The organism is Streptomyces sp. NPDC002328 (assembly GCF_042890065.1).
Lineage (GTDB): Bacteria > Actinomycetota > Actinomycetes > Streptomycetales > Streptomycetaceae > Streptomyces.
In genome coordinates this window covers 1-57,671 of record NZ_JBIARQ010000025.1, presented here as the reverse complement: position 1 = coordinate 57,671, position 57,671 = coordinate 1, and the positions used below count along the sequence as shown (strand labels likewise).

45 protein-coding genes are annotated in these 57,671 nt (G+C 73.3%); 19 read left to right on the top strand and 26 right to left on the bottom strand.

The window, feature by feature from the left end:
- Nucleotides 1-113 precede the first annotated feature (113 nt).
- The 3 genes from ACFYX4_RS36895 to ACFYX4_RS36885 all read right to left on the bottom strand — a co-directional run bounded on the left by ACFYX4_RS36895 (nucleotide 114) and on the right by ACFYX4_RS36885 (nucleotide 3,022).
- The gene (locus ACFYX4_RS36895; RefSeq protein WP_389343339.1) at nucleotides 114-1,478 is read right to left on the bottom strand and encodes an MFS transporter; all 1,365 of its coding nucleotides are present in this window, start codon (nucleotides 1,476-1,478) and stop codon (nucleotides 114-116) included.
- 129 nt (nucleotides 1,479-1,607) lie between these two features.
- Nucleotides 1,608-2,375 (bottom strand): glycerophosphodiester phosphodiesterase, encoded by a 768-nt coding sequence (locus tag ACFYX4_RS36890; protein ID WP_389343336.1) that lies wholly within the window; start codon nucleotides 2,373-2,375, stop codon nucleotides 1,608-1,610.
- Complete coding sequence (locus ACFYX4_RS36885) at nucleotides 2,372-3,022, bottom strand: YitT family protein (protein WP_389343333.1); 651 nt, start codon at nucleotides 3,020-3,022, stop codon at nucleotides 2,372-2,374. Before ACFYX4_RS36885 ends, ACFYX4_RS36890 begins: the two co-directional genes overlap by 4 nt.
- 98 nt (nucleotides 3,023-3,120) lie before the next feature.
- Between ACFYX4_RS36885 and ACFYX4_RS36880 the strand changes: the two genes are divergently transcribed.
- On the top strand, nucleotides 3,121-4,626 hold the full coding sequence (locus tag ACFYX4_RS36880; RefSeq protein WP_389343330.1) for a PLP-dependent aminotransferase family protein: 1,506 nt from the start codon (nucleotides 3,121-3,123) through the stop codon (nucleotides 4,624-4,626).
- A gap of 107 nt (nucleotides 4,627-4,733) precedes the next feature.
- Here ACFYX4_RS36880 and ACFYX4_RS36875 read toward each other — a convergent pair whose 3' ends face one another.
- Together ACFYX4_RS36875 and ACFYX4_RS36870 are read right to left on the bottom strand one after the other, a co-directional pair.
- Nucleotides 4,734-6,305, bottom strand: coding sequence for a hypothetical protein (locus ACFYX4_RS36875; RefSeq protein WP_389343327.1), 1,572 nt, complete (start codon nucleotides 6,303-6,305; stop codon nucleotides 4,734-4,736).
- A 72-nt stretch (nucleotides 6,306-6,377) separates the two neighbouring features.
- Nucleotides 6,378-6,572 carry a hypothetical protein gene (locus tag ACFYX4_RS36870; protein ID WP_389343324.1) on the bottom strand — a complete coding sequence of 65 codons (195 nt, stop codon included), beginning with the start codon at nucleotides 6,570-6,572 and terminating at the stop codon, nucleotides 6,378-6,380.
- A 261-nt stretch (nucleotides 6,573-6,833) separates the two neighbouring features.
- Here ACFYX4_RS36870 and ACFYX4_RS36865 point away from each other — a divergent pair, with 261 nt between their 5' ends.
- The 5 genes from ACFYX4_RS36865 to ACFYX4_RS36845 all read left to right on the top strand — a co-directional run bounded on the left by ACFYX4_RS36865 (nucleotide 6,834) and on the right by ACFYX4_RS36845 (nucleotide 12,396).
- Nucleotides 6,834-7,226, top strand: coding sequence for an ankyrin repeat domain-containing protein (locus ACFYX4_RS36865; RefSeq protein ID WP_389343321.1), 393 nt, complete (start codon nucleotides 6,834-6,836; stop codon nucleotides 7,224-7,226).
- Nucleotides 7,227-7,551: 325 nt separating this feature from the next.
- The gene (locus ACFYX4_RS36860; RefSeq protein WP_389343318.1) at nucleotides 7,552-8,973 is read left to right on the top strand and encodes a HEAT repeat domain-containing protein; all 1,422 of its coding nucleotides are present in this window, start codon (nucleotides 7,552-7,554) and stop codon (nucleotides 8,971-8,973) included.
- A gap of 218 nt (nucleotides 8,974-9,191) precedes the next feature.
- On the top strand, nucleotides 9,192-10,319 hold the full coding sequence (locus ACFYX4_RS36855; RefSeq protein WP_389343315.1) for a glycosyltransferase family 4 protein: 1,128 nt from the start codon (nucleotides 9,192-9,194) through the stop codon (nucleotides 10,317-10,319).
- Entirely contained in the window at nucleotides 10,316-11,548 is a 1,233-nt protein-coding gene (locus tag ACFYX4_RS36850) for a glycosyltransferase (protein WP_389343312.1), read from the top strand. Before ACFYX4_RS36855 ends, ACFYX4_RS36850 begins: the two co-directional genes overlap by 4 nt.
- Nucleotides 11,545-12,396, top strand: a complete 852-nt coding sequence (locus tag ACFYX4_RS36845) for an SGNH/GDSL hydrolase family protein (RefSeq protein ID WP_389343309.1) — start codon at nucleotides 11,545-11,547, stop codon at nucleotides 12,394-12,396. The genes ACFYX4_RS36850 and ACFYX4_RS36845 overlap by 4 nt, the downstream gene beginning before the upstream one ends.
- A gap of 30 nt (nucleotides 12,397-12,426) precedes the next feature.
- Here ACFYX4_RS36845 and ACFYX4_RS36840 read toward each other — a convergent pair whose 3' ends face one another.
- The 5 genes from ACFYX4_RS36840 to ACFYX4_RS36820 are packed head-to-tail and all read right to left on the bottom strand — an operon-like array spanning nucleotide 12,427 to nucleotide 16,910.
- Nucleotides 12,427-13,317: a biotin-dependent carboxyltransferase family protein gene (locus ACFYX4_RS36840; RefSeq protein WP_389343306.1), complete on the bottom strand. Its 891-nt coding sequence runs from the start codon at nucleotides 13,315-13,317 to the stop codon at nucleotides 12,427-12,429.
- Complete coding sequence (locus tag ACFYX4_RS36835) at nucleotides 13,314-13,991, bottom strand: allophanate hydrolase subunit 1 (protein WP_389343303.1); 678 nt, start codon at nucleotides 13,989-13,991, stop codon at nucleotides 13,314-13,316. The genes ACFYX4_RS36840 and ACFYX4_RS36835 overlap by 4 nt, the downstream gene beginning before the upstream one ends.
- Complete coding sequence (locus ACFYX4_RS36830) at nucleotides 13,988-14,761, bottom strand: LamB/YcsF family protein (RefSeq protein ID WP_389343300.1); 774 nt, start codon at nucleotides 14,759-14,761, stop codon at nucleotides 13,988-13,990. Before ACFYX4_RS36830 ends, ACFYX4_RS36835 begins: the two co-directional genes overlap by 4 nt.
- Nucleotides 14,762-14,781: 20 nt before the next feature.
- Entirely contained in the window at nucleotides 14,782-15,612 is an 831-nt protein-coding gene (locus tag ACFYX4_RS36825) for a putative hydro-lyase (RefSeq protein WP_389343297.1), read from the bottom strand.
- Nucleotides 15,609-16,910 carry an MFS transporter gene (locus ACFYX4_RS36820; RefSeq protein ID WP_389343294.1) on the bottom strand — a complete coding sequence of 434 codons (1,302 nt, stop codon included), beginning with the start codon at nucleotides 16,908-16,910 and terminating at the stop codon, nucleotides 15,609-15,611. Before ACFYX4_RS36820 ends, ACFYX4_RS36825 begins: the two co-directional genes overlap by 4 nt.
- 171 nt (nucleotides 16,911-17,081) lie before the next feature.
- Between ACFYX4_RS36820 and ACFYX4_RS36815 the strand changes: the two genes are divergently transcribed.
- The 4 genes from ACFYX4_RS36815 to ACFYX4_RS36800 all read left to right on the top strand — a co-directional run bounded on the left by ACFYX4_RS36815 (nucleotide 17,082) and on the right by ACFYX4_RS36800 (nucleotide 25,187).
- Nucleotides 17,082-17,792, top strand: a complete 711-nt coding sequence (locus ACFYX4_RS36815; RefSeq protein WP_389343291.1) for a GntR family transcriptional regulator — start codon at nucleotides 17,082-17,084, stop codon at nucleotides 17,790-17,792.
- 138 nt (nucleotides 17,793-17,930) lie between these two features.
- Entirely contained in the window at nucleotides 17,931-19,469 is a 1,539-nt protein-coding gene (locus tag ACFYX4_RS36810) for a hypothetical protein (RefSeq protein ID WP_389343288.1), read from the top strand.
- Between the two features lie 103 nt (nucleotides 19,470-19,572).
- On the top strand, nucleotides 19,573-20,448 hold the full coding sequence (locus ACFYX4_RS36805; RefSeq protein WP_389343285.1) for a hypothetical protein: 876 nt from the start codon (nucleotides 19,573-19,575) through the stop codon (nucleotides 20,446-20,448).
- Between the two features lie 113 nt (nucleotides 20,449-20,561).
- Complete coding sequence (locus ACFYX4_RS36800) at nucleotides 20,562-25,187, top strand: hypothetical protein (protein ID WP_389343282.1); 4,626 nt, start codon at nucleotides 20,562-20,564, stop codon at nucleotides 25,185-25,187.
- A gap of 6 nt (nucleotides 25,188-25,193) precedes the next feature.
- On the opposite strand, the gene ACFYX4_RS36795 is transcribed toward ACFYX4_RS36800, so the two are convergent.
- The 8 genes from ACFYX4_RS36795 to ACFYX4_RS36760 all read right to left on the bottom strand — a co-directional run bounded on the left by ACFYX4_RS36795 (nucleotide 25,194) and on the right by ACFYX4_RS36760 (nucleotide 37,086).
- Nucleotides 25,194-26,774 carry a GMC family oxidoreductase gene (locus ACFYX4_RS36795; RefSeq protein ID WP_389343279.1) on the bottom strand — a complete coding sequence of 527 codons (1,581 nt, stop codon included), beginning with the start codon at nucleotides 26,772-26,774 and terminating at the stop codon, nucleotides 25,194-25,196.
- Nucleotides 26,775-26,786: 12 nt separating this feature from the next.
- Nucleotides 26,787-28,373 carry an APC family permease gene (locus ACFYX4_RS36790; RefSeq protein ID WP_389343276.1) on the bottom strand — a complete coding sequence of 529 codons (1,587 nt, stop codon included), beginning with the start codon at nucleotides 28,371-28,373 and terminating at the stop codon, nucleotides 26,787-26,789.
- Between the two features lie 97 nt (nucleotides 28,374-28,470).
- Complete coding sequence (locus tag ACFYX4_RS36785) at nucleotides 28,471-29,937, bottom strand: aldehyde dehydrogenase family protein (protein WP_389343273.1); 1,467 nt, start codon at nucleotides 29,935-29,937, stop codon at nucleotides 28,471-28,473.
- Entirely contained in the window at nucleotides 29,930-31,060 is a 1,131-nt protein-coding gene (locus ACFYX4_RS36780; protein ID WP_389343270.1) for an aromatic ring-hydroxylating dioxygenase subunit alpha, read from the bottom strand. Before ACFYX4_RS36780 ends, ACFYX4_RS36785 begins: the two co-directional genes overlap by 8 nt.
- An 11-nt stretch (nucleotides 31,061-31,071) precedes the next feature.
- The gene (solA, locus tag ACFYX4_RS36775; RefSeq protein WP_389343267.1) at nucleotides 31,072-32,226 is read right to left on the bottom strand and encodes an N-methyl-L-tryptophan oxidase; all 1,155 of its coding nucleotides are present in this window, start codon (nucleotides 32,224-32,226) and stop codon (nucleotides 31,072-31,074) included.
- A gap of 85 nt (nucleotides 32,227-32,311) precedes the next feature.
- Nucleotides 32,312-34,789: an FAD-dependent oxidoreductase gene (locus ACFYX4_RS36770; protein WP_389343459.1), complete on the bottom strand. Its 2,478-nt coding sequence runs from the start codon at nucleotides 34,787-34,789 to the stop codon at nucleotides 32,312-32,314.
- A 32-nt stretch (nucleotides 34,790-34,821) separates the two neighbouring features.
- On the bottom strand, nucleotides 34,822-35,907 hold the full coding sequence (locus tag ACFYX4_RS36765) for an S-(hydroxymethyl)mycothiol dehydrogenase (protein ID WP_389343264.1): 1,086 nt from the start codon (nucleotides 35,905-35,907) through the stop codon (nucleotides 34,822-34,824).
- 345 nt (nucleotides 35,908-36,252) lie between these two features.
- The gene (locus tag ACFYX4_RS36760) at nucleotides 36,253-37,086 is read right to left on the bottom strand and encodes an IclR family transcriptional regulator (protein WP_389343261.1); all 834 of its coding nucleotides are present in this window, start codon (nucleotides 37,084-37,086) and stop codon (nucleotides 36,253-36,255) included.
- 319 nt (nucleotides 37,087-37,405) lie between these two features.
- Here ACFYX4_RS36760 and ACFYX4_RS36755 point away from each other — a divergent pair, with 319 nt between their 5' ends.
- Together ACFYX4_RS36755 and ACFYX4_RS36750 are read left to right on the top strand one after the other, a co-directional pair.
- A complete protein-coding gene (locus tag ACFYX4_RS36755; RefSeq protein WP_389343258.1) occupies nucleotides 37,406-37,729 on the top strand; it encodes a bifunctional 3-phenylpropionate/cinnamic acid dioxygenase ferredoxin subunit in 324 nt (107 codons plus the stop codon).
- A gap of 37 nt (nucleotides 37,730-37,766) precedes the next feature.
- Entirely contained in the window at nucleotides 37,767-38,972 is a 1,206-nt protein-coding gene (locus tag ACFYX4_RS36750) for an NAD(P)/FAD-dependent oxidoreductase (protein WP_389343255.1), read from the top strand.
- Nucleotides 38,973-39,045: 73 nt separating this feature from the next.
- Here the strand turns inward: ACFYX4_RS36750 and ACFYX4_RS36745 are convergent, their stop codons facing one another.
- Nucleotides 39,046-39,525, bottom strand: a complete 480-nt coding sequence (locus tag ACFYX4_RS36745) for a hypothetical protein (RefSeq protein WP_389343252.1) — start codon at nucleotides 39,523-39,525, stop codon at nucleotides 39,046-39,048.
- Between the two features lie 441 nt (nucleotides 39,526-39,966).
- On the opposite strand from ACFYX4_RS36745, the gene ACFYX4_RS36740 reads away from it, so the two are divergent.
- Genes ACFYX4_RS36740 through ACFYX4_RS36725 form a run of 4 tightly spaced genes read left to right on the top strand, consistent with a single transcriptional unit; the run spans nucleotide 39,967 to nucleotide 44,259 of the window.
- Nucleotides 39,967-42,786, top strand: a complete 2,820-nt coding sequence (locus ACFYX4_RS36740; protein WP_389343249.1) for a nitrate- and nitrite sensing domain-containing protein — start codon at nucleotides 39,967-39,969, stop codon at nucleotides 42,784-42,786.
- On the top strand, nucleotides 42,783-43,217 hold the full coding sequence (locus tag ACFYX4_RS36735) for a roadblock/LC7 domain-containing protein (protein ID WP_389343246.1): 435 nt from the start codon (nucleotides 42,783-42,785) through the stop codon (nucleotides 43,215-43,217). The genes ACFYX4_RS36740 and ACFYX4_RS36735 overlap by 4 nt, the downstream gene beginning before the upstream one ends.
- Before the next feature lie 9 nt (nucleotides 43,218-43,226).
- Complete coding sequence (locus ACFYX4_RS36730) at nucleotides 43,227-43,622, top strand: DUF742 domain-containing protein (RefSeq protein WP_389343243.1); 396 nt, start codon at nucleotides 43,227-43,229, stop codon at nucleotides 43,620-43,622.
- Nucleotides 43,623-43,656: 34 nt separating this feature from the next.
- Entirely contained in the window at nucleotides 43,657-44,259 is a 603-nt protein-coding gene (locus ACFYX4_RS36725) for an ATP/GTP-binding protein (RefSeq protein ID WP_389343240.1), read from the top strand.
- Between the two features lie 97 nt (nucleotides 44,260-44,356).
- On the opposite strand, the gene glpK is transcribed toward ACFYX4_RS36725, so the two are convergent.
- The 4 genes from glpK to ACFYX4_RS36705 form a co-directional block, all read right to left on the bottom strand.
- Nucleotides 44,357-45,877: a glycerol kinase GlpK gene (gene glpK / locus ACFYX4_RS36720; protein ID WP_389343237.1), complete on the bottom strand. Its 1,521-nt coding sequence runs from the start codon at nucleotides 45,875-45,877 to the stop codon at nucleotides 44,357-44,359.
- A 20-nt stretch (nucleotides 45,878-45,897) separates the two neighbouring features.
- Entirely contained in the window at nucleotides 45,898-46,647 is a 750-nt protein-coding gene (locus ACFYX4_RS36715; RefSeq protein ID WP_389343234.1) for an MIP/aquaporin family protein, read from the bottom strand.
- A 340-nt stretch (nucleotides 46,648-46,987) separates the two neighbouring features.
- Nucleotides 46,988-48,178: a lipid-transfer protein gene (locus ACFYX4_RS36710; RefSeq protein WP_389343231.1), complete on the bottom strand. Its 1,191-nt coding sequence runs from the start codon at nucleotides 48,176-48,178 to the stop codon at nucleotides 46,988-46,990.
- Nucleotides 48,175-48,609 (bottom strand): Zn-ribbon domain-containing OB-fold protein, encoded by a 435-nt coding sequence (locus ACFYX4_RS36705; protein WP_389343456.1) that lies wholly within the window; start codon nucleotides 48,607-48,609, stop codon nucleotides 48,175-48,177. The genes ACFYX4_RS36710 and ACFYX4_RS36705 overlap by 4 nt, the downstream gene beginning before the upstream one ends.
- Nucleotides 48,610-48,780: 171 nt before the next feature.
- Here ACFYX4_RS36705 and ACFYX4_RS36700 point away from each other — a divergent pair, with 171 nt between their 5' ends.
- On the top strand, nucleotides 48,781-49,317 hold the full coding sequence (locus tag ACFYX4_RS36700) for an NUDIX domain-containing protein (protein WP_389343228.1): 537 nt from the start codon (nucleotides 48,781-48,783) through the stop codon (nucleotides 49,315-49,317).
- Here ACFYX4_RS36700 and ACFYX4_RS36695 read toward each other — a convergent pair.
- Nucleotides 49,308-51,755 carry a glycoside hydrolase family 31 protein gene (locus ACFYX4_RS36695; RefSeq protein ID WP_389343225.1) on the bottom strand — a complete coding sequence of 816 codons (2,448 nt, stop codon included), beginning with the start codon at nucleotides 51,753-51,755 and terminating at the stop codon, nucleotides 49,308-49,310. The genes ACFYX4_RS36700 and ACFYX4_RS36695 overlap by 10 nt on opposite strands.
- A gap of 214 nt (nucleotides 51,756-51,969) precedes the next feature.
- Here ACFYX4_RS36695 and ACFYX4_RS36690 point away from each other — a divergent pair, with 214 nt between their 5' ends.
- Entirely contained in the window at nucleotides 51,970-53,946 is a 1,977-nt protein-coding gene (locus ACFYX4_RS36690) for an acetoacetate--CoA ligase (protein ID WP_389343222.1), read from the top strand.
- A 104-nt stretch (nucleotides 53,947-54,050) separates the two neighbouring features.
- Nucleotides 54,051-54,962 carry a hypothetical protein gene (locus tag ACFYX4_RS36685; protein ID WP_389343219.1) on the top strand — a complete coding sequence of 304 codons (912 nt, stop codon included), beginning with the start codon at nucleotides 54,051-54,053 and terminating at the stop codon, nucleotides 54,960-54,962.
- A gap of 94 nt (nucleotides 54,963-55,056) precedes the next feature.
- On the opposite strand, the gene ptsP is transcribed toward ACFYX4_RS36685, so the two are convergent.
- Both ptsP and ACFYX4_RS36675 read right to left on the bottom strand, forming a co-directional pair.
- Entirely contained in the window at nucleotides 55,057-56,727 is a 1,671-nt protein-coding gene (ptsP, locus tag ACFYX4_RS36680; protein WP_389343216.1) for a phosphoenolpyruvate--protein phosphotransferase, read from the bottom strand.
- 96 nt (nucleotides 56,728-56,823) lie between these two features.
- The gene (locus tag ACFYX4_RS36675) at nucleotides 56,824-57,273 is read right to left on the bottom strand and encodes a PTS glucose transporter subunit IIA (protein WP_389343213.1); all 450 of its coding nucleotides are present in this window, start codon (nucleotides 57,271-57,273) and stop codon (nucleotides 56,824-56,826) included.
- Nucleotides 57,274-57,671: the final 398 nt, after the last annotated feature.

Here is a 57,671-nt window from a genome sequence, read left to right as displayed (position 1 = left end):
CGGTTTGTCACATCTGCAAGGAGATGTCACCCAGCGTTTCGGCATCTTTGACGCGCAGTAACGGTACGCCTGGCAGGCCAAACGCGTACACTACCGCCCTTTCGCCTTGAACGCTAAATCTTCTCGGGTACCGGATTCCCCGCCTCGGCGATCGCACGCCGCACCGGCACGCGCGCGAGCAGCAGGAAGCCGAGCGCGAAGAAGGCCACCAGCGAGATGATCGCGTCCCGGTAGCTCCCGGTCAGCTGGTAGGTGAGCCCGAACAGCAGCGGCCCGAGCCAGCTCATCCCGCGGTCGCTCACCTCGTACGCGGAGAAGTACTCGGCCTCCTTGCCGGGCGGCACCAGATGGGAGAACAGGGAGCGGGACAGGGCCTGGCTGCCGCCCAGCACGAGCCCGATCGCGGCCGCCAGCACGAAGAAGCCCACCGGGGCCCCGGCCGGCAGGAAGTACCCGATGCCGAGGGTGAGCGTCCAGGCGACCAGCGAACCGAGGATCGTGCGCTTGGCGCCGTATCTGCGGGCCAGACGCCCCATCGTGAGCGCCCCGGCCACGGCCAGCACCTGCACCAGCAGGACGGCCCCGATGAGCGTGGACTGCCCGAGGCCGAGTTCCTCCGAGCCGTAGATCGACGCCTGGGAGATCACCGTCTGGATGCCGTCGTTGTAGACGAGGTAGGCCAGGAGGAAGCCGAGGGTGAGCGGATGGCGGCGCATGTCGCGGATCGTCGCCGCGAGCTGGCGCAGTCCGGGTGTGGTCCCCGCGGTGGCCGCCCCCTCGGCCCGCGCCGCCGTGGGGCGGTCGCGCAGCCGGAGCAGCGGGATCAGCGCGAAGCCGCCCCACCACAGGCCGGCCCCCGCCAGGCAGATGCGCACGGCCGTCGACTCCGAGACGCCGAAGGATTCGTGCGCGAGATAGAGGACCAGGTTCACGACCAGGACCAGCGAGCCCGCCGCGTATCCGAAGGCCCAGCCGCGCGAGGAGACCGCGTCGCGTTCCTCGGGCGGGGCGATCTGCGGCAGATAGGAGTTGTAGAGCATCATCGCCACGGACTGGGCCGCGTTCGCCACCACGAGCAGCACGCCGCCCAGCAGATAGCGGTCGCCGCCGAGGAGGAACATGCAGGTCGTGGCGGCTGCCCCGGTGTAGGCCGCCGCGGCCAGCAGGGGCTTCTTGCGCCCGCTGCGGTCGGCGGCTGCGCCCACCAGCGGCATCACCAGCACGGCCACGATCACCGACAGGGACACCGAGTACGCGAAGAAGGAGCCCGCGCGGACCGGGATGCCCAGCGGGTGGACGTATCCCTCGGCGTCCGCCGCGTTCTTGGCGACCGAGGTCAGGTACGGCCCCAGGAACACGGTGAGCACGCTCGTCGAGTAGACCGAGCACGCCCAGTCGTAGAAATACCAGCCGCGCTGCTCGCGCCGCCGTCCGGCCGCGTCGTCCGACGCAGCCGACCGCACGGTGTCGGTGCCCACCCGTGCCCTCGCTTCCCCGCAGAAGATGCCGCGCCGCGCGAGGTGCCCCGGACCGCCGGACCGCCGGACTGCCGGGCTGCCGGACCGCCGGAGTGCCTGACTTCGGCGGCCGATCCGGGCTCGCCGGGGTCAGACCCAGACGCCCCGTTCCTCCATGACCTCGCGCAACGTGTCGATGTGATCGGTCATGATGCCATCGACCCCCAGGTCCAGGAGCCGGTGCATCCGATCCGGTTCGTTGATCGTCCACACGTGCACCTGCAACCCGCGCGCGTGGGCGGCGCGCACGAAGCGGCGGTCCACTACCTGGATGCCCGACTGCGTCTCCGGCACCTGCGCCGCGACCGCCGACCGGCGCAGCGCCGCGGGCACGCCCCAGGACCGCAGCCGCAGGTTGAGCACCCCCCGGGTGCCGTACGACGTGGCGAGGCGCGGTCCGGCCAGCCGCCGCGCGCGCACGACCCGCGCCTCGGAGAAGGAGCCGACGCAGACGCGGTCCCAGGCGTCCGCGCTTCCGATGAGATCGAGGAAGGGGAGCAGCGTGGGCTCCGCCTTGAGGTCGACGTTCCACCGCACCTCGGGGAAGGTCTCCAGCAGCTCCTCGAAGAGAGGAACCGGTTCCTCGCCCCGTACGCGCGCCTGCCGCACGTCCGCCCACGGCAGATCGGCGATGCGGCCGGCCCCGTCGGTCACCCGGTCCAGCGTCGAGTCGTGGAAGGCGACGAGCCTGCCGTCCCGCGTGGTGTGGACGTCGGTCTCGATGTAGCGGTAGCCCGCGTCGACCGCGCGCCGGAACTGCGCCACGGTGTTCTCCAGGCCGTCGGCGGCCCCGCCGCGGTGCGCGAACGGGATGGGCCCCGGATGGTCGAGGTACGGGTGGCGTATGAGGACGGTCACGGACGAAGTATCGCTCCCTGGGATGACCCCGTGGCAACGACCGTGCTGCCGCCGGATGCCGTGGGCACGGCGAACGCCCGCAGGAAGAACTGGGCGAGCGGTCCGATCGACACCGCGTACAGCAGGGTGCCGACGCCGATGGTGCCGCCCAGGGCGAAGCCCGTCGCCACCACGGTGATCTCGACGGCCGTCCGGATCAGCCGGATCGAGCGGCCGGTCCGCCGGTGCAGCCCCGTCATCAGCCCGTCGCGCGGCCCCGGTCCGAACCGCGCCGCGATGTAGAGGCCGGTGGCCGCGCCGTTGAGGACGACGCCGACCACGAGCAGGGGCACCTGCACCGCCAGGGTGTGCGCCTCGGGGAGGACGGCGAGCGAGCCGTCCATGACGATCCCGATGACCACGACGTTGGAGACGGTGCCGAGGCCCGGCCGCTGCCGCAGCGGGATCCACAGCAGCAGCACGACCGCCCCCAGGATGATCAGCACGACGCCGATCGACAGACCGGTGAGTTCGGCGAGGCCCTGGTGGAGCACGTTCCACGGCTCCAGCCCCAGACCGGCCCGGACGAGCACGGCCGAGCTGAAGCCGTAGAGGGCGAGGCCGGCGTAGAGCTGGAACAGTCGTCGTACGAGTCCGTTGGTGAGCAAGTGGTCCCCCAGTGGTGGTAGTGGCCTGACTCATGACACTCTGTGGCGTGGAAGGAATCGCCATCCATGGCCAATTCGGGGAAGGTGGACTGGTATCCATGGCGCAGTGGACCTCAGCGGTGGGGGCCGCGCAGCTCGCGCGGCTGCTCAACTCCCAGCAGGACCGTCCGGCGGGACCGGGCACGCGCCGCCCGCCCGCCTACCGCGCCCTCGCCGACGGCGTCCGGCTGCTCGTCCTGGAGGGCCGCGTCCCCGTGGCGGCCCGGCTGCCCGCCGAGCGGGAACTCGCCCTGGCGCTGTCCGTGAGCCGTACGACCGTCGCCGCCGCCTACGAGGCGCTGCGCGCGGAAGGGTTCCTGGAGTCCCGCCGCGGCGCGGGCAGCTGGACGTCCGTCCCGGCGGGCAACCCCGTCCCCGCGCGCGGGCTCGAACCGCTGCCGCCGGAGACCCTCGGCTCGATGATCGACCTGGGCTGCGCGGCCCTCCCGGCCCCCGAGCCCTGGCTCACCCGCGCCGTGCAGGGCGCGCTGGAGGAGCTGCCCCCCTACGCCCACACGCACGGCGACTACCCGGCGGGACTGCCCGCCCTGCGCGCGATGATCGCCGAGCGTTACACCGCGCGCGGGATCCCGACCATGCCCGAGCAGATCATGGTGACGACCGGCGCCATGGGCGCGATCGACGCCATCTGCCATCTGTTCGGCGGGCGGGGCGAACGCATCGCCGTCGAGTCGCCCTCGTACGCCAACATCCTCCAGCTGATGCGGGAGGCGGGGGCCCGGCTGGTCCCGGTCGCCATGGCGGAGGGGCTCACCGGGTGGGACGTGGACCGCTGGCGGCAGGTGCTGCGCGAGGCCGCGCCGCGCATCGCGTACGTCGTCGCCGACTTCCACAACCCGACCGGCGCGCTCGCCGACGAGGACCAGCGGCGGCGGCTCGTGGAGGCGGCCCGCTCGGCCGGGACGGTGCTGGTCGCCGACGAGACGATGAGCGAGCTGTGGCTCGACGAGGACGTGGCCGGCGCGATGCCGCGTCCGGTGTGCGGGTTCGACCCCGCCGGGTCCACGGTGATCACCGTCGGCTCGGCCAGCAAGGCCTTCTGGGCCGGGATGCGCATCGGCTGGGTGCGGGCGGCCCCCGACGTCATCCGCAGCCTGGTCGCCGCGCGCGCCTACGCCGACCTGGGCACCCCGGTGCTGGAGCAGCTCGCGGTGAACTGGCTTTTCAGTACCGGGGGTTGGGAGCAGGCCGTGGAGCTGCGGCGCCGCCAGGCCCGGGAGAACCGGGACGCGCTGGTCGCCGCAGTGCGGCGGGAGCTGCCGGAGTGGGAGTTCGAGGTGCCCCGGGGCGGGCTGACCCTGTGGGTGCGGGCCGGCGGGCTGTCCGGCTCGCGGCTCGCCGAGGCGGGCGAACGGGTCGGGGTGCGGGTGCCGTCGGGGCCGCGCTTCGGCGTGGACGGGGCCTTCGAGGGGTATGTGCGCCTGCCGTTCACCGTGGGCGGAGCGGTGGCGGACGAGGCGGCGGCACGGCTGGCCGCGGCGGCGCGGATCGTCGAGAGCGGGGGGACCGCGGGCGGCGAGGGTCCGCGCACGTTCGTCGCGTAGGAGGCTCCTGGGCCGACGAGGGCCGACGAGGGCCGGTGCGGACAGGGAGGGCGGATCATCCGCGCTCTCCCGTCCGCACCGGCCCTCGCACTGTTCTGCCCTGCGGTCTACGAGCTCTCCAGCGCCACCGCCTCCGCCGGGGCCGGCACGGTCTCGCCGTCCGCCGGTGTCGTGCGCGGCGGCAGGAGGTCGAGGACCGCCTGACGGTGGGCGTCGCTCGTCGCGTCGTCATAGGGGTCCGCGGTCGCCGGCACCTGGAGCCGGTGCACGGGGCCGGTGCCCAGCCGCGCGTACCCGCGCCCCGGCGGGACGTGGTCGAGGGGGGTGGTGTGCGCGGGCGCGCCGAGGAGCGCCTCCAGCTGCCGGGCCGAGGCCGGGCCCAGCACCACGCGCGCGCGTGTGTGCTGTCGTACCGCGTCGCCGAGGTCGTCGAGATGGTCGAACTGCTCGGCCACGACCACCGTCACCGAGGCCGCGCGGCCGTGGCGCAGGGGGACCTGGAGGAGCGACTGCGGGTCCTTGTGGCCGTCCGCCTCCGCGAGGTGGGTGAACGCGGTGGGGCGGTCGAGGAGGATCCACAGGGGACGCCGGGTGTCGTCCGGCGGCGGGTGCCCCTCCTGGCGGGCCCGGTTCGCTTCGATCAGTCGGCGCTCCGTCTCGTGGGCGGCCCACTCCAGGCTGGCCAGCGCCCCGGCGAGCCCCACCTCGACGCCCAGGACGCCGTCCCGGCCGGTGAGGCAGGCGTACTCGCCGGTGCCGCCGCCGTCGACGACGAGGACGTCGCCGTACTGGAGTGCCTGGAGGGCGAGGGAGCGCAGCAGGGTGGAGGTGCCGCTGCCGGGCTGGCCGACGGCCAGGAGGTGCGGCTCGGTGGAGCGGACGCCGGTGCGCCAGACGACCGGCGGGACGTCCCGCTGTCGCTCGCCGTGGGTGAGGGGCAGCGTGCGCAGGACGTGGGAGGGGTCGGTGAAGCCCAGGACCGTCTCGCCGGGGGCGGTGACGAAGCGCTGGGCGGCGATGTCGGTGGGGAGCGGGGCGAGGACGCGCAGGGTGAGCTCGTTGCCCTCCTCGTCCCACTCGAAGAGGTACTCGCGGCCACGGCCCGACTTGGAGGCGAGGAGATGCTGCACCCGCGCGCGGGGCTCGGCCTCTCCGTCCGGGAAGTACGCCGGGTAGCGGACCGCGAGGTGCGCGATGCGGCCCGAGCCGTCGAACTCGTACGCCGGGAAGGCCTTCTCCCAGTCGCCGCCGAGGGCGTACAGGGGAGAGGGGTCCTCGTCGGTGGTCGAGAAGTGCGGGACGAGGGCCTCGTACAGCGCCTGGAGCCGCTGGGTCTGCGACTCGTCGGGGCCTTCCGGGACCGGTGGGGTGCGGTCCCGGCCCTGCCAGGCTGCCGCCGCCATCAGGGTGATGACGGCGAGCAGCGGGCCGTACGGAACGAGCGCCACCACCAGGACCACCGAGGCCGCCAGGAACAGCAGCGGGCCGCGCCGGTCCTTGGGGGTCTCGGCCCACTTGAGCCGGCCGGCCGCGGCCAGCCGGCCGAGACCACGGGTGAGCGTGATCAGCGGGTGGAGGACGTCGGTGGCGCTGTCGGCCGCCGTCCGGGCCAGTTCCCGGCTCCGGGCGATCTGTGCGCTGCCTGTGCTCAGGATGCGGGGGAGGGGGCGCCTGGCCACTGCGGTCTCCTGGAGGTGCGTACGGACGGGGACGGACGGCGGGAACGGGACGGACGGCGGTGACGGGCGGCGTCAGAACTTGATGCCGCCCAGGAGGCTCGCCAGGCTCTCACCGCCGGCCTTGATGCTGGGGGCGATGGCCGTACTGGCCAGGTAGAAGCCGAAGAGGGCCGCCACCAGGGCGTGCGACGCCTTGAGCCCGTCCTTGCGGAAGAACAGGAAGACGATGATGCCGAGCAGGACCACACCTGAGATGGACAGGATCATTGGGGTTCTCCTGGTTCGTGGGGACAGTCACCATGAGTACTTCCAGGATCACAGCATGTATCTATACGATTAAAGGTGCAACTGGGTGAAATTCGGGAGATTTCCCCCGGTTGGCGGAAGCCCTGACGGGGTGCCTGAGCAGCGGAGTTGCGTCGAACGGGTCCCGCGGTGATCTTTGCCTCCGACGGATCCCGTCATGTGCCGGGCGAGCCAGTACCCTGGCGATTCACCTGAATGGTTGTGACGAGAGGCGGTCCGACGATGACCGAAGCCCCCGACCCCGAGGTCGTGGAGCTGGCGAGCAAGATCTTCGAGCTGGCCCGCCAGGGCCGGACCGAGCCGCTCGTGGCGTACGTCGACGCGGGCGTTCCGGCCAACCTCACCAACGACCGCGGCGACTCCCTGGTGATGCTCGCCGCGTACCACGGCCACGCCGAGGCGGTACGGGCCCTGCTGGGCCGCGGAGCCGAGGCCGACCGGATCAACGACCGGGGCCAGACCCCGCTCGCCGGAGCCGTCTTCAAGGGGGAGACGGAGGTCGTCAAGGCCCTCGTCGAGGCCGGCGCCGACCCGTCCGCGGGGACCCCCTCGGCCGTCGACACGGCCAGGATGTTCGGCCGGCTGGAGCTGCTCGAACTGTTCGGGGCGTACTGAACCGACCGCTCCTGAGCAGTCGGAACGAAGCTCCTGACCAGGTAGGACGACGAACACGGGGGAGGCGGTACGGGGCCGCCGGATATTTCGGTCGCGGCAGGAAGAACAGCCGGGTCATCATGACGTCGTGATTCACGGACGCGATGGCTGGGCAGGTGTTGCCGCACCGCGCGGGCCGTGATGCGGTCCGCATGGGCCACCGACGAGAGGCAGAGAGAGATGGTCTACAACAAGCAAGAGACGGCGGGCGCCCCGACGTGTTGTCACGTGGCCTGGTAACGCGTGTTCCCCGGTTGCGTCGACGCTTGATGTGAGGCTGTTTCCCATGTTCGATCCGGTCATAGCGCCCAGCGGCACGTTGCTCGGCCTGCTTCAGCGGGGCCGCGGCGACGGCACACTGCACGCGCTCACCGCACCCCGCCGAGAGGCGCTCGCGGCCCTCAACCACTGTGTGCTGCGCGATCCCCGCCACGACTGGCAGGTGGAGAACCGCTCCCTCTACTACGCCCGGCTCTTCCTCGACCTGGGCGGCGAACTCGACGAGATCGAGGCGCACCTCTTCGACGTCGAGGACGCCTTCGACACCGAGGAGTCCCGCACCGGACTCGCCCTGGCCGTCCTCGGCCATCTCGCCTCCTACGGCAGGCGGGACGCCCTGGAACTGCTGCGCCGGTACGCGGCCTCGGGCGCCAACTGGGCCTGGGCCCTCGACGAGCTCGCCCTGCGCGACGACGACGCCGGGCTGCGCGCCCTCGCCGCCCCGGTGCTCGCGCGGTTCGCCACCGACGCCGAGGGTGAGGCCGAGCTGGCCGCCGTCGTGCGGGACTCCTTCGAGCCACGGCCCTGGCGGCTGTGGGCGGAGGACCCGCGCGAGTACGTCTCCACGCGGGTGCGTGCCGCCCAGGAAGCCGGCTGCTTCGACCGCTGGCAGCGGCAGATGAACCCCACCGGGCCCCGCCCCGGCTGGAGCGTCCAGGCCGTCTTCGACTGGGCCCAGCAAGGCCTCGAACGAGGCGCCGCGCTCCATGTCCCGGCCGCCCGATGTCTGGCCGCCGTGGCCGGTCCCGAGGACCGGCCGGAGATCGTGCGGGCGGCGCAGGACGGCACCGACGGCGCCCGGTGCACCGCCCTGCGCTATCTTGCCGACAGCGACGACCCCGACGCCCTCGACCTGGTCGAACGGGCCGTCGTCACCGGCTCGACCGCCGTGGTGGAGGCGGCCGTCGACGCCTTCGAACGCATGCGCGGTCCGGCCGCCGTCGACCGCGCCCGGGGCTGGGCCCACCGGCCCGACGCCCTCGGCGCCGCCGCCGGCCGCATGCTCGCCTGCCGGGGCGGCACCCGCGACAGCGACCTCGTCCTCGGCGCGCTGCGCGAGGCCGTACGCGGCGAGGGCTGCGACGCGCCGACCCTGTGGACCCTGGTCGACGGCGCGGGACGGCTCGGCATCGCGTGCGCGGCCCCCGTGCTGCGCCATATCTACCGCGAGACCGCCTCGTCCCATCTGCGCGGGCGCTGCGCCCGCGCACTGGCCGCCACCGATCCCTCCTTCGCCACCGGCTTCGCCGTCGAGTGCCTGTGGGACTGCGAGGAGACCACCCGCGAGATCGCCGCCCGGCACGCCGAGACCGGTGACGCCCGGGTCGTCGAACGGCTGCGCCGGCTCGCCGCCGACCCGGCCGAGGAGGCGGAGGTCCAGACGGCGGTGCGCAGCCGCATCGGACCGGACGCGGCCTCCACCATGTGATCGGGCCGGACGCGGCCTCGGCCATGTGACGGCGCCCGCGGCGGCGGATCCGCAGGGCCGAGGTCCGCCCGCCGGGTGAACCCCGGGTGACCCGCAGGTCGGACCGGCATGGACGCCGTCTGACCTGCTCGGGTGCGCGGGGCAACGCTCACAGGACGTTTGTCGTCCGGAAAGATCCACGTTGACGCGGCCACGTCCAGCGCGGCGACAACACCGGTATGCGTGTCGTCATCGTGACCGAATCCTTTCCCCCCGACGTGAACGGCGTGGCCCACTGCGCGCTCCAGACCGCCCGGCACCTCGTAGATCGCGGTCACCGCCCGCTCGTCGTCGCGCCGGCCACCGCCGCCGGCCCCGGACCCGACGCCGGCGCCCCGTGCCCCGTCGTCCGCGTCCCCTCCCTCCCGCTCCCCGGCTACCCCCAGGTCCGCGTCGCCCTCCCCAGCCGGCGCGTCGCCTCGGCCATCGTCGAACACGGCGCCGACCTGGTCCATCTCGCCAGCCCCTTCGTCCTGGGCGTGCGGGGCATGGCCGCCGCCGCCCGCCTCGGCGTCCCCGCCGTCGCCGTCTACCAGACCGACCTGGCCGGCTACGCCCGCACCTACGTCCACGCGGGCGAGGCGGCCGCCTGGCGGCGCATCCGCTCCGTGCACGCCGCCGCCGACCTCACCCTCGCCCCCTCCACCGCGGCCCTCGGCGACCTGGAGGCGCACGACGTGCCCCGGGTCAAGCTGTGGCCGCGCGGCGTGGACACCGTCCGCTTCCGCCCCGACCTGCGCGACGACGCGCTGCGGCGCGAACTCGCCCCGAACGGCGAGGTGATCGTCGGCTACGTCGGGCGGCTCGCCCCCGAGAAGCAGGTCGAACTCCTCTCCGGGGTGTGCGGCCTGCCGGGCGTGCGGGTCGTCGTGGTGGGCGACGGGCCCAGCCGGCCGGGCCTGGCCGAGGCGCTGCCCGGCGCGGTCTTCCTGGGCCGCCGCACCGGCGACGAACTCGCCCGGGTCTTCGCCTCGCTCGACGTCTTCGCGCACACCGGCCCCTTCGAGACGTTCTGCCAGACCGTGCAGGAGGCCATGGCGAGCGGTGTGCCGGTCGTCGCGCCCGCCGCCGGCGGTCCCCTCGACCTCGTCGCCCACGGGCGCACCGGGCTGCTCGTGCCCCCGCGCGACGCCGCCGCCGTGCGGGACGCCGTGGGGTCGCTGGTCGCCGACCCCCTGCGCCGGGCCGCCTACGGGGCCGCCGGACGGGCCATGGTCGAGGGGCGCACCTGGGCCGCCGTCGGCGACCAGCTGATCGGCCACTACGCGGACGTGCTCACCGGACGCCGACTGGTGGTGGCGGCATGAGCGCCGCGCCGCGCGGGCCGCTGCGCATCGTCCGCCTCGCCAATTTCGTCGCCCCCGCCTCGGGCGGACTGCGCACGGCCCTGCGCGAACTGGGCAAGGGCTACCGCGCCGCCGGCCACGAGCCGGTCCTGATCGTGCCCGGCGAGCGGGCGAGCGACCGGGACACCGAGCAGGGCCGGGTGATCACCCTGCCCGGACCGCTGCTGCCAGGCACCGGCGGCTACCGCGTCCTCACCGACAAGCGGCGCGTCGCCCGCCTGCTGGAGGAGCTCGCGCCCGACCGCCTGGAGGTCTCCGACCGCACGACGTTGCGGTGGACCGGCAAGTGGGCGCGGCGCGCCCGCGTCCCCGCCGTCATGGTCTCCCACGAGACCGCCGACGGCGTGCTGCGCACCTGGGGAGTGCCGGAAGGGGCCGCGCGGCGGGCCGCCGACACGCTCAACCTCCGTACGGCGCACACCTACGCGCGCGTGGTGTGCACCACCGAGTTCGCCGAGCGGGAGTTCGTGCGCGTCGGGGCCCGCAACGTGGTGCGGGCCCCGCTCGGCGTCGACCTCGTCGAACGGAGCCCCGCGCTGCGCGACGCGGCACTGCGCGCTCGCTACGCGCGCGAGGACGAGGCGCTGCTCGTGACCTGCACGCGACTGTCGGTGGAGAAACGGCCCGGCACGGCGCTGGACGCGCTGGAGGCCCTGGTGCGGCGCGGCCGGCGCGCGGTGCTGGTGGTCGCCGGGGACGGGCCGCTGCGCGGCCGGCTCGAACAGCGGGCGCGGGAGCGCGGGCTCCCGGTCGTCTTCCTGGGGCACGTCCTCGACCGCGGTGCGCTGGGCGCCCTCCAGGCCTCGGCGGACGTGTGCCTGGCCCCGGGGCCTGCTGAAACGTTTGGCCTCGCGGCGTTGGAGGCGATGGCGTGCGGGACCCCGGTCGTGGTGAGCGCCTCGTCGGCGCTGCCCGAGGTGATCGGCTCCGCCGGGGCCGTCGCGGCCGACCGGGGGCCCGCCTTCGCGGACGCCGTGCGCACGCTCCTGGACCGGCCGGTGGCGGAGCGGCGGGAGGCGGCACGCGCGCGTGCCGAGTGCTTCGGGTGGGCGGCGTCGGTGGAGGCGTTCCTCGCGGCGCACGACGCGGCGGTGCGGGTCGCGACGGTGCACGACGCGACGTTGGTGGACGAGCCCCGCGTCTCCGGAGGCTCCGTTTCTGAAACGTCCGTCTCCGGAGGGCTGGGATGAGACCCGTCCGCTTCGTGGCCCTCGGGGACTCCCTCACCGAGGGCGTCGGGGACCCCGTGGGCGGCGGGTGGCGCGGCTGGGCCGCGCTGCTCGTGGCCGGCCTCGGCGAGGGACCGGTGGAGTTCACCAACCTCGCGGTCAGCGGGTCCCAGACACGGGACGTGCTGGAAGGCCAGCTCCCGGCCGGGCTGGCGCTGCGGCCCGACCTCGTCTCCGTCGTCGTCGGCGTCAACGACACCCTGCGCTGCACCTTTGACATCCACGCCGTCGCCGCCCGGCTCGACACGGTGTACGGCGCGCTGACCGGGCAGGGCGCGGTCCTGCTCACCGCGTGCCTGCCCGACCCGGGGGCGATGCTGGGTCTGCCCGGCGCGCTCGCCCGCCCCCTCGCCCGACGGCAGCGCGCGGTCAACGCCGTCGTCCACGCGCTGTCCGACCGGTACGGGGCCGTCCACCTGCACGCGTGCGAGGGCGCGTGGCTGACGGACCGCGCGATGTGGAGCGCGGACCGGCTCCACCCCGGCGAGCGGGGGCACCGGCAGCTCGCCGTGCGCTTCCACGCGCTGCTCGCGGAGGCCGGCCTCGCGACGGGCCCCGCGCCCTCGCCCGAGCCGGCGTCCCCGGCGCCGACCACCACGGCCGGCCTGTGGTGGCTGGCCACCGCGGGCACCGGCTGGGTGGCCCGGCGGTGCGCCGACCTGCTGCCGCAGCTGCTCGCGCTGGCCGCCGACGAGCTGCGGCACCGCGCGCGCGGCACGAGCGCCCGCCTCGATCTGCGGGCCTCCGCGGCGGTGTCGGCCGCCCTGGCCTCACTGTCGGTGGCGGAACGGCGACCGGACGCCGCGTAGCGGCCCCGTCCGTCGGGGGCGCGGCCCGCGTCAGCGACGGCGTGCCGCCGTGAAGCGCGGCCGTACCGCCAGGAAGCGGATCGGCGTTCCCGGGACCGCCTGGGCGGCGGCGGGAAGGTCGGACCGGTCGACGACGCCGATCACCGGATAGCCCCCGGTGGTCGGATGGTCGGCCAGGAAGACCACGGGCCGGCCGTCCGGGGGCACCTGGACCGCGCCCAGCACCATGCCCTCGCTGGGGAGTTCGCCGGGCCGGGCGCGTTCAAGGGCGGGGCCCTCCGTGCGCAGCCCGATGCGGTTGCTCGACGTCGACACGCGGTACGCGCGCGTGGTGAACGCGCGCATCGCCCGCGGTGTGAACCAGTCGTCGCGCGGGCCCGGCGTCACCCGCAGGACGAGTTCGGCCGGCGGCGCGGGCTGCGGGGCGACGTCCACGCGTGTGTGCGGCGCGGGCGGTGGCCCCAGGGGGAGGACCGTGCCGTCCGTGAGGGGTGCCGGGCCCAGGCCCGACAGCAGGTCCGTCGAGCGGCTGCCCAGGACGCGTTCGACGGTGATCCCGCCGGCCACGGCCACATAGCTGCGCACCCCGGCCAGCGCCGGTCCGGCCTCCAGCAGCGCACCGGACGGCACGTGCACCGGGGCGCCCCAGGCGACGGGCCGGCCGTCGAGCGTGACGGGGCAGGGCGCGCCGCCGACGGCCACGGTGACCGGGCAACGCGGGCGCACGGCGCAGCCGTTGAGCGTCGTCTCCAGGACCGCCGCGTCCGGCGCATTGCCGACCAGCCGGTTGACGAGCGCCGCCGCGGGCGCGTCCAGCGCGCCGGACAGGGGCACGCCGAGGTGCGCGTGACCGGGGCGGCCACGGTCCTGGACGGTGGTGAGCGCCCCGGCGCGGACGACGGCCAGCGCACGGTCGGTCATCCGGCGGCCCCCTCTCCCGCGCCCCGGGCCCCGGCCGTCCCCGTCGCCCCGGCCGCTCCCGTCGCCCCCGTCGGGACGAAGCGCACGCGCGTGCCCGGTGTCAGCAGGGCCGCGGGCACGCGCGTGTGGTCCCACAGCACCGCGTCCGTGGTGCCGATCAGCTGCCAGCCGCCCGGAGACGCGCGCGGGTACACGCCCGTGTACGGGCCGGCCAGTGCCACCGAGCCCGCCGGGACGGCCGTACGCGGAGTGGCCCGGCGCGGGACGTCGTAGCGCGGCGGCAGACCGGTCAGATAGCCGAAGCCGGGTGCGAAGCCGCAGAACGCGACATGGAACTCGGTGGCCGCGTGGACGCGCGCCACCTCGTGCTCCGGGACGCCCCAGTGGGCGGCCACGTCGGCGAGATCGGGGCCGTCGTAGCGCACCGGCAGGTCGATCACCGCGCCCGAGGGCGGGGGAGCGGGCGGGACGGCGGCGGAGGACAGTTCGGCGGCCCAGCGGACCGGGTCGGCCAGGCCGTCGAGGAGGACCGTGCGGGCCGCGGGGACGATCTCGCGGACGGCGAGCGAGCCCTCCGCGCGGCGTCGCAGCAGCTCCGCGTGCAGGGCCTCGGCCTCCTCGCCCGAGCTCACCTCGACGAGCAGGGCGTCCGTGCCGACGGGCAGCGCCCTCACGCGAACGCCTCCACCCGTACCCCCGACTCCTCCAGCCGCCGCCGGACCCGGCGGGCCAGCTCCACCGCGCCGGGCGTGTCGCCGTGCACGCACAGGGAACGCGCGCGTACGTCGATGCGCGTCCCCGTCAGGGAGGCGACCGTGCCGGACCGGGCCAGCTCCACCGACCGTTCCACGACGGCGTCCGGGTCGGCGACCACGGCCCCCGCCCGGCCGCGCGGCACGAGCGTGCCCTCGTCGGTGTACGCGCGGTCCGCGAACGCCTCCGGGACGGCCGCCAGGCCCGCCTCCGCGGCCAGCCGGAGCAGACGCGAGCCGGGCAGCCCCAGCACGGGCAGCCCCGGCACGGGCGGCGCGGAGCCGGCGAGGAGCACGCCGGCGACCACGGCCGCGGCCTGCTCCTCGTCGTGGACGACCCGGTTGTAGAGCGCGCCGTGCGGCTTGACGTACGCCACGCGCGCGCCCGCCGCTCGCGCGAAGACCTCCAGGGCGCCGATCTGGTAGGCCACCTCGGCGGTCAGTTCGGCGGGCGGCACGTCCATCGCGCGCCGCCCGAATCCGGCGAGGTCCCGGTAGGAGACCTGAGCGCCGATGGTCACGCCCCGCTCGGCCGCCAGCTCGCACACCCGCCGCATCGTGGGCGCGTCCCCGGCGTGGAAGCCGCAGGCCACGTTGGCGCTGGTGACGACGGACAGCAGGCGCTCGTCGTCGGTCAGCTCCCAGCGGCCGAAGCCCTCGCCGAGGTCGGCGTTCAGATCGATCACGGTCATGGATCTCTCGGGTCTCCTTCTCAGGCTACGCGGTACTGCTCGTCACGGGCGTCGGTGAGGAACATCTGCCCCGGGGCGTGGGTGAGGGCGAACGGCGGGCGCGAGGCCGTCACCGCGGCCTGCGGGGTCACTCCGCAGGCCCAGAACACCGGGATGTCGTCCGGCTCGACGTCCACCGAATCCCCGAAGTCGGGGCGGCCGAGGTCCTCGATGCCGAGCGCCGACGGATCGCCGCAGTGCACGGGGCCGCCGTGCACCGCCGGGAGCAGACTGCTCTCCCGGATCGCCGCCGCCAGGCGCTCCGGCGGCACCGGGCGCATGGACACCACCATCGGCCCGTGCAGCCGCCCCGCCGGACGGCACTGACGGTCCGTCACGTACATCGGGACGTTGCGCCCCTGCTCGACGTGCCGGATCGGGACGCCCGCCCGCGACAGCGCCCACTCGAAGGTGAAGCTGCACCCGAGGAGGAACGTCACCAGGTCGTCCCGCCAGTACGCGCGCACGTCCGTCGGCTCGTCCGTCAACTCGCCGTCCCGCCACACCCGGTAGCGCGGCAGGTCGGTGCGCAGGTCCGCGCCCTCCGCCAGCACGGTCCGCCAGGACCCGGCGTCGGTGACGTCCAGCACGGGACAGGGCTTCGGGTTGCGCTGGCAGAACAGCAGCATGTCGTACGCCCAGTCCGCGGGCACCGAGATCAGGTTGACCTGGGTGTGACCGGCCGCGACGCCCGCCGTGGGGCCCGTGAGGCCGTCCCGGAAGCGGGCCCGGGCGGTTCGCGGGCTCCACGCGTGCGCGTGCTCGTCGACGAGGGTCAGCGGGCGGTCCTCGGCGAAGGTCCGACGGTTCACTCCAACTCCTTCCCGCGCGTCTCCGGCAGCCCCAGCAGCGCCAGGGCCGCGATGCCGTAGCCGATCGCGCCGAAGACCAGCGCGCCGCCCACACCCCAACTGTCGGCGAGGAAGCCGACGGTGGTGGGGAAGACGGCGCCGACGGCGCGCCCGGTGTTGTACGTGAAGCCCTGCCCCGTGCCGCGCACGGCCGTCGGGTACAGCTCGCTCAGGAAGGACCCGAAGCCGCTGAAGATCGCCGACATGCAGAACCCGAGCGGGAAGCCCAGCACGAGCAGCAGGGTGTCGGCGCCGCTCGGGATGTTCGCGTACGCCAGGATGCAGACCGCCGACAGCAGGGCGAACAGCCAGATGTTGCGGCGCCGGCCCAGCCGGTCGGTGAGATGGCCTCCGGTGAGGTAGCCGAGGAAGGCGCCGGAGATCAGCAGCGTCAGATAGCCGCCCGTGTTGACCACCGACAGGCCGCGCTCGGTCTTCAGATACGTCGGCACCCAGGTCGCCAGCGTGTAGTAGCCGCCTTGGACGCCGGTGGACAGCAGGACCGCGAAGACCGTGGTGCGCAGCAGAGGGCCCTTGAAGATGGCCGGGAAGGAGCCCCTGTCGGCGCTCTTCTCGCGGGCGGCGGCGGCCTGCGGGGCGTCCTGCACCCGGCGCCGCATCCACACCACCAGCACGGCGGGCAGCGCGCCGGTCCAGAACATCACCCGCCAGGCCATGTCGTCGCCGACGAACGAGAAGACCAGCGTGTACACGATCGCGGCCAGGCCCCAGCCGACGGCCCACGAGCTCTGGACGACGCCGAGGGTGCGGCCGCGGTGCCGGGCGCTCGCGTACTCGGCGACGAGGATCGCGCCGACCGCCCACTCGCCGCCGAAGCCGAGCCCCTGGAGGGCGCGGAAGACGAGCAGCGTCTCGTAGGTGGGCGCGAAGCCGCACGCGACGGTGAACACGGCGTAGGTGATCACCGTGATCATCAGGGCCCTGACCCGGCCGATCCGGTCGGCGAGCACGCCCGCGAGGGCGCCGCCGACCGCCGAGGCGATCAGGGTGACGGTGGTGAACAGGCCGGTCTGGCCGCTGTCCAGGCCGAAGTACGCCGCCAGCGCGACCATGCTCAGCGGCAGCGTGAAGTAGTCGTAGGAGTCGAGGGCGTAGCCGCCGAACGCGCCGGCGAAGGCGCGTCGGCCGCGCGGGCCGAGGGCGCGCAGCCAGCCGAACGCGCCGTCCTCGGCGGTCGGGCCGGCCTGCGCGGGGCGGGGGCCGGTGGGCGGGGCCTGCGGTGGAGGGGTCGTGCTCAAGGGGCACCTCGCAGAAGGGGGGAGGGTGCTGGATGTGAGCCGTGCCGTGCGCGAATCCCGGGCGCCGCGGTGGGGACGGGGCGGTACCGGTGTCAGCAAGGTAGAGGATCGTTGAACGATCCTTCAATACCCCTGTTGTTTCGTTCTCCTCCCTGCGATTGAATTCCGGGCATGGCAGAGCAGCTTGCGGGACTGGCCGACGACCGGGCCCTCCTGGGCCGCACCAGCACGGCCGAGCGGGTCTCGGACATCCTCAGGAGCCGTATCGCCGAGGGCTACTTCCCGCCCGGCACACGGCTGTCGGAGGACAGCATCGGCGGGGCGCTCGGCGTCTCCCGCAACACGCTCCGCGAGGCGTTCCGCCTGCTCACCCATGAACGACTCCTCGTCCACGAACTCAACCGGGGCGTCTTCGTCCGCGTCCTGACCGTCGAGGACGTGGAGGACATCTACCGCACGCGCGCCCTCGTCGAGTGCGCCGTCGTCCGCGGGCTGGGGGAGCCCCCGTACGGGCTGGACCGGCTGCGGGCGGCCGTCACCGAGGGCCACGTCGCGGCCGCCGGGAACGACTGGAAAGGGCTGGGCACCGCCAACATCCACTTCCACCGGGAACTGGTGGCGCTCGCGGGCAGCGCTCGCACCGACGAGCTGATGCGCAGCGTCTTCGCCGAACTGCGGCTCGCCTTCCACGTCGTCGACGACCCCCGACGGCTGCACGAGCCGTACCTCGCGCGCAACCGCCGGATCCTCCACGCGCTGGAGTCCGGCGACAAGGCCGCCGCGGAGGACCTGCTCGCGGTCTACCTCCGGGATTCGCTGGAGCGGATCGTCGAGGTGTACCGGCGCAGGGTGGGCGACGAGGGACGGGCCGCCGGCGTCTGACACTTCGGCGTCCGAGACTTCGGCGTCCGAGGCCCGGCGTCAGAGGCCCGCGTCCGAGGCCCGGCGGCTCGGGCCCCGCCGCCTGGGGCTCCGGCGTCGTTTGGGTCGTTGTCAGACCGAGGACCTAGTCTGTGCACCGTGACTTCGCCTGCATCGACGGACCGTGCTTCCGACGCTCCGCCCCAGCTCAGCGCGGGACCGCGCCCGGCGCCGGGCCCGGCCGCCGACGAGGGGCTGGCGCGGCGGCTGCGCGCGCTCGCCTGCACGGCGCCGATCCACGACCTCGACGCGCGCAAGGCCAACCTCGCCGGTGAGTACTCGGTGTACGGCATGGCGGAGATCGCCCTCGCCGCCATCGACCTCGTCACACTCAACATGGACTTCGACACCGGCGCCGACCACGACCAGATCGTCGCCCGCCTCGTCCCGCGCATCGCCGCACAGGCCCCGCGGCGGCCCGGCGAGGAACACGAGCGCGTGGCCCGCTGGGTCCTGGAGAACCTGATCAACGTCGGCAGCGTCGACCGGGGCTTCCGCGCCGTCTACGGCACCTTCGCGTCCGACGGCAGCTACGTCCGCCGCGACTACGACTTCAAGCTGATCGAGGAGGTCCCCGGCTACGGCGGCGCGGTCTACCTCCGCACCACGGACGAGGCCGTCAACGTCCTCGTCGGCGCCCTCGACACCGACGTCACCAGCGCGCAGATCGCCGCCGAGGTCAAGCTGGAGGTCCTCATCCGGCGCGGGCGTCTCGCCGACGCCCAACTCGCTGCCGAACAGGCCCGCTACCGCACCGTGCAGTACTCCGAGACGCTGCGGCGCGCCCTGGAGGCGACCCGGCGCAACGTGCGCGCGGTGGACTGGCTCAACGCCGTGCCCGACATGATCGCCGAGGCCCTCGAACACGTCGCCGACCGCTACCGCCACGAGAACGCGATCCTCACCAACATCCGCAAGGCCCGCGACGAGATCGAGGACGCGGAGAACAAGCGGCGGGCCGCCGAACTCGTCGACATCGTCAAGGACTGCATCCGCCGGCACACCCAGCTCCAGTCCCGGCTGCTGGAAGCCGGCCCCCTGTTCCGCGCCGAGCAGGACCGGCAGGCCTTCGCCACCCCGCTGACCTCCTCCGGCATAGACCTCTACGGGCATCTCGTCGCCCCCGTGCTGCCGCTGCCCCTGGAGCAGGCCGTCCGGGTCACCGACGCGTTCTTCGCGCGCGGCACCGGACTGCGCACGCCCGCCTCCGTGCGCGTCGGCGACCTCGTCGACCTGCTGCTGACGCCCCCCGTGGAGCGGGAGCACCTGGGCGCGGAGATGCCGGAGCCCGACCTCATCGCCACCCCGGACGACAGCCGGTTCAGCGAGGAACAGCTCGCCGCCGCCAAGGAGTTGCTCGACCTGCCCGCCGACGCGCCGCGCCGGCTCTCGGGACTGCTCGCCGAGGCGCGGCGCACCGGCGACCACGATCTGCCGTACCTGGTGGCGCTGTTGGCGGTGCACGCGGCGAGCCCCGCGGTCGGCACCGCCTACCGGCAGGGCGAGCAGAAGCTGCTGTTCGCCGTGGACGACGGCACGGAGCTGGACGATCCCGAGTTCGGCGGCGCCGACCTGATAGTGGGGACGGCGCTGCTGGACGCGGCCGGCATGGCCGCCGACCGGACGGAGGCCGCGTGACGCCCCACGGCGACCGCGTGCCGCGCCCGCCCCGGCACCGCGCCCCCGCAGCCCCTCAGCCAGTCCCACGCACCCCTGTTCCCGAGACCGAGGAGTTCTCGCCGTGACCGAGCACGTCGACCGGAGTGAGCCGGAGGCCGCCGCGCCGGTGTCCGCCGCCGTCACCCCCGCCGACGCCGCCGACGCCGCCCGGCTCGTCGCCTTCGGGCTCCAGCCCAAGACGCAGCCCGCGCGGGACCAGGAGTACACGGAGCTGCTGCGGCGCTACCGGGAGGACCCGGCGTTCGCGCGGCTCGCCGACGCCGTGGCCACCGGCCTCGGGCTGGTGGTCCTGGAGGTGTCCCCGCGCGCGGGAATGGCCGTGACCGCCGCCGAGGACTCGGTGTTCGCCGTGCGGATGGGCGACTACGCGCGCCGGACGTCCGCCGACGGCGGCGACCGCTTCCTGCACGGGCTCGCGCATCTCGCCGTCGCCGCCATGGCGTTCCCGCGGCCCGAGGACCTCGCCGACGACGGCTACATCGGCCGGGTCAGCGTCAACGGCGTCGACGCCTTCGTACGGCAGGCCTGCCGCCGGCTGGAGGAACGGGCGCAGGAGCAGGGCGAGAACACCGACCCGGCCACCGACGCGCCCGGCCTGGAGACCGCCTGGCGGATCTGGGTGCGGCGCAGCGCCACCGGAGCCACCAAGGACGCGCGCCGGCTGGCGGGTTCGACGACCGGGATCGTCGGCAAGGCCGTCGCCTTCCTCACCGACTCCGGCTTCCTCCAGCGCACCGGCGACGACAACGGCGGCACCTACCGCACGACCGCCCGCTACCAGCTCCAGGTGCGGGACATGGCCGGCGGCGCCGCCATGGCCGAACTGCTGGAACTGGGCGTCGTCCCGATCACCGACGGCACGCCGACGCTGATGCCCGCCGAGGAGAGCGACGACCTGGAACTGGTGGCCGACGCCGGACTGCCGTTCCACTCCTGAACAGCCCACGCCGCCACCGCTCCACCCACCGCCCCCGAACCGCCGCCCCACGATCCGCCACCACCCCCGATCCGCAGCCCCACCGATCCGCCGAAGACCTACGAGAGTCCGCCATGTACGAGCTGTCCCGCGTCCGCCTCTACTCCATCGGGCCCGCCGGCGCGCGCTACGCCGACACCGTGCTCGACCTGCGGGGCGTGGGCGGCGTCGTGCCCGACCCCGCCCCGACGCAGGCGGAGTTCTTCGAGGAGGAGCCCGTCGGCCCGCCCCGCCGGCCCGCGCCCGCCGGCGTGCTCTTCCTGGAGAACGGCGGCGGCAAGTCCGTCCTGCTCAAGCTGATCTTCTCGGTGATGCTGCCCGGCCACCGCAACACCCTCGGCGGCGCCAGCTCCGGCGTGCTGCGCAAGTTCCTCCTCGCCGACGACTGCGGGCACGTCGCCCTGGAATGGCAGCACGTGCTGACCGGCGAGTGCGTCGTCGTCGGCAAGGTCAGCGAATGGCGCGGCCGCCAGGTGTCCAACGACCCGCGCAAGTTCGCCGAGGCCTGGTACTCGTTCCGGCCCGGCCCCGGACTCACCCTCGACAACCTGCCCGTCGCCGAGTCCACCGCCGTACGGCCGTCCGTCGAGGGCCAGTCGGGGGCGCAGGGACGGCGGCGCACCATGAAGGGCTTCCGCGACGCCCTCACCGAGGCCGGCAAGGCCTACCCGCATCTGGAGGTGCACTGGGAGGAGATCCACGACCGGTGGATCGAGCACCTCGGCGACCTCGGCCTCGACCCCGAACTCTTCCGCTACCAGCGGGAGATGAACGCCGACGAGGGCGAGGCCGCCGGCCTGTTCGCGGTCAAGAAGGACTCCGACTTCACCGACCTGCTGCTGCGGGCGGTCACCGACACCCGCGACACCGACGGCCTCGCCGACCTCGTCAGCGGCTTCGGCAACAAGCTGGGACGGCGCGCCGAGCTGATCGCCGAACGGGAGTTCACCGCCGGCTCGGTCGACCTGCTCGGGCGGATCGTCGAGGCCGCCGACGCGCGGGCACGCGCGCGTGACGTCCACACCGGCGCCGAGCGGCGCACCCGCACCCTCGCGCGACGGCTGTCCGCGCGGGGCGTACGGGAGCGGACGCGCGCCGCGGACCTCGCCCAGCGGGTCACGGCCGCCGCCTACGCCGTCACGCACTCCGAGGGCGCCCGCGAGCGCAGCGCGCTGATCGCCGCCGAACTCGCCTACCGGCACGCCTCCCTGGCGCTCGCCGGCGCCGAGAAGTCCGCCGCCGCGCAGAAACGCGAACTCGCCGACGCGCGCACCCTGCACTCCGCCTGGCAGGCCGCCGAGGCCGTCCTGCGCCACCGTGCCGCCGCCGACCGCGTCGCGCGGGTGTCCGCCGCGATCCAGGAGGCCGAACGGGACGCCGCCCCCGCCCTCGCCGCCCGCGCCAAGGCCGCCGTCGACCTCGTCCGGGCCCTGCACGCGGCGGCCGAGAGCGCCGAGGCCCTCGCCGACGAGGAGGAGGAGCGCTCCGCCGGGCTCCAGGAGGCCGGCGAGACCGCGTACCGGGACTCCACCTCCGCCGCCACCGAGGCCCAGCGCGCCCGCAGCGAGATCGGCCATCTGCGCCAGCGCCTCACGGAGGTCGAGCAGGAGACCGCCGAAGCCGTGCGCGCGGGCTGGCTGGACGACAGCGCGCCCGACGCCGACCCCGCCCGCGCCGCCCTCGCCGCCAGCGACGCCGAGAAGACCACCGTCGCCGCCTGGGACACCGCGCGGGAGGAGGCCCGCCGGGCGTCCGAGCACGCGCGCGAGGCCGCCTCCGCCGAGTCCCGCGCCGAGCTGACCGCGGCCCGCGCCGCGGACGCCGCCACCGGCTCCCAGCGCTCGTACGAGGCCGAGAGCCGGCTCGCCGAGGCCCTGGCCGCCGAGGAGCGCCTCGCGGAACTGCTGGGCGTCACCGGCGGCACCGCCCGCCGCGTCATCCCGCAGCCCCGCTCGGGCGACGAGAGCGCCGACACCGGCCTCGCCCCCGAGGACCTCGACCGATGCGCCGACGAACTGCGCGAACTCCTCGACGACGCCGTCTCCTCCGCCGAACGCCAGCTCTTCGAGCTGCGCACCGCCGCCGCCGACGACTCCCGCATCCTCGGCGCGCTCGGCGACGGCGGACTCCTGCCGCCCGGCCCGGACGTCCTGGCCACCGTGGAGTTCCTCGGCGAGCACGGCATCCCCGCCCTGCCCGGCTGGCGCTACCTCGCCCAGGCAGTCGCCCCCGCCGACCACGCCCGCGTGCTCGCCGCCCGGCCCGAACTCGTCGACGGCGTGATCATCACCGATCCCGCGTCGCACGCACGCGCGCGTGAGGCGCTCAGCGACGCCGCCCTGCTGCCCCGCTCCGCCGTGGCCGTCGGCACCGCCGCCGCCCTCCTCGCCCCCACCCCGCCGCCCGACGCCGACCCCGCCCGGCAGCAGGACGTGTTCCTCGTGCCGCCGAACCCGGCCATGCACGACGAGCACGCCGCCGACGAGGAGCGGCAGACGCTGCGCGCCCGGGCCACCGAGCGAGACGAGGAGATCCGCCGCCTCGCGGCCCGGCTCGGCAAGGACCGCGAGCTCGCCGCACGTCTCACCTCCTGGCGCACCGGCTGCCCGGCCGGACGGCTCACCGAACTGGCGCAAGCCGCGGCGCAGACCCGCGCGTTCGCCGAGGAGTCCGAAGCCGAGCTGGCCGAGGCGCGGACCGTCCGCGCGGAGGCCGACGAGGCCGCCGCCGAGGCCGCGCAGGTCCGCGACGAACGCCAGGAGGCCGCGCAGCGGGCCCGGCGCGCCGCCGACGCCCTCGCCGGACTCGCCTTCCGGCTCCGCGAACGCGCCGGCTGGCAGGTCAAACTGCGCGAACTCGCCGACGAGGCCGCCGAGTCCGAGGCCCGCGCCCAGACCTGCCTGGAGCGGGCCCGCGCCGCCGACGAGGACCGCCGCGCCGCCCAGCGCGCCGCCGACGACGCCCGCCGCACCGCGCGTGCGCTGCGCGCCGAACGCGCCGAGATCGCCGGCGCCCCCGACGACGTCCCCGCGGACGACACCGACGCGCCCAGGGCGTCCCTGCCCGCCCTGCGCGAGGCCTACCGGGCCGCCTCCCAGCTGTACGAGAAGGTCGGCGTCGGCGCCGACCTGCGCGCCGAGCAGGCCCGCGCCGAGAGCGACGAGAGCGCGGCCCGCGCCGAACTCGACCGGCTCAGCAACAAGGTCCGCACGCGCGCGGAGCAACTGCTCCAGTCGCCCGACGGCTCCGACGGGCCGTCGAGGCAGGCCGCCGCCGCCCGCGCCGAGGAGCTGGTGCAGCTCCTGGAGACCCGGATGTCCACCGCGAGCGAGCAGCTCGGCCGGCTGCGCGGCGAGGCCGAACGGCTCGCACCCGAGGACGGCGAGACCCACACCGAGCTGTCCGAGGAGCTCCAGCCACGCGACGCCGAGCACGCGCAGGCCCTGCTGCGCACCGCCACCGGCGAACTCTCCTCCCGCGTCGAGGCGTTGAACCAGGCCCGCGAGGCGCACGCCGAACTGCTGGCGGCCCACCGGGCCGCCGAGGACGCGGCCGGCGGCTTCGACGAGATCGCCGCGATGCTCCGCGACCTGCTGCGCGAGCACACCCCCGAGGACGACCAGGAGACGCCGGAGCCCTACCCCGGCACCCTGGAGGAGGCCCGCCACTCGGCCGCCGAGACCCGCCGCTCCCTGCGCGGCTGCGCCGCCGACCTGTCGGCCGCCGAGTCCGCCGTCCGCGAGGCGAGCGACGTCCTCGTCCGGCACGCCAACTCCACGCGCTACGAGCAGGTCCGCACCCCCGCCCGGCAGCAGATCCGCGAACTGCCCGCCTCCGCGCTGCCCGACCACGCGAAGAAGTGGGCCGACGCCTTCGCGCCCCGACTGCGGGTCCTCACCGACGAGTTGGAGCAGCTGGAACGCAACCGCGACTCGATCGTGGACCGCCTGCGGGGCCTGGTCGAGTCGGCCCTCGCCACGCTGCGCTCCGCCCAGCGGCTGTCCCGGCTGCCCGAAGGGCTCGGCGAGTGGTCCGGGCAGGAGTTCCTGCGCATCCGCTTCGACGAGCCCGACCAGGCCACCCTCATCGAGCGGCTCGGCGAGGTCGTCGACGAGGCGACCCGGGCCGCCGTCAAGAAGAACTCCGACCTGCGGCGCGACGGCATGTCCCTGCTGCTGCGCGGAGTCGGCGCCGCTCTCCAGCCCAAGGGCGTCGCCGTCGAGATCCTCAAGCCCGACGCCGTGCTGCGCGCCGAGCGGGTGCCCGTCGGCCAGATGGGCGATGTGTTCTCCGGCGGCCAGCTGCTCACCGCGGCCATCGCCCTGTACTGCACGATGGCCGCGCTCAGGTCGAACGACCGGGGCCGCGACAAGCACCGGCACGCCGGCACGCTGTTCCTCGACAACCCCATCGGTCGCGCCAACGCGACCTATCTGCTGGAGCTCCAGCGAGCCGTCTCGGACGCGCTGGGCGTCCAACTCCTGTACACCACGGGCCTCTTCGACACGACGGCGCTGGCGGAGTTCCCCCTCGTCATCCGCCTGCGCAACGACGCCGACCTCAGGGCGGGCCTGAAGTACATCAGCGTCGAGGAACACCTCCGCCCGGGACTGCCCCAGCAGCCCCAGGCGGGGGAGGCGGTACGCAGCGAGATCACGGCGACACGGATGTACAAGCGCCCGGCGCCGAGCGCGCCCTAGGGGTTTTTACGCGTCCTCTCGCACGAGGTCGGCGCACTTCTCGCCGATCATCATCGTCGTGATGCACGGGTTCACCGCGATCAGCTCCGGCATCACCGAGCCGTCCGCGACCCGCAGCCCCTCGACCCCCTTGACCCGCAGCCGCGCGTCCAGCGGGGCCGAGGGGTCGTCGTCCGCGCCCATCTTCACGGTGCAGGACGGGTGGTAGACGGTGTTGTGGGTCTTGCGGATGTAGTCGAGCAGCTCCTCGTCCGAGCGGACGTCGGGCCCGGGGGCCAGCTCCGCCCCCGCCCAGTCGCTCAGCGCGGGCTGCGCGGCGATACGGCGGGCCAGCCGCAGCCCGTACGTCATCACCCGTACGTCGTGCTCATGGGTGAAGTACCGGGGATCGACGCGGGGTTTGTCCCGGTAGTCCCGTGTCCGCAGCCGCACCGTCCCCCGTGACCTCGCCTTCGTCACGTTGGGGGTGAGGCAGAACGCGTTCTCGGAGGTGGGGTAGCCGTGCCGGGCGGTGTTCATGTCGAACGGCACCGACCCGTAGTGGAACATCAGGTCCGGCCGGTCGAGGCCCGGCTCGGTGTCGTAGAAGACGCCCGCCTCCCACCACTGGGAGGAGGCCGTGGGCATGGGCTGCCGGGCCTCCCACATGATCACGCCCTCGGGATGGTCCTGGAGGTTCTCCCCGACGCCCGCGGAGTCGACCACGACCTCCACACCGACCTCGCGCAGCTGCGCGGCCGGTCCGATGCCCGACAGCATCAGCAGCTTCGGCGAGTCGATCGACCCGCACGAGACGATCACCTCGCGCCGGGCCCGTACCGTCCGGGTGTGGACCAGGCCGGGGTCCAGGTACGCTGCGCCCACGCAGCGCCGCCCCTCCAGCACCAGCCTCTTGGCGCGGACGCCGGTGCGGACGTCCAGGTTGGGCCGCTTGCCCAGGACCGGGTGGAGGTAGGCCACGGACGACGACTGACGGACGTTGTTCTCGTCGGAGTTGATCTGGAACCAGTTGGCGCCCCGCACGACCGTCCGGCCGGTGTTGAAGCCGACCGTCGGTATCCCGGCCTGCGCGCACGCCTCCAGCAGGGCGGTCCCGCACGGGTCCTCGCCCTTCAGCGTGCGCAGTCGCACCGGGCCGGTGCGTCCGTGGTGGCCGCCGGGGGCGTCGTTGTTCTCCAGCCGCCGGAACAGCGGGAAGAGGTCGGCCGCGCTCCAGCCCGCGCAGCCGGCCGCCGCCCAGTCGTCGAGATCCTCGGCCGGCGCCCAGAAGGCGATGCAGGAGTTGTGCGACGAGCAGCCGCCCAGCACCTTCGCGCGCGCGTGCCGCAGGTAGTCGTTGCCGCAGGCCTGCGGCTCCACCGGGTAGTCCCAGTCGTAGCCGGACTCCAGCAGGCCCATCCAGCGCTCCAGCCGCAGGACGTCGTCGTCGCCGACGTCGCTCGGGCCCGCCTCCAGCACGCACACCGTCACCGATGGGTCCTCGGAGAGCCGGGCCGCGACCACGTTGCCGGCCGTGCCGCCGCCGACCACGACGTAGTCGAACACGTCGGCGTCGATGAGATCGCGGTCCATGAGATGGCTGTCCATGAGCCGGCCCCCTCAGTCGCCCGCCGGAGCGGTGTGCGGAGCGGACGGTGCGGACGGTGCGGCGGGGTCCGCGAGGCGGTGCTCGGCGAGGACGCCGGTGCGGTGCCGCTGGACGAACCAGTAGTAGGCGAAGCCGCCGCCCGCGATGACGGCGACGAACAGGACGGCTCCCCACTGGAGATACCAGTGGAAGGGCGCGGTCGCGTTGTAGACCGAGGCCCGCGGCCAGATCAGGTTGACCGTCATCACCGTGCCCCAGAGCACCGCGACGATGTTGACGGGCAGCCCCCAGCGGCCGAGCGAGAACTTCCCGTCGCCCGCGGGCTGCCACCGGCCGCGCAGTCGCGCCACCAGCATCGGAGCCGTCACGCCCAGATAGGCGAGGTAGATCATGATGATGCCGATGCTGGTCACGACGGTGAAGATCTGCGGCTGGCGGATGTTGACCACGAGGATCGACAGCGCCAGCACACCGATGATCACCGTGGGCAGCACGGGCGTCTGGAAACGGGGGTGGCAGCGGGCCAGCCGTGCGGACCCGGGCAGGTTGTTGTCCCGCGCCATCGCGAACGCCAGCCGCACCGCCGCCGTGTGCACGGCCAGCGCGCACACCGTGACCGCGATCAGCACGCACCACAGCATCGCCTTGCCGGCCGTCGGACCGAGCACGTCGAGCACGATGTACTGGAGGCCGTCCGTGGACAGCTGCTCGCCCTTCAGACTGGACACGCTCATCAGCGCGAGCAGCAGGATCAGCCCGCCCAGCACGAACGAGGCGACGATCGCCCGGATGATGGCGCGAGGCGCGTTGCGGGACGGGTCGAGGGACTCCTCGCCCAGCGAGGCGGCCGTGTCGAAGCCGTACATGACGTACGCCGACGCCAGCGAGGCCACCAGGAAAGCGCCGAGATACCCGGCCCCGTAGCCGGCCCCGGTGCCGTTGGTCTCCAGCACGACCTGCGGGCCGCGGGTGATGTGCACGGCGAGCAGGACGATCAGCACGACGGTGGCGATCAACTCGATGAAGACGCCCGCCGTGTTGATCCGCGCCATCAGCTTGACGCCGAAGGCGTTCACCAGGGTGGTGAACAGGATCAGCACCGCGGCCAGGATCACCGCGTTGGTCGCCACGTCGTAGGTGCCGGAGCCGTCGCCGACGAACTGGAAGAACGACGAGATCTGCGGCAGCGTCAGCTGGTAGGCGAGCGCCACCGCCGAGATCGACACGATCGAGGCGATCAGCATCATCCAGCCGGCCAGCCAGCCCAGATGCGGATTGCCTATCTTCTTCGACCAGTTGTAGACCGAGCCCGCGACCGGGTACCGGGCGGCCAGCTCGGCGAAGCACAGGGCGACCATGAACTGGCCGACGAAGACCATCGGCCACGACCACCAGTATGCGGGGCCGCCGCTGCCGTAGCCGAAGTAGAACAGCTGGAAGGTGCCGGTCAGGATGGAGATGTAGCTGATGCCGGCGGCGAAGGTGTGGAAGTTGCCCAGTGTGCGCTTGAGTTCGGGTCTGTAGCCGAACTCGGCGAGCTCGGCGTCGTCCTGGCCGTCCGGGCCGTGCTGACCGGACGGTTGCGCGGTTGTCGTCATTGAGCGGACTCCTCGTGGGCCGGGGAAGGGGAGGGAGCGGCTCTGCGGGTGCCGTGGACGGTGGGGCAGGTGGGGCGGGAGGGGGGCAGGAGGGGCGCTAGTCGAACCACCCCTGCGGGGACGGGGCGGTGTTGCGCCAGACGTGCTTCGTCTCGCGGTACTCGGCGAGTCCCGAGGGCCCGAGTTCGCGGCCGAAGCCGGACTGCTTGTAGCCGCCCCACTCGGCCTGCGGGACGTAGGGGTGGTAGTCGTTGATCCAGACCGTGCCGAGGCGCAGCCGGGCGGCGACCCGCGCCGCCTTCGCCCCGTCGGTCGTCCACACGGCCCCGGCGAGGCCGTAGACGGTGTCGTTCGCGAGCCGGACCGCCTCCTCCTCGTCGGTGAACCGCTCGACGGTCAGCACGGGACCGAAGGACTCCTCCCGCACCACCGACATCCCCGCGGCGCACTCGTCGAGCACCGTGGGCGGGTAGTAGAAGCCCCCGTCGAGACCCGCGCCGGACGGGCGCTCTCCGCCGCAGCGCAGCACGGCGCCTTCCGCCACGCCCCGGGCCACATACGCCTCGACCTTCGCGCGATGGGCCGCGGAGATCAGCGGCCCGGTCTGCGCCCGCTCGTCGAACGGCCCGCCGAGCCGGATCTCCGCCGCCCGCCGCACGACCTCGTCGACGAACCGGTCGTGCAGTGAGTCCTCGACCAGGAGCCGCGCCCCCGCCGAGCACACCTGACCGGAGTGCAGGAACACCGCGGTCAGCGCCATGTCGACGGCGGTGTCGAAGTCGGCGTCGGCGAAGACGACGTTGGGGTTCTTGCCGCCGAGTTCGAGGGCGACCTTCTTCACCGTCCCGGCCGCCGCCGCCATCAGCCGCCGTCCGGTCTGGAGCCCGCCCGTGAACGAGACCAGGTCCACGTCCGGATGGTCGCCCAGCGGGGCCCCCGCCTCCGGGCCCGCGCCCAGGACCAGGTTGGCCGCGCCCGGCGGCAGCCCGGCCTCGTCCAGCAGCCGGGTCAGACGGATCGCGGTGTGCGGGGTCAGCTCGCTCGGTTTCAGCACGAAGGTGTTCCCGGCCGCCAGCGCCGGTGCCACCTTCCACGCGGTCTGGAGCAGCGGGTAGTTCCACGGCGTGATGAGCGCGCACACGCCCACCGGCTCGTGCACCACCCGGCTCTCGACGTCGTCCCGGCCCGTGTCGACGACCCGGTCCGCCTCCTGTGCCGCGAGCCGCCCGAACCAGCGGAAGCAGGCGACCACGTCATCGACGTCGTACGCGCTCTCCACCAGCCGTTTCCCCGTGTCCAGCGACTCGGTGCGGGCCAGTGCGTCCTTGTCGCGGACGAGGAGGTCCGCCACCCGCAGCAGCAGGTCGCCGCGCTCGGCCGCCGGGGTGCGCGGCCACGGGCCGGTGTCGAAGGCGCGCCGGGCGGCCGCGATCGCCTCGACGGTGTCCTTGCCGCCCGCCTCGTCGACCACCCCCACCAGGGAGCCGTCGGCGGGACAGCGGATCTCCCGGGTGCGCCCGTCGAGAGCGCCCCGCCACCCGCCGTCGATGAACAGGTCAGGCATGGCCGCCTCCGAGTCTCTCCACGAGCCACTCGTGGAAGATCTGGATGTGGTGCTCGTTGGGCACCAGCACACCACCCCCGCGGTACGCCCGCGAGGACATCGCCGGCTGCGTCCGTTCACAGGCCTCGAAGTCCTGGACGTTCACCCTGTGAAACAGCTCCACCGACTTCGACACGTCCGCCCCGGACCCGACGACCTCCGGCGCGTACAGCCAGTCGCACTCGACGACCGTGCGGTCCTCGGCGAGCGGGAACATGCGGTGCAGGATCACATGGTCCGGGACGAGGTTGACGAACACCGTCGGCTTGACGGTGATCGCGTAGTAGCGGCGGTCCTGGTCGGCGGAGACCTCCGGGAGCTTCGCGAAGCCCTCGCTGCCGTCGACCGTGAAGCCCCGGACCTCCTCACCGAACTCGGCACCGTGCCCCACGTAGTACTGGGCCGCGTAACCGTCCGCGAACTCCGGTAGCACGTCGGTGAGTTCGGGATGGATCGTCGCGCAGTGGTAGCACTCCATGAAGTTCTCGACGATGAGCTTCCAGTTGGCCTTCACGTCATAGGTGATGCGTTTGCCGAGCGCGAGGTTCTCCGCGCCGTAGTGCTCGATCGCCGCCGGGTCGCCGAGCCGTTCCACGGCCGCGGACACGACGGTGTCCTCGAAGGAGGGCGGTTCGTCGGCCAGACACACCCAGGCGTAGCCGAGCCACTCCCGCAGCGCCACCTTGACCAGCCCGTACGCGACCCGGTCGACGTCGGGCATCTTGATCAGGTTCGGCGCGGCGATCAGCCGGCCGTCCAGGTCGTACGTCCAGGCGTGGTACAGGCATTGCAGGGTGCGCCGGATCTCGCCGGACTCCTGCGTGCACAGCCGGGCCCCGCGGTGGCGGCAGACGTTGAGGAAGGCGCGCAGCTCCCCCGTGCGGGTCCGGGTGATGATGACGTTCTCGCGGCCCACCTGGACCGTGCGGAAGGCGCCGGGCCGGTCGAGGTCGGCGCATCGGACGGCGCAGAACCACATCGACTCGAAGACGTGCTCCTGCTCCTGCCGGAAGATCTCCGGGTCGGTGTAGTAGCTGCCCGGCAGGGTCGCGATGAGGCTGGGGGAGAGAGGGGTCGTCGTCACGTGCGTGCTCCTCAGGCGGGCGCGGCGGCGAGGCGGGCGGGGTCGAACAGGCCGATGGGGTGCGCGGTGGCCCCGGTCAGGGCCAGGTCGGCGAGGATCTCGCCGACGACGGGCACGAACTTGAAGCCGTGCCCCGAGAACCCGCAGGCCACGGTGACCGACTCCGGATGCGCGGGATGCCGGGCGATGACGAAGTGCTCGTCCGGGGTGTTGGAGTACATGCAGGTCGCGGCCTTGAGGAAGGCGCCGGGCAGGTCGGGGACACAGCCCGACATGTGCTCGGCCATCGCCCGGACCTCGTCCTCGTGGACCGTGCGGTCGATGGTCTCCGGGGTGGTGACCTGCCCCTTCCTGAAGAAGGCCACCTTGGCGCCGCGGCCGGGCCCGTCGATGGCGGGGAAGCCGTAGACCTGCACGTTCCGCGCGTTCTCCCAGATGTAGATCGGGTGGCGCGCGGGCAGGAAGGGCTCGACGCCACCCGTCGGCTCGAACCAGTACATGACCTGCCGCTCGATCGTGAACGGCACCCCGAGGTCCGCGAGCAGTTCCGGCGCCCACGCCCCCGGGCAGATCACCAGCCGGCCGGCCGTGTAGGTGTTCTCCGCGGTGTGGACCCGGACGCCGTCCCGGTACGGCTCCCAGCGGGTCATCGGCTCGTCGAAGTGCAGCTCCGCGCCCTGTCGGGTGGCGAGCTGGAGATGCGCGGCCACCGTGTTCTCCGGGCGGAGCAGGCCGGCCTTCTTCTCGTACAGGGCCACCTCGTCGTCCTGCGGCGCGAGCGTCGGGAAGCGGCGGCGGATCTCGCGCGCGTCCAGCATCTCGTGCGGCAGGTCCCACTGCCGCGCCGAGAGCAGCGAACCGGAGACGGTCCGCGAGTCGGGCGGGCCGACCATGACCCCGCCGCTGAGGATCGCGATCTCCCGGCCGGTCGCCCGCTCCAGGTCCTCGTACAGCTCGTAGGCGCGCAGCAGCAGCGGCACATACGCCGGGTCCTCGAAGTAGGACTGCCGGGTGATCCGTGAACCGCCGTGGCTGGAGCCCCGGTTGTGCACCGGCCCGAACTTCTCCAGGCCGAGCACCCGGGCGCCGCGGGCGGACAGATGACAGGCGGCGGCGCTGCCCATGCCGCCGAGACCGATGACGACGACGTCGTACGTGGGGGACATCAGGGGCCTCCTGAGGCCGGCCGGCGCGGGTCAGCGACGGATGCGGGTCAGTGACGGTTGGGGGTCTCAGCGACGGATGCGGGTCTCAGCGACGGATGCGGGTCATCTTCGGGTCGAACAGCGGCTCTTCGGCGACGGTCGCGGGCACCTTCTCGCCGAAGTACTCGATGTGCACGGGCGCGCCCGTCGGGAGCGTCGGCAGCCAGGCGTACGCGACGCACCGGCCCAGCGTGTAGCCGTACGACGCGCTGGTCACGTAACCGGCCGGCGCGCCGTCGACGTGGACGGGCTCCTTGCCGAGGACGACCGCGGCGGGGTCGTCCAGGAGCAGCGGCGTGAGCCGGCGGCTCGGCTCGGGGCGGTTCTCCAGCGCCTCCTGTCCGACGAAGCCGTCCTTGTCCATCCGCACCGCGAAGCCGACGCCCGCCTCGAACGGGTCGTGCTCGTCGGTCATGTCGACGCCCCAGGCCCGGTAACCCTTCTCCAGCCGCAGCGAGTTGAAGGCGGAACGCCCGGCCGCGACCACACCGAGGTCCCGGCCCGCCTCCCACAGCGTGTCCCAGAGCCGCAGGCCCAGATCGGCGGTGGTGTACAGCTCCCAGCCCAGCTCGCCGACGTACGACAGCCGCATCGCGGTGACCGGGACGTGCCCGACGTACGTCTCCTTCGCGCGGAAGTAGCCGAACCCCTCGTGCGAGAAGTCGTCGTGGGTCAGCGGCTGGACCAGGTCGCGGGCGAGCGGGCCCCACACGCCGACGCAGCAGGTGCCGGAGGTGACGTCCCTGATGTGCACGTCGGCCGGCGCGTGGCGCAGCAGCCAGTCGAGGTCGGCGGGCGAGTTGGCGCCGACCTGGAAGCGGTCGGGGGCCAGACGGGCGACGGTGAGGTCGGAGCGGATGCCGCCGGTCTCGTCCAGGAGCAGCGTGTAGGTGACCGCGCCCGGCTTCTTGCGCAGGTTGTTGCTGGTCATACGGTCGAGGAAGGCGAGCGCGCCGGGGCCGGCGACCTCCAGCCGGCGCAGCGGCGTCATGTCGTACAGGGCGACCCTCTCGCGGGTCGCCCGCGCCTCCGCCGCCGCGATCGGCGACCAGTAGCGGGCGGACCAGGCGTCCCGCTCCGGGAGGCGGATCCCGTCGGCTAGCGGGGCGTTCGCCTCGTACCAGTGGGGGCGCTCCCAGCCGCCGCCCTCCAGGAAGAACGCGCCGAGCTGCTGCTGACGGGCGTGGAAGGGGCTGACGCGCAGCGGACGCGGCTGTTCCATCGGCTGGAGCGGATGCAGCACGTCGTACACCTCGACGAACTGTCGCGCGCCGCGCTCGCGGACGTACGCCGGGGAGCGCTGCGCCGCCTCGAAGCGGGTGAGGTCGCATTCGTGCAGGTCGAGGGAGGGCCGTCCGTCCACCATCCACTCGGCGACGGCCTTGGCGACGCCCGCCGAGTGCGTCACCCAGACCGCCTCGGCCAGCCAGAAGCCCCTGAGCCGGAGCGACTCGCCGAGAACCGGCATGCCGTCGGGGGTGAAGGAGAAGACGCCGTTGAAGCCCTCCTCCGTTTCTGAGCGGCGCAGCGCGGGGATCAGCCGGCGGCAGTCGTCCCAGCTCGGGGCCCAGTCCTCCGGCGTGAAGCGATACGAGGACGGCATGTCCATGTGCCGCGCGCGGGACTCGTTGTAGGGCAGGACGGAGAACGGGTCGACGGGCAGGGGCCGGTGGGCGTAGGAGCCGATGCCGAGACGGTCGGCGTGCTCGCGGAAGTACAGGTCGCGGTCCTGGAAGCGGAGGATGGGCCGCCGGGCCTCCGCGGTGGCCCCGGCCAGCTCGGGCAGGGGCGCGGTCCTGGCGTACTGGTGGGCGAGCGGCTGGAGCGGTACGTCGACGCCGGCCATGCGGCCGATCACCGGGCCCCAGAATCCGGCGGCGGAGACGATGTGGTCGGCGGGGAAGGTGCCCCGGTCGGTGACCACGGCGGTGACGCGGCCGTCGTCCTGTTCGATCCCGGTGACCGTGTGGCGGTCCAGGAAGCGGGCGCCCCGCTCGGTGGCCCGCCGCAGCTGGGCGCGGGCCGCGAGGAGGGCGCGGGCCAGGCCGTCGTCGGGGGTGTGGAAGCCGCCGAGGACGAGCGACCCGTCGAGCAGCGGCCACAGCTCCTTGCAGCGGGCGGCGCCGACGATCTCGCCGCGCACGCCCCAGGCGGCGGCGTAGCCGGCCCTGCGGTGCAGCTCGGCGAGGCGCTCGGGTGTGGTCGCCAGCTCCAGCCCGCCGACCGGGTGGAAGCAGGAGACGCCGTCGACCTCCAGCGAGCCGAACTTCTCCACCGTGTACTTGGCGAACTCGGTGAGCGTCCTGGACGGGTTGGTCTGGAAGACGAGGCCCGGCGCGTGCGAGGTGGAGCCGCCGGGGGCGGGCAGAGGGCCCTGTTCGAGGACGGTGACGTCGGTCCAGCCGCGTGCGGTCAGCTCGTCGGCGAGGGAGCAGCCGACGATGCCGGCGCCGATGACGACGACTCGGGGGACGGCGGCGGAGGTCCTGCCGGCTCCGGCGCTCGCCGTGCTCGCGGTGCTCACAGCGCTCGCGGTGTTCACGGTGTTCACGGTGTTCACAGGACCACCACCGAGCGCAGGACCTCGCCGCGGTGCATCTTGCCGAACGCCGCCTCCACCTGGTCCAGCGCGATGGTCTCGGAGACGAACGCGTTCAGGTCGAGCAGCCCGTACAGGTACTGGTCGATCAGATAGGGGAAGTCGCGGCTCGGCAGACAGTCCCCGTACCAGGAGGACTTGATCGCGCCGCCCCGCGAGAACACGTCGATCAGCGGCAGCTCGATCCTCATCTCGGGGGAGGGGACGCCCACTTGGACGAGCAGACCGGCGTGGTCGCGCATGTAGAACGCCTGCGTGAACGTCTCCGGGCGGCCCACCGCGTCGATCGCGATGTCGACGCCGAAGCCGTCGGTGAGCGCGCGCACCGCCTCGACCGGGTCGGTGCCACGGGAGTTGACGGTGTGCGTCGCGCCGAACTTCTCCGCCCGGTCGAGCTTGCGGTCGTCGACGTCGACGGCGATGACCTTCATCGCGCCGTTGAGACACGCGCCAGCGATCGCCGCGTTGCCGACGCCGCCGCAGCCGATGACGGCCACCGAGTCGCCCCGGCCGACGCCGCCGGTGTTCACCGCCGCACCGTAGCCGGCCATCACCCCGCAGCCGATGAGACCGGCCGCCTCGGGGCGGGCGGCCGGGTCGACCTTCACCGCCTGGCCGGCCGCGACGAGCGTCTTCTCGGCGAACGCGCCGATGCCGAGGGCGCTGGAGAGCGGCGTGCCGTCCAGGAGCGTCATCGGGCGGGCCGCGTTGCGGGAGTCGAAGCAGTACCAGGGCCGGCCGCGGCGACAGGAGCGACAGCTCCCGCAGGGCGCGCGCCAGGCCAGCACCACGTAGTCGCCGGGTTCGAGGTCGGTGACGCCCTCGCCCACCGCGTCGATCGTCCCCGCCGCCTCGTGCCCCAGCAGGAACGGGAAGTCGTCCGTGATCGCACCGTCCCGGTAATGCAGATCCGTGTGGCAGACCCCGCAGGCCTGAACCGAGACGAGGACCTCTCCCGGTCCGGGGTCGGGGACGACGATCGTCTGCACCTCGACGGGTGCGCCCTTCTCGACAGCGACTACGGCACGGACCTGGTGGGGCACGACACCCTCCTCAGCTGTTGCGCAGTGCACGATGGGTTGCGCGATGGGGAACATACTGAGAACGGCATCGAGCGGCCGTCAAGAGGCGCGGGTTAACCTCTCGCAAAAGGCGCGGGAGGGCCGAAACGCGCCGGACACACGACGGGTCGCGGGGGGCGGGACGCGCGGTGAGATCCGGGTGTGACCCGGGCGGGATCCGGGTGGGACCGGGTCGGGATCCGGGTGGGGCCGGGGTGGTGCGCGTGGTGACAGACGACGGCGCGGGGCCCGAACTCCCGGACCCCGCGCCGCTGTTGCACGGACCTGCGCGGGCCTCGGTCAGAAGCCCCGCCTCGGAGACACCGCTCAGAAGCCGTACCCCATCCGGCGGGACAGCTCCGCCCCCGCCGCCACCGTCCGCTTCGCCAGCTCCGGCAGCCGGTCCGCGTTCAGCCGGTACACCGGCCCGGAGACGCTGATCGACGCGATCACCTTGCCGTCGTGCGAGCGCACCGGCGCGGCCACGGCGGCGAGCCCCAGCTCCAGTTCCTCCAGCGTGACCGCGTACCCCTGCTCGACCACGGCCTCCAGCTCCGCGCGCAGCATCGACGCGCCGGTGATCGTCCGCTCGGTGAAGCGCGGCAGGGGACGCGCGAGCAGGCCCTCGCGCAGCGTTGGCGGCATGTGCGCCAGCAGCACCTTGCCGCTCGACGTGGCGTGCAGCGGGGTGCGCCGGCCGAGCCAGTTCTGCGCGGTGACCGACGCGGTGCCGCGGGCCTGCATGATGTTGACGGCCGCGTCGTCGTCCAGCACCGCGATGTTGACCGTCTCGCCCAGCTCGTCGGCGAGTTCACGACAGACCGGGACGCCCTCCTGGGAGATGTCCAGCCGCACCGCAGCCGCACCCGCCAGTCGCAGCACGCCGGCGCCCAGGTAGTACTTGCCCCGGTCCTTGGCCTGGGCGACCAGGCCCCGGTTCTCCAGCACGCCGAGCAGCCGGAACGCCGTCGACTTGTGCACGTCCAGCTCCTCGGCGATCTCCGTGACGCCCGCCTCGCCGTGCCGGGCGAGGATCTCCAGCACGCTCACCGCCCGGTCCACCGACTGGACGCCGCCGGACGCGCCCCTGCCGTGCTGTCTCTCCGCGGTCCCCCCGGTCTCCGCGCTGCCGTCAGACTGCTTCTTCTGCGTGCGGGTCATGGCTCAACTCTCACCACCTTGCGGCCCGGTTCGGGCCGCATCTGCGGGAAACCCTTGACGCGACGGTCGCCCCGCCCGGATTCTGTTGCGCATGGCGCGGACATCTGCGCCATGCGAAACATCATGTTACCGAAGCGTCCGGCGCCCGACAGGGGGCCGAACGGCTCGGAGTGCCGACAGCGAAGCTGTCGCCGGCCCGGAGCCCGGACCGACGAGGGTCCGGAGCGAAGCCGGCCCGCGTTCCCGAGAACTTCCACGAACTCCAGCTGCGCCTGGACCACAAGGCCGGGACCCGTGTCCCGGACCGAGAGGGGGGCCCGTGATTCCCGTCTGCCGCCTCGAAGACCTCCCCGAGGGTGAGTCCGTCCGCGTCGACATCACCCCGCCCGTCGCCGTGTTCCACGCCGAGGACGGCGTGCTGTACGCCATCGACGACACCTGCACCCACCAGGACGCCTCCCTCTCCGAGGGCTGGCTGGAGGGCTGCCTCGTCGAATGCCCGCTGCACGCCGCCTCGTTCGACCTGCGCACCGGCCTGCCGACCTGTCTGCCGGCCCGCCGCCCCGTCCGCACCCACCGCGTCACCGTCGACGACGGCGTCGTCCACGTCCACGTGGCGGCGGAGGAAGGGACGGCGGCGTGAACACAACGCCCACGCGCTCCGAGGGGAACCGCACCGCATGAGGACCGTGACCGTCGTGGGCGCCTCCCTCGCCGGCCTCTACGCGGCCCGCGCCCTGCGCGCCCAGGGCTTCGACGGACGTCTGGTGATCATCGGCGACGAGCCCCACGCCCCCTACGACCGTCCTCCCCTCTCCAAGGACTTCCTCACCGGCTCGGCCGACGAGGCGGCGCTCGCCCTCACCGACGACGAGGAGCGCGCCGACCTGTCCGCCGAGTGGATCCTCGGCGTCCGGGCCCGCGGACTGGACGCCCGCGGCCGCACCGTGCTCCTCGACGACGGCCGCACCGTCACCACCGACGGCCTGGTCATCGCCACCGGAGCCTCCGCCCGCGGGCTCCCGGCCGACGGACTCGCCGGCGTCCATACTCTGCGCACCCTCGACGACGCCCGGCGCCTGCGACAGGACCTCACCCGGGGCCCGAGCCGGGTCGTCGTCATCGGCGGCGGATTCATCGGCGCCGAGACCGCCTCCTCCTGCGCCGCCCTCGGCCACCGCGTCACCGTCGTGGAGGCCGCCCCGCTCCCGCTCGTCCCCCAACTGGGCCGGGAGATGGCCGCCGTCTGCGCCGGGCTGCACCGGCGCGGCGGCGTGGACCTGGTCACCGGCACCGGTGTGACGGCTCTGCGCGGCACCGCCGCCGTCACCGGCGTGGAACTCGCCGACGGCCGCACGCTCCCCGCCGACGTAGTGATCGTCGGCATCGGCGTCATCCCCAACACCGCCTGGCTGGCGGGCTCCACGCTCGCCCTGCACGACGGCGTCCTCTGCGACGACGGCTGTGTCACCGCCCTCGCGCAGGTCGTCGCCGTGGGAGACGTGGCCCGCGTGGGCGGAGTCCGCGCCGAGCACTGGACCTCCGCGACCGAGCAGCCCCGCGTCGCCGTGGCCAACCTGCTCGCAGGCCGGACCGTCGAGACCTCGCGCCCGGTGCCGTACTTCTGGTCGGACCAGTACGGCGCACGCCTCCAGTTCGCCGGCCGTCGCCGGGAGGGCGACAGAGTCCGCGTTGTCGAGGGCGATGTCGCCGAGGGCGTCACCGAGGACGGCTTCCTGGCGCTCTACGAGCGCGACGGACGGACGACGGCGGCCCTCTCCGTGAACCGCCCGCGCCCCTTCATGCGGGCCCGACGCGAACTGGCCCGCGAGACGACGCAGACGACGCATACAACGGAGACGAGGGAGACGACAGCGGCGTCATGACCGCCCGAAGGGCATCGCCCACGAGAAGGGCACCGCCCACGAGGAGGCCGCTGCCTGCGCCGAAGCGCACTGCCTACGAGTGGGAAAGCTGCCCGGCCCCGCCGCGCTGCCGGCGTATCCGCTCCTGGCTCCGCGCGGCGACCCTCGCCTGCCGACGGGCCCGGCGACGCTCCTGGCGCAGCGCACGCGCGGTGCTGCTCGGCGCCGACACCACGCCGTTGCGCTGGTTCCACACCTGCCGGGTCACCCAGACGTCCAGCGCGCCCCAGGTCGCCACCACCGTGCTGACCACGCTGCTGATCACCATCGGGAAGGCCAGCCAGGACCCGGCCATGGTGCACAGGAACGCGACCATGGCCTGAAGCAGCGTCACGGCGATGATGATCACCGCGCGCACGGCGGCCGTACGCACCGGGTCGGGAAGGCGGCGCCGGCGCGCCGGTTCCTCGATCCACAACGGCCGGTAGGCGTACCGCTCCTGACCCCCGGCTCTTCCGCCGCCGCTCTCCGCCCTCACCGAAGCACCGGCCCGCGCCGTGTCCTCGGGCGCCATGCGCCGCTCCGCCGTGCCCATCACCGTGTCACTCCCCACCGCCGGCAGACAGCTTGCCCCGGTCCGAAAGGACCGGCTCCCCTCTGCTGCCCGGCTTGCGTTCTTTTACGCCGCCCAGGGGCGTCATGCGGCTCGTGTGGCCGATTCCACCCCCGATTCCCAATCAGTAGGACGAGGAACACACGTCGAAGATTCCCGAGTTTGGAAAAATTCTGGCCAACCCGCCCCCTGCGCGCATCCGTTCCGTTCCCGCCCCCGAACCCGCCGCACGGGCGGCCAACTTGCCGGATACCCGGACAACTCAGCACGCCTCGACGTCGATACGGACGTTCAGGTTCCGGACACGTCTTCGAGTTCGCTGTGCGTCGGTAGTAGGCTCGCGCCGTTTGTTGACGCACATGCGTACCCCCTGACCGGTGGGGGTCCGAGCTGGGGGAGGCCATGCGCTTTCGCGGGAAGTCCATCCGCCGGAAGATCGTGGCGCTGCTCCTCGTGCCGCTGGTGTCCCTCACCGCCATCTGGGGCTTCGCCACCGTCCTGACGGGACGTGAGGCGAGCCGCCTGTTCACCGTGTCGGACCTCGTGGAGAAGATCGGCTACCCGATCGAGGACACGGTCCGCTTCGTCCAGCAGGAGCGCCGCCAGACCCTCGTCTACCTCGCCGACCCCCGCGCCGCCGACGCGCTCTCCGCGCTCAGCCGCACCCGCAACGCCACCGACGAGGCCCTCGCCGAGATCCGCTCCAACGCCGCCGACCCCGACGTACGCGACGTCCTCGACCAGGACGAGGGCGAGGGCCTGACCGCCGTGCTCGACGCCCTCGACGGCATGGACTCCCTGCGCCGCAGCGTCCAGGAGGGCACCCTCACCCGGTCCCAGGCCCTGGACCTCTACAACCGCCTGATCGAGCCCTGCTACGCCCTGCTGGCCAGGCTCGACGTCGTCGACAGCGTCGAGATGGACAAGCAGTACCGCGCCCTCGTCAGCGTCGCCCGCGCGCGCGAACTCCTCTCCCAGGAGGACGCCCTCCTCGGCTCCGCCCTGGTCGTGGGCCGTCTCTCCCGCGACGAGATCCGCGACGTCTCCGACCTGGAGGCCCAGCGGAACGTCATCTACGACATCAGCCTCGCCCAGCTGCCCACCGCGGAACGCCGGCGCTACGAGAGCTTCTGGAAGAACGCCACCACCGCACCCCTGCGCACCGCCGAACAGGCCGTCGTCTCCGCCACCCCCGGCGAGATGCCGCGCGGCGTCACCGCCAAGACCTGGGACACCGCCGCCGCGAACGTCCTCGCCGAACTCGGCGCCCTCGACGAACAGGCCAACGACCGCTACCAGGACCGCGTCCGCCCCGTGGCGACCGAGGTCATCGTCAAGGCCGTCGTCGCCGGCGTCCTCGGCCTGATCGCCCTCCTCCTCTCCCTCTTCCTGTCCGTGCGCATCGGCCGCGGCCACATCCGCGACCTGCGGCAGCTGCGGCTGGAGGCCCACGAGGCGTCCGGCGTGCGCCTGCCCAGCGTGATGCGCCGCCTCTCCGCCGGAGAACAGGTCGACGTCGAGACCGAGGTCCCGCGCCTCGAATACGACAAGAACGAGATCGGCGAGGTCGGCCAGGCCCTCAACACCCTCCAGCGCGCAGCCGTCGAGGCCGCCGTCAAACAGGCGGAACTGCGCGCCGGCGTCTCCGAGGTCTTCGTCAACCTCGCCCGCCGCAGCCAGGTCCTCCTGCACAAGCAGCTCACCCTGCTCGACACGATGGAGCGCCGCACCGAGGACACCGAGGAACTCGCCGACCTCTTCCGCCTCGACCACCTCACCACCCGCATGCGCCGGCACGCCGAGGGCCTGGTGATCCTCTCCGGCGCCGCGCCCTCACGGCAGTGGCGCAAGCCCATCCAGCTGATGGACATCGTGCGCGCCGCCGTCGCCGAGGTGGAGGACTACGAGCGCATCGAGGTCCGCCGGCTGCCCCGCGTCGCCGTGACCGGCCCCGCCGTCGCCGACCTCACCCACCTCGTGGCCGAACTGCTGGAGAACGCCACGGTGTTCTCCCCGCCGCACACCGCCGTGCAGGTGCTCGGAGACCGCGTCGCCAACGGCTTCACCCTGGAGATCCACGACCGCGGCCTCGGCATGGCGCCCGAAGCGCTCCTGGAGGCCAACCTCCGCCTCGCCGAGACCCCCGAGTTCGAGCTGTCCGACACCGACCGGCTCGGCCTGTTCGTCGTCAGCCGGCTCGCCCAGCGCCAGAACGTCCGCGTCTCCCTCCAGCCCTCCCCGTACGGCGGCACGACCGCCGTCATCTTCATCCCAGACGCGCTGCTCACCGACGACGTCCCCGACACCAACGGCATCGGCTTCCGCCTCGACCGCCCCCGCCCCGCGATGGAGGCCGAGACCGCCGACGTCCGCCGCGCCGCGCTCTCCCAGACCCCGGTGCCGCTGCCCGGAGTGCCCGCCGCCCTGTTGGACGGCCCCGTCGAACTGGAGGCGCCCGTCGACCTGGACGCCCTCGACGGCTTCCCGGTCCGCCTGGACGGCGACGACGCCCACGGCGCCCTGTTCCGCCCGCGCCGCTCCCTGCCCCGCGCCCAGGCCGAACCGGCCGCCGACGGCGGCGACCCGCGCCTCGGGACCCCGCGCCCCGAGCGGCCCGCCGCCGACGCACCGGCCGCCGCCCCCGTGCCCCTGCCGAGCCGCCGGACGCCCAAGCTGGTCAGCTCCCACGGCCGCCCCGTCACCGGCCAGCGGTCCCGCCGCGCCGACGCCGTCGACGACTTCCCGCCCCGGCCCGGCGCACGGCGACCGGAGGACGACGCCCCCGCCCCCCTGCCCTCCCGCCGACGAGGGGCCTCACCCCAGATCCCGCGCGGCGCCGGCCCGGCCGACCACCCGGGCCGCGTCCCCGCCGACGAGCCGTCCCAGCCGCCCGCCCTGCCCCGGCGCGCCCGGCAGCAGCCCGCCGCCGCACCGGGCGCCGGCGCGGACGGACCGGCACAGCCCCCGGCCGGCGCGCCCGGCCTCCAGAGCGCCCTGCCCCGACGGGTACGGCAGGCGAACCTGGCCCCGCAACTGCGGCAGGGCCCCGCCTCCGGCGCCACCGACCGCGCCGACCCCGCGGACCGGGACGCCGACGAGGTCCGCAGCCGCATGGCCTCGCTCCAGCGCGGCTGGCAGCGCGGCCGCGCAGAGAACGCCGCGGGCGACGACGCCCACAGCGGCACAGCACCACGAGGAACGACAAAGGGGGACGGTCGATGACCGCACCGAAGGCGACCGGCCACACCACCACCGGCAACGGCGAACTCAACTGGCTCCTCGACGAACTCGTCGACCGCGTCGGCAGCATCCGCAAGGCCGTCGTGCTCTCCGGCGACGGTCTCGCCACGGGAGTCTCCAAGGACCTGACGCGCGAGGACGGCGAGCACCTGGCCGCCGTCGCCTCCGGCTTCCACAGCCTCGCCAAGGGCGTGGGCCGTCACTTCGAGGCCGGCAGCGTCCGCCAGACCGTCGTCGAGCTCGACGAGGCGTTCCTCTTCGTCACCGCCGCCGGGGACGGCAGCTGCCTCGCCGTCCTCGCGGACGCCGACTCCGACGTCGGTCTCGTGGCGTACGAGATGACGCTCCTCGTGAAGCGGGTCGGCGCACATCTGGCGACCGCTCCGCGCACCGATCTGCCCTCAGGCGGGTAGTGGGACGGCATGAGCACAGACGGTCAGGGAAGCAGCCGCTGGTTCGACGACGAGGCCGGACCGGTCGTCCGCCCGTACGCGATGACGCGCGGCCGCACGACCAGTGCGGTCCAGCACCGCCTCGACCTGATCGCGGTCGTCGTCGCCGAGCCGCACGCCGACGAGGCGGAGGACGACCCCTCGCTGTCCCCGGAGCATGTGCACATCGTGGAACTGTGCCGGGAGGCGCCGCAGTCGGTGGCCGAGCTGTCCGCCGGACTCGACCTGCCCGTCGGCGTGGTCCGGGTCCTCGTCGGCGACCTCGTGGACGCGGAGTTCGTCCATGTGAACCGTCCCGTGCCCCCGGCCGAACTGCCCGACGAGAGTATTCTCCGCGACGTGATCAACGGCCTCCGAGCACTGTGACCCCCTCGAGCAGGAGAAGCAGGAGAAGCAAGCGATGATCTTCGGGCGTTCTGAGCGCGGCAAGCCCCCCGTCGAGCCCGTCACGCTCAAGATCCTGGTGGCCGGCGGCTTCGGCGTGGGCAAGACCACCCTCGTCGGCGCGGTCAGCGAGATAAGACCGCTGCGGACCGAGGAGCACCTCACCGAGGCCGGCCGCCCGGTCGACGACACCACGGGCGTCGAACGCAAGCACACCACCACCGTCGCCATGGACTTCGGCCGCATCACCCTGCGCGAGGACCTCGTGCTCTACCTGTTCGGGACGCCCGGACAGGAGCGGTTCTGGTTCATGTGGGACGAGCTCTCCGAGGGCGCGCTCGGCGCCGTCGTGCTCGCCGACACCCGCCGTCTGGAGGACTGCTTCGCCGCGGTCGACTACTTCGAACGCCGGGACATCCCCTTCATCGTCGGCGTCAACTGCTTCGAGGGCGAGGCCCGTTACCCCGCCGAGGACGTGCGCCGGGCCCTCGACCTCGACGACGACATCCCCGTCCTGCTGTGCGACGCCCGCGACCGGGGATCGGCCAAGGACATCCTCGTCGGCGTCGTCCAGCACGCCATGGAGTACGGCGCCGACCGCAGCCCCGTCACCACCTGAGCCTCACGAGCCTCATCGACGAGGCCGGGCCGCGCACGGCCCGTACCCCCGCCGACAGGGGTACGAGCCGCGTCTCTCGGAAGGGCGGGAGGGAGGGCTACCCCTCGCCGTCCTCCAGCCAGCCGAAGCTCTTCTCCACGGCCCTGCGCCAGTTGCGGTACTCGCGGTCGCGCACCGGCGCCTCCATCGACGGCGTCCACTCGGCGTCGCGCCGCCAGTGCGCCTTCAGCTCGTCGAGGTCGTTCCACACACCGGTCGCCAGCCCCGCCGCGTACGCCGCTCCCAGGCAGGTCGTCTCGGAGACCCGGGGCCGGATCACGGGCACGTCCAGCACGTCCGCCTGGTGCTGCATCAGCAGGTTGTTCTTCGTCATGCCGCCGTCCACCTTCAGGGTCGTGATCCGCACCCCGGAGTCCTGGTACATGGCGTCCACGACCTCCCGCGTCTGCCAGCTCGTCGCCTCCAGCACCGCGCGCGCGAGATGCCCCTTGGTGACGTACCGGGTGAGCCCGGTGACGACACCGCGCGCGTCGGAACGCCAGTACGGCGCGAACAGGCCCGAGAACGCCGGCACGATGTACGCGCCGCCGTTGTCGTCGACGCTCGCCGCCAGGGACTCGATCTCGTCCGCCGAGCGGATGATGCCGAGCTGGTCGCGGAACCACTGCACGAGCGCCCCGGTGATGGCGATCGCCCCCTCCAGGCAGTAGACGGGCGCCTCCCCGCCGATCTTGTAGCCCATCGTGGTGAGCAGCCCGTTCTTCGACGGCACCGGCCGGTTGCCGGTGTTCAGCAGCAGGAAACTGCCCGTCCCGTACGTGTTCTTGGCCGTCCCCACGTCGTAGCAGGCCTGCCCGAACACGGCGGCCTGCTGGTCGCCCAGCGCCGACGCGACCGGCACACCGGCGAGCTGTCCCACGGCCGTGCCGTACACCTCGGCGGAGGACCTGATCTCGGGCAGGACGGCCTCGGGCACGTTCATCGCGGACAGGATGGAGGCGTCCCACTGGAGCGTCTCGAGGTTCATCAGCATGGTGCGCCCGGCGTTGGTCACGTCGGTGACGTGCCGGCCGCCGTCGACGCCGCCGGTGAGGTTCCAGATCAGCCAGGAGTCGATGGTCCCGAACGCGATCTCGCCGCGCTCGGCACGGTCCCTGAGCCCGGGGACGTGGTCGAGCAGCCAGGCCGCCTTGGGCCCGGAGAAGTAGCTCGCCAGAGGCAGTCCGGTCTGCTCCCGGAACCGGTCCTGTCCGTCGCCGCCGCCCAGCTCGTGGCAGAGCGCGGCGGTCCGGGTGTCCTGCCAGACGATCGCGTTGTGCACGGGCTTGCCCGTCGCGCGGTCCCACAGCACCGTCGTCTCACGCTGGTTGGTGATCCCGAGCGCGCTGATCTGCTCCGTGCGCAGCCCGGCCTTGGCGATCGCCCCGGCGACCACCGCCTGCACCTTCGACCAGATCTCGGTGGCGTCGTGCTCCACCCAGCCGGGCTTGGGGAAGATCTGGCGGTGCTCCCGCTGGTCGACGGCGACGATCGCGCCGTCGCGGTCGAAGATGATGCAGCGGCTCGACGTGGTGCCCTGGTCGATCGCGGCGACGTACTTCTCGGCGTTGTCCGTCATGGCTACCCCTTGGGCCGGTTTCAGAAGGCTGCGTTGTAGAGCAGTCCGGCGAGCGCTCCGCCGATCAGCGGGCCGACGACCGGGATCCAGGCGTAACCCCAGTCGGAGGTGCCCTTGTTCGGGATCGGCAGGAAGGTGTGCACGATGCGCGGACCGAGGTCGCGCGCCGGGTTGATCGCGTAGCCGGTGGGCCCGCCGAGGGACAGACCGATGCCGACGACCAGCAGGGACACGATCAGCACGAGCGTGCCGGACTCGCCGAGGCCCTCGGTCAGGCCGAACGCGAGGATCGGCAGGACCAGCGCGACCGTCGCGATGATCTCCGTGATCAGGTTGGCGACCGGATTGCGGATCTCGGGAATGGTGGAGAAGATCCCGAGCGTCGGCACCGGCTCCTCGGCCGTGCCCTCCGTGGTGCCCGTCTCCCGCACGTTCGCCTGGAACTGGGCCAGATACACCAGGTAGGCGAGGACGGCGCCCAGCATCGCGCCGACCATCTGGCCCAGCACATAGACCCAGACCTTGCCCCACTCGCCCGTGTCGACGGCGATCCCCAGGGTGACGGCCGGGTTGAGGTGCCCGCCGGACAGCGGCGCGGCGGTGTACGCCCCGGCCAGCACGGCGAAGCCCCAGCCGAACGCGATCACGATCCACCCCGAGGCCCGCGCCTTGGAGAGTCTCAGGGTGACGGCGGCGCAGACGCCCGCGCCGAACAGGATGAGGATGGCGGTTCCGATGACTTCGCCGACGAAGATGTCTCCGTTGCTCATGGCGGCTCCTAGGCCCGGCCCGGGGGCGATCGACCCCGGTGCGCTGTGCAGGGTGCGGTTCCCATGGCTGCGTCGGCCAAGGCAGGGAGGTCCCGCGCCGCCCCGCCCGGCGTCCGTGACGAGCGTGCCGTCGTAGCCGAATCGCCCGTGGGGGAGTGGGCCGGCCTCGGGTGGAGGGCCCGCGCGGCGCGGTGCCTGGTACGCCGTGAATGTACGGCGATGTCGGCTGACACCGGGAAGTGTTCACCGGAGCCCAGGGAGCGTCAAGGAGGCCGACGGCATCGGTTGGGACATTGAGTTGACGCCCTGTGAGGTGCGGGCGCGGTGGCCTTACGGCCGCTCAGCGCACGGCGACCACCGCCGACCCGTGCCCGAACAGGCCCTGGTTCGCCGTCATCCCCACGCGCGCGCCGCCGATCTGACGATCGCCCGCCTGCCCCCTCAACTGCCAGGTCACCTCGCAGACCTGGGCGATCGCCTGCGCCGGCACCGCCTCCCCGAACGAGGCCAGACCACCGCTCGCGTTCACCGGCACGCGCCCCCCGGGAGCCGTCACGCCCTCCCGCAGCAACTTGGCCCCCTCGCCCTCACCGCACAGCCCGAGATCCTCGTACCACTGCAACTCCAGGGCCGTCGACAGGTCGTAGACCTCGGCCAGCGACAGGTCCTCCGGTCCGACGCCGGCCTCCTCGTAGGCGGCCGCGGCGATCGACGCCCGGAACGTCCCGCCCGCCGGCTCCACCGCCGCCGACGAGTCGGTCGCGATGTCCGGCAGATCCAGCACCGTGCTGGGGTAGCGGGGCGTCACCGTGGACACGGCCCGGATCCGCACCGGATCCGCCTGCCCGTGCCGACGGGCGAACTCCATGCCGGCCAGCACGACGGCCGCCCCGCCGTCCGAGGTCGCGCAGATGTCCAGCAGGCGCAGCGGATCGGCCACCACCGCCGAGCCGGCGACCTCCTCGGCGGTGACCCGCTTGCGGTAGCGCGCGTGCGGATTCAGCGCCCCCATGGCGGCGTTCTTCACCTTGACCTGGGCGAAGTCCTCCAGCGTGTCCCCGTGCACCGCCATCCGGCGACGCGCGTACAGCCCGAAGTACGCCGGGTTGGTCGCGCCGAGCACCCGGAACCGCAGCCAGTCCGGATCGTCGGGACGGTCTCCTCCCGCCGGACGGAAGAACCCCTTGGGCGCGGCGTCGGCCCCCACCACGAGCACCACGTCCGCCAGCCCCGCGAGGATCCGCGCCCGCGCCGCGTCGATCGCCTGCGCCCCCGACGCGCACGCCGCGTACACGCTCGTGACCCGCGCCCCCTGCCAGCCCAGGGCCCTGGCGAACGTCGCCCCCGCCACATACCCCGGGTATCCGCCGCGCACCGTGTCCGCGCCGACGATCGCGTCGACGTCCCGCCAGTCCAGACCGGCGTCGGCGAGCGCCGCGCGCGCCGCCGCCACGCCGTACTCGACGAAGCCGCGCCCCCACTTGCCCCAGGGGTGCATGCCCACGCCGAGCACCGCCACGTCCGCGGTCATCGCCCCACCCCCGTCGCCTCCGTAGGCCGCCAGTGCCATGTCGTCCACGTCGTCCCCGCGTGCTCGCCGAGCACGCCGGGTACGACCTCCACCTCCATGCCCACCGCCAGATCGGCGACGGTGATCCCGGGAGCCGCCTGTCCCAGCACCACCATCCGCTCGGACTCCAGCTCCACAGCGATCAACGCGTACGGCACCCACGGAAGTTCCGGGTCGGTCACATAGGGTGACGGTGGCCGGTAGCGGCAGTCCGTGTACGACCAGATCCGCCCCCGCCGCGACAGCGGGACCTCCGCCAACTCACCGCCCGGACAGGCGGGGTTGCGGCACAGCGTGTCCTCGCGGGGGAAGAAGACCGAGCCGCAGGCCGAGCAGCGCGTCCCCAGCAGGGCGAAGTCCTCGCCCTCCCCGGCGAACCACCCGGCGACCACAGGTGTGCGCGTATCTGCCACAACCCCTCCCCGGTACAAGCGATCTGACGGAACGTCAGAAGTGTGCCACGCTCGCCACCGCTTGGGCAGTACCGCCCGCGGACCCGCACAAGGCCGCAGGTGACGTCACCCGCGCGCGACGCCGTCCCTCGATCGGATACAGTCCGCCGCGTGTCCGAAACTCAGCACTCCAGTTCCAACTCCCCGCGCGACTCCCACTGTTCGAGCTGTGGATCGCCCTACGGGGAGGGCGTCACCGGCTGGCCCCGCACCTGCCCGGCCTGCACGAGCGTCGCCTACCGCAACCCGCTGCCGGTGGCCGTCGCGCTCCAGCCCGTGTACGACACCAAGGGCACCGCCCTGGTCGTCATCACCCGAACCATCGCCCCCGCCGACGGAGGCATCGCCCTTCCCGGCGGCTACATCGACGACCGCGAGGACTGGAAGCACGCCGTCGTCCGCGAACTCAGGGAGGAGACGGGCATCGAGGCCGAGAGCCGCGACGTACGGCTCGCCGACGCCATGAGCTCCCCCAACGGCCACCTCCTGCTCTTCGGCCTGCTGCCCGAGCGTCCCGCGGACCGCCTCCCGGCCTCGGCCGCCACCGACGAGACGGAGGGCTGGCACCTCCTGCGCGGGCCGGAGGACCTGGCCTTCCCCCTGCACACGCTGGCCGCACGCGCGTTCTTCGAGGGCCGCTACATCTGAGCCGGCCCGGCCAGTCCCCGCACGCGTACCGGGTGGGACGGCTCGCACACGCCGTCCTCCCCCTCCCGCTCCACCACGACACCCCGGCCGCCCTCCCAGCGGGCGACGTACCGCTCGACCTCGGGCTCCCCCCAGCCGTCGCCCGCGTCCCGCACCACCAGGCCACCGCCCGTCCGCCCCCGCGCCGGCGCCCACACCTCCAGCTCCAGCCCGCCGTCCTCCCCACGCACCGGTATGACTGCCCCCGCGCGCGCGAACACCGGAATCCTCTCCAACGACGCGTCGACGACCACCTGCCCCGGCCCCGCGTACGACCTCCCGGTCGCCGTGTCGTACCAGCGCCCCCGCGGCAGCCGCACCGCCCGCCGGTCCGCACCCGGATCGAGCACCGGAGCCACCAGCAGACAGTCACCCAGCAGGAACGCGTCCTCACAGTCGCGCAGCGCCCGGTCCTCGGGCGCCCCCCACCACAGCGGACGCACATAGGGCGCCCCCGTACGCCGCGCCAGATGCGCCAGCGTCACGAAGTACGGCAGCAGCCGCCGGCGCTCCGCGAGCGCCACACGCGCGTGCTCCAGCACCTCGGCGCCGAACTCCCACGGCTCCCCACGCCCCGCCCGCGCGCCCGCACGGGTACGCAACAGCGGCAGGTACGCCCCCAGCTGCAACGACCTCACATACAGCTCGGGCGAAGGCAGCTCGGGCGAAGGGCCCCCGCCGAAGCCGCCCACGTCCGGCCCCGAGTACGGCACCCCGCACAGCCCGAGCCCCATCACCAGCGCCAGGGAAGCCCGCAGCGCGGGCCAGCCCGACGCGACGCCCCCGGACCAGACGCCCCCGTACCGCTGGAGGCCCACCCAGCCCGAACGCGACAGAACGAACGGGCGCTCCTCGGGCAGCAGCTCCCGCAGCCCCTCGTAGCCCGCCCTGGCCATGCACAGGGCGTAGACGTTGTGCGCCTCACGATGATCGCCGCCGCGCCCCTCCAGGGCATGCCGGGCCGACCGGGGCAGCGTCGGCTCCCCGAAGGCGGTGAACGACGTGGGCTCGTCCCTGTCGTGCCAGAAACCGGAGAACCCCTGCGTCAGCCGCTCCGCGTAGAGACCGCCCCACCACGCACGCACACGCGCGTGCGTGAAGTCCGGGAACACCGCCTCGCCGGCCCGCCCCACCCCCTCGACGAGCCGCCCGGAGGCGTCCCGCACGAACACGTCCGCCGCCGCACCGCCGTCATGCACGGCGTTGCCGGTCGCCGCCTTCACCGCCGGATCGACGACCGACACCAGCCGGATCCCGTCCCGGCGCAGCTCCTCGGCGAGCACCGGCAGCTTGGGGAAGCGCTCCTCGTCGACCGTGAACACCTGACGGTCGTCGAAATGGTCGACGTCCAGGTGCACCGCGTCCAGCGGCAGCCCGTGCTCCAGATGGCCCGCGACGACGCGCCGCACGTCCTGCTCGTTCCCCGGGCCCGACCGCGCGCGATACGCGTGATGACGGCCCAGCGCCCAGGCGGGCGGCAGCGCCGGCGCCCCCGTGAGCGACGCCCAGACGTGCAGCACGCGCGCGGGAGCGCCCACCACCACCCAGCAGCGCAGGGGCCCGCCGTCCATCCGCAGCTCGGACGTCCCCGCCCGGTCGTGCCCGGAGCCGGCCCCCTCCTCGCCCTCCCGCAGCACCACCGTGCCGTCCCACGAGGAGTCGTAGAACGCCAGGTGCACTCCCGCGTCGGCCACCACCCACTGCACCGGCATCCCGACGTGCGGCGTCGTGGCGTGGGGCGCTGTGACGTGGGGTGTCGTGATGTGCGGCGGACCGTCCCCGCGCGCGAACGCGCGCCCGGAATCCGTGTTCCACAGCCGGTACGTCCCCGCGCGCAGACGCGGCCCCGACGCCCGGCCGCCCAGGCCGAAGAAACGCGCGTCCGCCGCCACCTCCGACCGCAGCATCCACCGGCCCGGCTCCCCGCCCTCCGGCTCCCACCACCGCGGCGGCAGATCACGCCGCAGCGTCACCCCGCCCGGCGTGCACACCTCGATCGCGCCGTGCCGCGAGACCACCACGGTCACCCGCTCGGCCACGACCCGCCAGCCGCCGTCCTTGTCCGGCTCCAGAGCCGCCCGGGGATCGGCCTCGGGGCAGCCCGCGGCCAGCGCGTACGACGGCTCCGGACCGGCCCCGTCCCAGCCCCAGAACACGGCCCCGTTCACCGCCACATGGATGCGCAGCTCCGAACGGCCGAACCGGATCGTCCCGCCCCCGGGCCCCGGCTCCGCCGCCACCACCTGTCCGGGCACCCGCGCGCGCTCCGCGCCCCGCGCCGGCAGCCCCGCGGCGTCGACGCGCCGCCTGCGCCACGCCGCCCGCACGGTGCGCAACCCTCGGGCGGTCCCCATGGAACCGACCGCCTTCATCGAACGCACCAGGTCACGACCGTTCATGCTGTTCACCCTGTCACTGACCGCCGCACACGCGTGTCGCGTTCAACTGCCGTTCACCCGTGTTGGGACCACATGTTCATGACGCGGACTGTGTGGGGCACACCCTGGTGCAGAAGTCGATCACATGGCATCGTCCGTGTCAGCCGCGTCACGCGCACACCCCAGCACGTGCGCGGTCGACGCACACGACGCGCACAGTCCCGGGAGCCGCCCCATGTCGACCGTGAACCCCGAGCCGCTCTGGCGGCCCGATCCGCAGCGCATCGCCCGAGCACAGGTCACCCGATTCCAGACCTGGGCCGCCGAGCACCACGGAGCCCCCGCCGACGGCGGCTACCCCGCCCTGCACCGCTGGTCCGTGGACGAACTCGAGACCTTCTGGAAAGCCGTCACGGAATGGTTCGACGTCCGGTTCTCCACCCCTTACGCGCGCGTGCTGGGCGACCGCTCCATGCCCGGCGCCCAGTGGTTCCCCGGAGCGACGCTCAACTACGCCGAGCACGCCCTGCGCGCGAGCGCCACCCGCGCGGACGAACCGGCCCTCCTCCACGTCGACGAGACCCACGAACCGCGCCCGGTGACCTGGTCCGAGCTGCGCCGCCAGGTCGGCTCCCTCGCGGCCGAACTGCGCGCCCTCGGCGTCCGCCCCGGCGACCGGATCAGCGGCTACCTGCCCAACGTCCCGCAGGCCGTCGTCGCCCTCCTCGCCACCGCCGCCGTCGGCGGCGTCTGGACCTCCTGCGCCCCCGACTTCGGCGCCCGCAGCGTCCTCGACCGCTTCCAGCAGGTCGAACCCGTCGTCCTGTTCACCGTCGACGGCTACCGCTACGGCGGCAAGGAGCACGACCGCCGCGAGACCGTGGCCGAACTCCGCCGCGAACTGCCCACCCTGCGCGCGGTCGTCCACATCCCCCTCCTCGGCTCCGACGCACCCGAAGGAGCCCTGGAATGGTCGGACCTGACCGCCGGGGACACGGAACCCGTCTTCGAACAGGTGCCGTTCGAGCACCCCCTGTGGGTGCTCTACTCCTCCGGCACCACCGGACTGCCCAAGGCCATCGTCCAGTCCCAGGGCGGCATCCTCGTCGAACACCTCAAGCAACTCGGCCTGCACTGCGACCTCGGTCCCGAGGACCGCTTCTTCTGGTACACCTCCACCGGCTGGATGATGTGGAACTTCCTCGTCTCCGGCCTCCTGACCGGCACGACGGTCGTCCTCTACGACGGCAGCCCCGGCTACCCCGACACCGCCGCCCAGTGGCGCGTCGCCGAACGCACACGCGCCACCCTCTACGGCACCTCGGCCGCCTACGTCATGGCCTGCCGCAAGGCCGACGTCCACCCGGCCCGCGACTTCGACCTCTCCACCGTCCGCTGCGTCGCCACCACCGGATCACCGCTCCCGCCCGACGGCTTCCGCTGGCTCCACGACGAGTTCGCGGAGAGCGGGGCCGACCTCTGGACCGCCTCCGTCAGCGGCGGCACCGACGTCTGCTCCTGCTTCGCCGGAGCCGTCCCCACCCTCCCCGTGTACACGGGCGAACTCCAGGCCCCCGGCCTCGGCACCGACCTCCAGTCCTGGGACCCCGCCGGCCGGCCCCTCGTCGACGAGGTCGGCGAACTCGTCGTCACCAACCCCATGCCGTCCATGCCCGTCCACTTCTGGAACGACCCCGACGGCAGCCGCTACCACGACAGCTACTTCGACACCTACCCCGGCGTGTGGCGCCACGGCGACTGGATCACCGTCACCTCACGCGGCTCCGTCGTCATCCACGGCCGCTCCGACTCCACCCTCAACCGCCAAGGCGTCCGCATGGGCTCGGCCGACATCTACGAAGCCGTCGAACGCCTTCCCGAGATCAAGGAATCCCTGGTCATCGGCATCGAACAGGCCGACGGCGGCTACTGGATGCCCCTCTTCGTCCACCTCGCCCCCGGAGCCGTCCTCGACGACGCCCTCCGCGACCGCATCAAGCGCGCCATCCGCGAACAGCTCTCGCCGCGCCACATCCCCGACGAGGTCATCGAGGTCCCCGGAATCCCGCACACCCTCACCGGAAAACGCATCGAGGTCCCCGTCAAACGACTCCTCCAGGGCACCCCGCTCGAGAAGGCGGTCAACCCCGGCTCCATCGACGACCTCGACCTGCTCCACTTCTACGAGGATCTCGCCCGCAAACGCGCCTGACGCCCGCCCCCGGCGCAGGAGCCGCCCCCCGGCGCAGGACCCGTTGTCAGTGCCCTCGATTACTGTGAGTGAGCATTGATCGACCGTGCACACAGGGGGAAACCATGGCACACACCGACCGCCAGACCATGCGACGCGTTCTGCGCCGCGAGATCGCCGGCACCATCGGCCTGCTCACCGACGAACACGACTTCCGTGCCATGCGGCACTACCGCAGCTTCACCTTCGACGACCACCACGTCTACCTCCGGGAAGTGGAGTCCCTCCTCAAGACCCGCGCCCTCCAGGGCATCCACACCACCGTCGCCCTCTTCGACCCACAGGAATACGCCGAGTTCTGCACCGGCAAGGGCCTGGACCCCGACGTCCCGGCCCACCGCGGCCGCTTCACCGCGGAACTCGCCACCACCGGCCCCACCCTCCCCTACGAGGGCCAGCCGCTCACCGACCTCGTGCCCGCCCTCGTCGACGAAGCCGTCCGCCAGGCCACCTGGGAGTACGCGGCCACCCTCCTGGCCCGACTCGGCCCCTGCGCCACCTGCGGCGAGGACATCGGCCGCGCCGCCTTCACCCGAGCGTCCGACCTGCTCGTCCGCATCCTCGACACCGCACCGCCGGGCGACCGGCACCTCGTGTGCAGCGTCACCGGAACACCCGAAACCCTCGTCGCCGCCCTCCACGCGGACCGGGCGACGGACGGATCCACCTCCCTCGACGAGGCGGAAGCCCTCGAATTCACCACCGTCCTCGCCGTCGGCCTCACCACCCACGGCCCCGGCGGCCTCGTCATGCGCACCAGCGCCCCCGCAGCCCCCGACCGCGTCTGCGGCTGGCGCCTGCGCGACGAGGGACTCGAACCCCTGACCGCCGCCGAGGTCTTCGACGCCTACTGCACCGACGTCGAATCCGGAGACCTCATCTCCCCGGAGCCGGACGTCGACTACTGCGCACCGCCCGACCTCGGCCGGCAGGGAGAGCCCGGACAGCGAGGCCCCACACCGGACCACCGCCACTGACACACGAAAGGGGCGCTCCCCCCGAAGGCGGAGCGCCCCTCCTCACTCACCGGCCGACCGACGCAACGACCGACCGAACGCCTGCGCGGCCCGACTACTCGCCGGACAGCACCGCCTGCGCCGCGCCGCGCGCCTCCTCGGCGCTGTCCGCCGCCCGAGCGGCAGCCGCCGCCCGCTCGCACTGCGCCAACGTGTACTTCGCCAGCGTCGCCCGCACATAGGGAATCGACGCCGACCCCATCGACAGGGAGGTGACACCCAGACCGGTCAGCACACAGGCGAGCAGCGGATCCGACGCCGCCTCACCGCAGACGCCACAGCTCTTGCCCTCGGCCCTGGCCGCCTCCGCGGACAGCGCGACCAGGTCGAGCAGCGCGGGCTGCCACGGGTCCTGGAGCCGGGACACCGCACCCACCTGCCGGTCGGCGGCGAAGGTGTACTGCGCGAGGTCGTTCGTGCCGAGCGACAGGAACTCGACCTCCTTAAGGATCGAACGGGCCCGCAGCGCGGCCGACGGGATCTCCACCATCGCGCCGAACTTCGTCCGCAGCCCCGCCTCACGGCACGCGTCCGCGAACGCCTTCGCGTCGGCACGGTCCGCCACCATCGGGGCCATCACCTCAAGGTGGACGGGCAGCCCCTCGGCGGCCTTCGCCAGCGCCGTCAGCTGGGTCCGCAGCACGTCGGGGTGGTCCAGCAGCGTCCGCAGACCCCGCACGCCCAACGCCGGGTTCGGCTCGTCCGCCGGAGTCAGGAACTCCAGCGGCTTGTCCGCGCCCGCGTCCAGCACCCGCACGACGACGCGCCCCTCCGGGAACGCCTCCAGCACCTGCCGATACGCCGTGACCTGCTTCTCCTCGGACGGCGCGTTCTTGCTGTCGTCCAGGAAAAGGAACTCGGTACGGAACAGGCCCACGCCCTCGGCGCCCGCCTCGACGGCAGCCGGCACATCCGCCGGACCGCCGACGTTCGCCAGCAGCGGCACCTTGTGGCCGTCGGCGGTGGCGCCCGGACCGGTCGACGCGGCCAGCGCCGCCCGGCGCTCCGCCGCCGCGGCCTCCAGCTGCGCCTTCTTCTCCTCGCTCGGGTTCACGAAGATCTCACCGGTGCTGCCGTCGACGGCGATCATCGTCCCCTCGACGAGCTCACCGGCGCCCGGCAGCGCCACGACGGCCGGCACACCGAGCGCACGCGCCAGGATCGCGCTGTGGCTGGTCGGCCCGCCCTCCTCGGTGACGAAACCGAGCACCAGCGTCGGGTCCAGCAGAGCGGTGTCCGCCGGCGCCAGGTCCCGGGCGACCAGCACATAGGGCTCGTCGCTGTCCGGCACACCCGGCATCGGAACGCCCAGCAGCCGGGCGACGATACGATTCCGCACGTCGTCGAGGTCGGCCACCCGGCCCGCGAGGTACTCCCCGGCAGCGGCGAGCAGCTCCCGATAGGCGGCGAACGCGTCGTAGACGGCTCGCTCGGCTGTGCTGCCGACGGCGATCCGCCGGTCCACGTCCGCCATCAGCTCGGGGTCCTGCGCCATCATCGCCTGCGCCTCGAGCACGGCCTGGGCCTCGCCGCCCGCCAGGTTGCCCCGCGCGATCAGATCGGCCGCCACCGCCTCCACGGCCTGGCGGGCGCGCCCCTGCTCGCGCTCCGCGTCCTCCGCCGGGATCTGCTTGGCGGGCGGTTCGAGCACCGCCGTCCCCATGTGCCGAACCTCGCCGATGGCCACACCGTGGCTCACCCCGACGCCTCGCAGCGTTGTCTCCATCTCACCCGTCTCCGATAGTGCGGCGGGTCCCGCCGCCGCGGTGGTTGTTCTACGTGCCGTCATGACGACGGCGGCGGCATCACTGCCAGGACGGCATCACTGCCAGGAAAAGAGAACGTCGCCGGTCTTCACGTCGCCGTCGTCACGGAGCTCGGCCAGGGAGTCAGCCGTGGCCTCCAGTGCCACGACCGGGCAGACGGCCGACTTGCCGGCCGCTTCCACCGCTGCCGGGTTCCAGCGCACGATGCCCTGTCCCCGGGTGACGGTGTCCCCCTTGTTCACGAGGAGCTCGAAGCCTTCGCCGTTGAGCTGCACCGTGTCGATGCCGAGGTGGGTGAGCACGCCGTGCCCGTCGGCGTCGACCACGACGAAGGCGTGCGGGTGGAGAGAGACGATGACGCCGTCCACGGGGGCGACGGCCTCGGAGGGCTCACGCACCGGGTCGATCGCCGTGCCCGGGCCGACCATGGCCCCGGAGAAGACCGGATCCGGCACCGACGCCAGTCCGATGGCGCGTCCTGCCAGAGGGGACGTCACGGTGGTCATGGGAAGCCTCCCAGGGGTGGAGATGTACAGGGGCCGTCACTGCCAGACCCGGACGGCGCACTGTGCAGCAGGGTATGTCACATGAACTGCCGGTTCCGCACGAGAGCGCCATCGTGGTCTAGACCACTAGCTTAATGGATTTGCACCCGCTCCGCCGCCCGCTGTACAGTCGTACTCCTGCCTGGGGGTGAGCGACGCCGAAGAGCGCGCTCGGACCGGGCGGCACCCAACTTGTGAGTGGATCCTGACTTTGGATCATCTTCCGCATGCCTGCGGAACGGTGGTCAGGGGGCCGGAAAAACACTGATAGAGTCGGAAACGCAAGACCGAAGGGAAGCGCCCGGAGGAAAGCCTGAGAGTCTCTCGGGTGAGTACAAAGGAAGCGTCCGTTCCTTGAG

Coding starts and splice junctions, on each gene's coding strand:
- ACFYX4_RS36880 (WP_389343330.1), top strand. CDS start 3,121: ATGGCGCAGTGGACCTCAGCGGTGGGGGCCGCGCAGCTCGCGCGGCTG.
- ACFYX4_RS36870 (WP_389343324.1), bottom strand. CDS start 6,572: ATGATCCTGTCCATCTCAGGTGTGGTCCTGCTCGGCATCATCGTCTTC.
- ACFYX4_RS36865 (WP_389343321.1), top strand. CDS start 6,834: ATGACCGAAGCCCCCGACCCCGAGGTCGTGGAGCTGGCGAGCAAGATC.
- ACFYX4_RS36860 (WP_389343318.1), top strand. CDS start 7,552: ATGTTCGATCCGGTCATAGCGCCCAGCGGCACGTTGCTCGGCCTGCTT.
- ACFYX4_RS36855 (WP_389343315.1), top strand. CDS start 9,192: ATGCGTGTCGTCATCGTGACCGAATCCTTTCCCCCCGACGTGAACGGC.
- ACFYX4_RS36850 (WP_389343312.1), top strand. CDS start 10,316: ATGAGCGCCGCGCCGCGCGGGCCGCTGCGCATCGTCCGCCTCGCCAAT.
- ACFYX4_RS36845 (WP_389343309.1), top strand. CDS start 11,545: ATGAGACCCGTCCGCTTCGTGGCCCTCGGGGACTCCCTCACCGAGGGC.
- ACFYX4_RS36840 (WP_389343306.1), bottom strand. CDS start 13,317: ATGACCGACCGTGCGCTGGCCGTCGTCCGCGCCGGGGCGCTCACCACC.
- ACFYX4_RS36830 (WP_389343300.1), bottom strand. CDS start 14,761: ATGACCGTGATCGATCTGAACGCCGACCTCGGCGAGGGCTTCGGCCGC.
- ACFYX4_RS36815 (WP_389343291.1), top strand. CDS start 17,082: ATGGCAGAGCAGCTTGCGGGACTGGCCGACGACCGGGCCCTCCTGGGC.
- ACFYX4_RS36800 (WP_389343282.1), top strand. CDS start 20,562: ATGTACGAGCTGTCCCGCGTCCGCCTCTACTCCATCGGGCCCGCCGGC.
- ACFYX4_RS36795 (WP_389343279.1), bottom strand. CDS start 26,774: ATGGACAGCCATCTCATGGACCGCGATCTCATCGACGCCGACGTGTTC.
- ACFYX4_RS36790 (WP_389343276.1), bottom strand. CDS start 28,373: ATGACGACAACCGCGCAACCGTCCGGTCAGCACGGCCCGGACGGCCAG.
- ACFYX4_RS36785 (WP_389343273.1), bottom strand. CDS start 29,937: ATGCCTGACCTGTTCATCGACGGCGGGTGGCGGGGCGCTCTCGACGGG.
- solA (WP_389343267.1), bottom strand. CDS start 32,226: ATGTCCCCCACGTACGACGTCGTCGTCATCGGTCTCGGCGGCATGGGC.
- ACFYX4_RS36760 (WP_389343261.1), bottom strand. CDS start 37,086: ATGACCCGCACGCAGAAGAAGCAGTCTGACGGCAGCGCGGAGACCGGG.
- ACFYX4_RS36750 (WP_389343255.1), top strand. CDS start 37,767: ATGAGGACCGTGACCGTCGTGGGCGCCTCCCTCGCCGGCCTCTACGCG.
- ACFYX4_RS36745 (WP_389343252.1), bottom strand. CDS start 39,525: ATGGCGCCCGAGGACACGGCGCGGGCCGGTGCTTCGGTGAGGGCGGAG.
- ACFYX4_RS36740 (WP_389343249.1), top strand. CDS start 39,967: ATGCGCTTTCGCGGGAAGTCCATCCGCCGGAAGATCGTGGCGCTGCTC.
- ACFYX4_RS36735 (WP_389343246.1), top strand. CDS start 42,783: ATGACCGCACCGAAGGCGACCGGCCACACCACCACCGGCAACGGCGAA.
- ACFYX4_RS36730 (WP_389343243.1), top strand. CDS start 43,227: ATGAGCACAGACGGTCAGGGAAGCAGCCGCTGGTTCGACGACGAGGCC.
- ACFYX4_RS36725 (WP_389343240.1), top strand. CDS start 43,657: ATGATCTTCGGGCGTTCTGAGCGCGGCAAGCCCCCCGTCGAGCCCGTC.
- glpK (WP_389343237.1), bottom strand. CDS start 45,877: ATGACGGACAACGCCGAGAAGTACGTCGCCGCGATCGACCAGGGCACC.
- ACFYX4_RS36715 (WP_389343234.1), bottom strand. CDS start 46,647: ATGAGCAACGGAGACATCTTCGTCGGCGAAGTCATCGGAACCGCCATC.
- ACFYX4_RS36710 (WP_389343231.1), bottom strand. CDS start 48,178: ATGACCGCGGACGTGGCGGTGCTCGGCGTGGGCATGCACCCCTGGGGC.
- ACFYX4_RS36695 (WP_389343225.1), bottom strand. CDS start 51,755: ATGAACGGTCGTGACCTGGTGCGTTCGATGAAGGCGGTCGGTTCCATG.
- ACFYX4_RS36690 (WP_389343222.1), top strand. CDS start 51,970: ATGTCGACCGTGAACCCCGAGCCGCTCTGGCGGCCCGATCCGCAGCGC.
- ACFYX4_RS36685 (WP_389343219.1), top strand. CDS start 54,051: ATGGCACACACCGACCGCCAGACCATGCGACGCGTTCTGCGCCGCGAG.
- ptsP (WP_389343216.1), bottom strand. CDS start 56,727: ATGGAGACAACGCTGCGAGGCGTCGGGGTGAGCCACGGTGTGGCCATC.
- ACFYX4_RS36675 (WP_389343213.1), bottom strand. CDS start 57,273: ATGACCACCGTGACGTCCCCTCTGGCAGGACGCGCCATCGGACTGGCG.